The sequence below is a fragment of the Litoribacterium kuwaitense genome (assembly GCF_011058155.1).
GTDB lineage: Bacteria > Bacillota > Bacilli > Bacillales > DSM-28697 > Litoribacterium > Litoribacterium kuwaitense.
Window position 1 is genome coordinate 1 of sequence record NZ_JAALFC010000024.1, and the last position, 55,132, is coordinate 55,132.

The window sequence follows — 55,132 nt, forward strand, 5'->3', positions numbered from 1 at the left end:
AAAAGCTCGTTTCACTGATTGAACAACATGAAGATACGGATACGAGCATTCAAATTATTTTAGAGCCTGATTTAATTCAGCGGAAGACGACAGGGATCTCTGCAGACATAAAAAACTGATCGTGGCAGTCTCTTCTCAGTCATTGGCGGCTCGCTTCAGTCTTTATAAAACGGTGTAGAAAGGAGGGGCGTTTTCATGAGTGACTTTTCGGAATTAAAAGACAAGAAAGTGTTAGTGACTGGCGGAAGTAAAGGGATTGGGAAGGACATCGCGCTCGCTTTTGCAAAACATGGTGCGAGCGTAGTCATATCGGGGCGGAACGAACCTGTACTATCTGAGACCGTTCAACAATTAAAACTACATCACGAAAATTGTTTCTATGTGACAGCTGATATGCAAAAAGTAGCGGACATCTATGCCATGGTCGATCATGCTGCTCACACGATGGGGGGATTAGACATCGTCGTGAACAATGCCGGTGTGAACATTCCGAAGCCGGCGACCGAAGTGACAGAGGACGACTGGGACACCATTCTCGATACGAATTTAAAAGGGAGCTTCTTCTGCTCGCAACGGGCTGGACAATATATGATTCCGCAAAAACAAGGAAAAATCATTAATATTGTTTCACAAATGGCATTTGTCGGCTACGTAAAGCGCGCCGCCTATTGTTCGAGCAAAGGAGGAGCTGTCCAGCTTACGAAGGCGCTAGCGGTAGAATGGGCGCCATATCAGGTTAAAGTGAACGCTGTTGCCCCTACATTTATTGAGACGGAGCTCACGGCAAACATGTTTGCCGATGACGACTTTTACCAAGATGTGTTACATCGAATACCGCTCGGTAAGTTGGCGCAGCCTTCAGATGTTACCGGTGCTGTGATTTTTCTCGCATCTGACATGGCGAATTTTATCACCGGAGAAACGATTAAAGTCGACGGTGGATGGACGGCTATTTAAGAATAGACGCTTGTCATTATTATTGAATGCGGATTCAAGTAATTCAATGGAAGGAGATATACAATGGTTGAAGAGCCTCGAAACGAAGAAAAACAAGAAACAGGTACACTGACGCAGACTGTGAATCAAGACGATAAAGTTTTCTATGGTGATGCAAAACAAGTCAATCGTTTAGGGTACGCGGACTATAACGAGTTTTCCAAAAATACCGCCCGCAAACAGAGCTTGCAAGGCTTTGACGATGACTATTTAGATTTTGTTGATTACATTATTAAAATTACGCATCGGATTTGGGAAGAGAAAGCGATTGGTTTGATTTATCAAACGTATCATAATGACGTCATCATGCATGCTGGTTCAACAAATATTCAAGGTGTGAATGAAGTCGTATCAGGAACGTTGCAAACGCTCCACGCTTTTCCAGATCGAACGTTAATTGCTGAAAATGTCATCTGGTCTGGGAATGATCAAGAAGGATTTCTTTCTTCGCACCGGATTATGTCAAACGCAACAAATTTAGGCGATTCAAGCTTCGGATCGGCGACAGGCAGACGAGCGTCGTTCAGAACCGTTGCCGACTGCTTCGTCCATTCGAATCGCATCGTTGAAGAATGGCTTGTCCGTGACAATTTACACCTCGTTCAGCAGCTCGGCTTTGACCCTGTTGTCATTGCCAAACAGCTTGCCAAGCAAGGGGAGAATAAAGCATCGTTGCAATCCCATTTTGGAGCCAGTCAAACGATGAGAGGACAGTTAGAGCCTGAATTGTACGTATCTCAAGCGACTAGCTTTGACATCGGTGATTTCATCCTGGAGATGTACAACAAAGTGTGGGATTGGCGCTTATTTAATCATGTTAAAGACTTTTACACCGATCACGCGGTCGTTCACTATATTTGTGATAAAGATTTGGTCGGTGCGGAGCAAATTCAAGGGATGCTTATCAGCTTGTTTGCGTCCTTCCCGAGAGCAAAGTTTACAGTTGATCGGGTGACCTGCAACGAAGGTGTCACTCATGATGAATGGGATGTTGCTGTACGCTGGCGCTTGCAAGGGCTCCATGAAGGGATTGGCTATTTTGGTCAGCCGAGCAAACAGCCGGTGGAGATTCTCGGTATTTCTCATTTGAAAGTTCGTGGCGAGCGGATTGTCGAAGAATGGATCACGTTTGATGGACTGGATGTCTTAAGGCAAATCTATCTAGGGATCAGTGAAGGCGAGGACGACGTTACAGAGCAATGCGTGCATGATGACTAGGTTCATGCACGGGCTTACACATTTTTGAATGCGCATTCAAAGATAAGGAGGAACCCTTTTTGAACACACACACGCTACAAAAACAGCCGGTCAAAGATGTTTCATTTCATGATTTTTTGATGCCTGGACATTTTCGTTTTGGTGTTGATGCGTTTTACACCTTGGCTGATGAAGTGCAAAAACTAAAGGTGAAGAAGCTTGTCGTTGTCAGTGATAAGGGGCTCGAGCGCGTCGGCGTCGTTCAACGAGTTCTTGATTTACTGGAACCCCTCGGTATCGAGATGAGCACCTTTACCGACATTTCCGGAGAACCGACGTTTCGTCTGTTGAAAAAAGCTGTGCAGTTTGTGAAGCAGGAAGAAAGTGAGCTTGTGATAGGGATTGGCGGCGGGAGCGCGCTTGATGTTGCGAAGGCGACTGCCGCGCTCGTTGACAAAACAGACGTAGAACCATTCATCAGTGGCGAGCAGACGATTGCGTCGCGAAACGTCCATTGTATCTTACTGCCGACGACTTCCGGTACGGGATCAGAAGTGACGATGAATGCCATTTTCGGAGATGAAGACCAGGCATTAAAGCGAGGCATCGTGAGCCCGAGCTTCCTTCCCGACCTTGCGATCATCGACCCTGCCCTGACGGTATCTTGCCCGCCGCGGGTGACGGCGGCTTCTGGTGTAGACGCTTTTACGCATGCCATCGAATCTTATATTGCTGTGAAAGCGACGCCGCTTACAAAAATCTATGCCGAACAAGCGATGAAGCTCTTTGCGGCAAATATTACGAAAGCCGTCCATCACGGGAAAAATGTAAATGCGAGAGTCGGGATGAGCTGGGTCAGTGCGTTGGCGGGCGTCTCGCTAGCAAATGCCGGTGTCGGCGCGGTTCATGCCCTTGCTTATCCACTTGGTGGTCAATATCACATTGAACATGGTGTCGCTAACGCATTGCTTATGCCATATGTGTTTGAAGTGACTGGCACAACGTGTACCCAAGAGATGGTCGATGTGGCAGGCTATGTGTCTCTTGGCAACTATACGGAGCGACCTCATGAGGCGCTTCATGCGGTTGTTGGCTATTTGTATGACTTACTGATAACACTCGACCTGCCGACATCACTCCAGGAGCTAGGGATTCAAAATGCAGATTTACCGGCTTTAGCGCAGCAAGCTGCAACGGTCGAACGTCTCTTAGCGAATACCCCTTATCGCTTGACAGAAGAAAAGATACTCCACATCTATGAAAAAGCTTATCAAGGAAAACTGCAAAGAGGGTGAGTGTAATGTTAAAAAAACTCGAAGAAAAGAAGCTGTACATTGGCGGAAGTTGGCAGGAAGCGAGCGATTACTACGAATTAAAATCACCGTATAACGGTGACGCTCTTGCTCGCGTGCCGCTCGCAAACGAAAGCGAAGTCGAAGCGGCGCTGGCTCGCGCTGAGGAAGGTGCGCAAACGATTCGCGATATGACGGCACTGGAACGATCCGTCATTTTAGAAAAGGTCGCACACTTATTTGAAGAAAGAGCGGAGGAAGCAGCCCTCATCTTAGCTAAAGAGTGCGCAAAACCGTTAAAGGCAGCGCGCGGTGAAATCGTCCGGACGATCGAAACATACAAGTTCGCGGCTGAAGAGGCGAAGCGCATCCACGGGGAGACGATACCAATGGATGCGGCGAAAAGTGGGAAAGACCGTTTTGCTTACACGATCCGCGAACCATTAGGCATTATCGCAGCGATCACGCCGTTTAATTTCCCGTTTAACCTTGTGGCCCATAAGCTCGGTCCGGCGATCGCCGCTGGGAATGCCGTTGTCTTAAAGCCAGCAAATCAAACGCCATTAAGTGCCTTATTCACGGCTGAGCTTTTTGAACAAGCCGGACTTCCGGACGGGGTGTTAAATGTTGTCACTGGGAAAGGGAGTGTCATTGGTGACATCTTAGTCAAAGACCCACGCGTGAAAATGGTGACCTTTACAGGCAGCGTCGACGTCGGTGCAGGGATCCGCGAAAAGGCGGGACTCAAAAAGGTCACGTTGGAATTAGGTTCAAACTCTGCGGTTATTATTGACAGTACCGACGATATCGACGCTGTCGTCGCACGTTCTGTCGAAGGTGCCTTTAGCTTCGCCGGCCAAGTGTGTATTTCGGTCCAACGCATCTATGTGCAAGAAGACTTATACGAAACATTTGTAAACAAATTCATCGAAAGGGCGAAAGATCTTGTGATTGGTGATCCGATGGCGGAAGAGACGGATGTGTCGGCATTAATTAACGAACGAGAAGCAGAAAGGGTGGAACAGTGGCTTCGTGAAGCTGTCGAAGCAGGAGCGGCCATCACCTATGGTGGAAAGCGCGAAGGGGGCGTTTTACAGCCGACTGTCATCACCGACGCACCAGCCAATGCGTCGGTCAACTGCCAAGAAGCGTTTGCCCCCATCGTCACAATCACGCCATATACAACGCTCGATAAGGCGATTGCTGCTGTCAACGACTCACAATATGGACTGCAAGCAGGGATTTATACGACATCGATTCACAGCGCGTTTGCTGCTGTCAACCAAATCAACGTAGGCGGGGTCATGGTGAACGATGTTCCGACGTTCCGTGTCGATCAAATGCCGTATGGGGGAGTTAAAAACAGTGGCACAGGCCGGGAAGGGATTAAATATTCTGTGGAGGAAATGACCGAGCTCAAGCTCGTTACATTTAAATTATAAATTTTATAAAAACATCATAAGTAAAGGAGCATGAACATGCAAACTCAACAACCAAAAGTTAAAAAAGTCGTTACAAATGAAGAAATGGAAAATAACTGGATTGTTCGTTTTGACGAACTGAAAGGCAAAGCGATTCCGCTCATGTTTATTGACAGCATTTTACCGGGGCATCAGCGCTTAAACTATGCCCTCATTGGTGATACAGCCAGTGAAAACGATAAATACTCACCGGAAATTACCGAGCCGCACGGCTTTCAGATTGGGATGGTGAAAGCACCCCCAGGAAACGGTCCAGCGTACCATACACACGATTATATCGAAGCGTTTCTCCCACTGACGGGAAAATGGCGCTTTTATTGGGGGAACAGTGCAGACGAAATCGAAGGTGAAACGATCATTGAACAATGGGATATGATTTCTTTACCACCTGGCTTATGGCGAGGCTTTGAAAATGTGAGCGATGAGGATGCGTGGGCGTTTGCTGTCCTTGAGCAGCATGAAGTGTTCGAAGGAAAGGACCCATACTGGGCGCCTGAAGTCATTCGGAAAGCGGCGGAACATGGCTTCCATGCGAATGACACAGGAAAAATGATCAAGCCCGAGAATTTCGAAGAATTAGAAAAGCAAATGGCAGAAAAGCTGCGAGCTGGCGAAAAATAATGGCAAAAGACGCTTTAATCTTACTTCCGGGAACGTTATGTGACGAGCGGCTTTGGGCGCACCAGACCGAATCACTAGCGGATATCGCCAATGTCACCATCGGCGATGTAACGAAAGATGATTCCGTTAAAGAGATGGCACAAACGATTCTAAAGCAGGCACCGGAACACTTTGCACTCGCCGGGCTGTCCCTAGGCGGAATTGTCGCTATGGAAGTCGTTCATCAAGCGCCAGAACGAGTGACGAAGCTCGCGCTGCTCAATGCCAACCCGTATGGACCAAAGCCCGAACAAAAGCAGGCTTGGGATCAATGGTTACGGATGGTGGAAGAAGGGCGATTTAGTGAAATCACTGAAAACCACCTTCTCCCACAATTAATCCACCCTGAGCGCCAAAGCAATCCACAATTGACGTCAACCATTATGGATATGGCTGAACAGATCGGTCCTGAAGCGTATGTCCGACAACTACGTGCTGTTGCCACTCGCACAGATGCACGAGAACGCTTGCGACAAATCAAGTGCCCGACCCTTCTTCTCGTCGGGCGCGATGATCCGGTGTGCCCAGTACAACTTCACGAGGAGATGGCAGAGCTCATACCGCATTCGACCCTTGAAGTAATTGAACATTGCGGTCATTTAAGCACGATGGAATGCCCTGAGGCTGTGACATCAGCGTTGCAAAATTGGTTGCGTTCAGCAAATGAAGCTTAGGAAAGGGCGAGGGTTATGAAGAATGCAGTGAAAGAAAAGCTTGCGACAGGAAAGCAGGTGCTTGGTTGCTTTATCGGCATCTACGCACCAAATATCGTCGAGATCATCGGGTATGCAGGTTACGATTTTATTGTCATCGACGATGAGCACGGCGCGTTCAGCCATTCTGAATTAGAGCAAATGATTCGTGCCGCCGATTCGGTCGGTCTTGTTCCGCTTGTCCGCGTCTCTTACGACCCTTCTAGCATCCAAAAAGCGTTAGATCGCGGCGCAAAAGGGGTACAAGTACCGATGGTCAATACGAAAGCAGATGCGATTCAGGCTGTCCAAAGGGCAAAATTTCCCCCTAAAGGAACGAGAGGAGCAGCCTATTCACATCGAGCAGCGCGATTTGGCAAAGATAGCGGAGCGGCATTTTTAAATGCCTCAGATGATCATATTATGATCATTCCGCACATAGAGACATTGGAAGCGGCTGAAAACTTTGAAAGCATTATGAGTGTGGAAGGGATTGACATGGCGTTTATCGGAACGACGGATTTATCGGTGAATATGGGCTACAAGGAAGCTGGTCCAATGCATCCCGACGTGCAAAAGGTCGTCAGCGACTTATATGCGAAGGCAGCCAAGAAAGATATGCCGATCGGTACCGTGGCCGCTAATGCTGAGGGAGCAAAGCGAGCGTTTGCGCAAGGTGCATCTTACGTCAGTGTTGTCGCTTTGTCTGTCATCCTGCAGTCTTTGGAGGACTTGCGCCATGCTTGCCAATACGAGGAAAAACGGCCGTAAAACGCTACGCTTGATCAACATATGCAGCAGACCGAGAGAAGCACTTTATTTTTCTCGGTCTGTTTTTTTCTTGATTTGAATTGATCACTGTGAGCGTGAGAAATGCTTGCGATACTCGCTCGGAGAACAGCCCACTTTAACCGGTTTCAACCGAGTCGCATTTTCCTTAGTATTTTCATTGATATTAAACGTAGTCTATGCAATGGTAAGAAGGTCTATAAAGATCTAAGAGTCGCTTTACACAAAGCCATCACGTATAATACCTATATAGGTATATATTCGTGCGCAACGAAATTTTGATATCAATGAAGGGAAGGCCTATGAAACAAACACATTTAGATAAATACGCATCATATGTTCATTCACAAGCTGAACAGCAAAAGTTGTATAAGCGTTCGTTAAAAATCGTTTTGTTATCGCAGATTTTAGGTGGTGCTGGGCTTGCAGCGGGAATTGCCGTTGGTGCTCTTCTAGCTAAGGAAATGTTAGGGACAGAAAGCTTTGCTGGCTTACCATCAGCTTTATTCACTCTCGGCTCCGCATTGGCTGCTTTTCTCATTGGGAGATTTTCGCAACGCTTAGGGCGGCGTTACGGCTTGTCCTTTGGTTTTATGACAGGTGGTGTGGGCGCAATTGGTGTCATTATTGCGGCGAATATTGATAACGTTGCTTTGTTATTTATCTCGTTATTTATTTACGGCTCAGGTACGGCAACAAACTTGATCGCTCGCTATGCCGGGACAGATTTAGCCAACGAAAAACAGCGAGCAACCGCCATTAGTATCGCCATGGTCGCTACGACATTCGGTGCCGTGGCCGGGCCAAACCTCGTCACACCAATGGGACACGTCGCTGAGGCCATCGGCTTTCATCCATTGTCCGGACCCTTTATTCTCGCTGCGGTTGCTTACCTGTCGGCAGGGTTAACGATTCTATTGTTGATGAGACCGGACCCGTTATTAGTGGCACAAGCGATCGCTCGTCATCAGGCTAAGCTGGCGAAAGAGTCGACAGCTTCGGAAGTGACAGGTGTGGAGCATCGTATCAATCGCATCGGTGTCTTTGCGGGCGCTTCGTTACTCATTTTATCGCAAGTCGTGATGGTCGCCATTATGACGATGACGCCAGTCCATATGGAAAATCACGGCAGTGGATTAACCGCAATCGGCCTCGTTATCGGGCTTCACGTCGCAGCGATGTACTTACCCTCACTTGGGACGGGCATGCTCGTCGATCGTATTGGTAGAAACGTGATGGGAGTTGCCTCGGCGTTTACCTTAGCGGCCTCGGGGCTTTTAGCCGCATTTGCTCCTGGTGATTCTCTCGTTTGGCTCACGATTGCTTTAATGCTCTTAGGGCTTGGTTGGAATTTCGGCTTAATTAGCGGTACTGCAATTATTATTGACTCGACAAATATTCATACCCGCGCAAAAATGCAAGGCTCCATCGATGTCGGTGTCGCTTTAGGCGGCTCTTTTGGCAGCATTGTATCCGGAATTGTCGTCGCTCAATCAAGCTACGCAATTCTCGGATTTATCGGCACGTACGTTGCGCTTATGCTCATTCCGATCATTTATTGGACGCGGATGAAGGAAAAGCGCCAGCAGAATCGCAGTTTTTCGGCTTAAGGATATCATTTAAAAACGAGACATAGCGTAAATACAGTCAGTGAAAAGGCTGCCATCTCATGCTTAGCATGTCTTGGCAGCCTTGTTTATGCCTTTAGCATTTGTCAAATAGGCATTTGTCCGGTCAGTGCTCCCTTATTTGTCTACCCGCGAACAACATTCAGGTCCTTACTATGCTTAGCAAAAACTGCTGTGTGGAAAGCACTTACGATTTAGAGCTGAAGTGAACATGAAGAGCCTTTGGCAGTCGGAACGTTAAAACCTGTTTATTTATGTTAAATAATATTTATTTGTCGTTTAACGATAAAAATCAATTGAATTACAAGTCGATATCTATTAGAATGCAATTAGTCGTTGAGAGGAGGATCTTCAAAGTTAACGCGATGGAGATGTAACAGAGCCTAGCTGTGAAGCTCCGAATGACTCTGGGCAAATGTTAGATAGAATTTGTGAGGTATTAGATTGTGTACCAAGCGTTTTTTACAATTCTAGAGGTTTGAAAGGAGAGGACGATCATGAAAAGAAAGTATTTGTATGCTTCTATACCAGTTATTATGGGGGCCATTTGTATGGTTAGTTACAACATCATTGGTTCAAGAGTGGAACCAGATGGCACTCTAGTAGAGCCATTTTTTCTCATTCCATTAGGTTATCTTTTTAGCTTTGTTGGAATTGCCACATTAATAATCTTCGCGCTTACCTCTTTTCTTAAAAATGGAAATCACCAATAAAGTTTTGGTCTTAGATTATAAAAACAAAAGTGAGGTATGGGGTGGCTATGGTAAGTGCTATGAATTAAAAATGTATTCTTTCATCGTTCACAGCATCTTGTACATGCACGATGTCCCATTGTGATTCATAGCTGACATTCGCCGCTTCTTGTTTTAATCGGAGGTGGAAAAATGACATACGGCAAAGATTTTATATACTTCGTTTTCCATCAAGCTTTATCATGTCTTTTTCCTGTTGTCATTTTTTTAACGCTTGCAGTTTCCCAAATTGTTAATGTCCCTGGCAACGTTCTCAACGAAATGATGAACGGGAAAGGACATCTAAAATCATCATATTGAAAAATTTTTTAGAGTTGTATGGGGTCGTATATTCGTTCCTGACAGCTCTTTTTTTGGTGGGACGTTTTTTGGCAGAAAGTCTACAGCGGTTTTAAAAAAGTCGATCCGTGTTGAGACTTTTTAAAGGGCATCGCAGTCTAATGGGTGACGTGTACACAGCGAAGGAATCCATGGAGAAAGTAAGTGAAAAGATGAAGAATAAAAAACAAGAAGAGCGGTTCCTCTCTTTAATTCATGAGCATCATCACCGGCTATATCGTATTGCGTTCAGCTATGTGAAAAATAAAGAGGATGCGTTAGATATTATTCAAGAATCTGTCTATAAAGGGTACAAATCCTACCATAAAGTGAAACAGCCCGAATACGAAAAAACGTGGATAACGAAAATCGTAATGAATTCAGCGATTGATTTTATTAAGAAAAATAAAAGGGTTGTACCTTTAGAAGAGACTGTTTTAGAGAATGTCGCCAGTCCGACAAGAGATATTGTAGAAGATAAACTGACGGTTGAGGAGGCGCTTGATCAGCTCAGTGAAAAGCAACGGGCTGTCGTTATTCTACGGTTTTTTGAGGATATGAAGCTGGCTGAAATCGCCGAGGTGCTTGATGCACCTGTCAGCACAATTAAGTCGCTCCTTTATCGAGCTCTTAAGCAAATTGAAGTTGACATGAAGGAGGCTGACACCTATGAATGACAAGAGGTTAATAGAATTGAAAAAACAATATGAGGATATTCACATTCCTTCTGAGCTGGAGGGTGCCATTCAGAAGGGAATAGAGCGAGGGCGAAGCGAAATGAGCAAAGAAAAAAAGTCAATCTCGCCTGTTTGGAAAGCTGTTGTCGGCTTCGTTGCCGCACTCGCCGTTTTGTCGGATCAATTAACGTGTCTCCGGCGCTTGCCAGTCAATTAAAAGGCATTCCAGTCATAGGTCAGCTCGTCGACATCTTGCAGTTTACGGATGGAGAAGCTGAAGGGGGGAGCATTACGGATGGCTCTGATGTGAGCTCTATAAGCCGGCTTGAAGAAAACGGCTTTGAGAAGATCGTCATTGGCTTTACGCAAAACGATGAACTACAAGCCGATGCTGGAGCATTTATGGTCAGCTACGCGGAGAATCCGTATACGATGCAATTTGAGATTGGCGGGGCACGAGGGTTTTCTGCCCAAGAGCAATTTGCTGCAATCAAGGAGAGTCCGTATGTGAAAGATGTTTATCCATTAATGACGCTGGATGATTCACTCATTCGATTTATCATTGAGTTTACTCGTCCAGTCGACTATGAAGTCATGGAAATGAAAGACCCTGCTAGCATCGTTCTTTATGTCAAGGAAGGTGAGCAGGCGGTGGAAACAACGACATATTCGTTGCGGACACAGTCTTATCCCTATGGAGAAGCAATAGGCCATCTTGAAGAAAGACTTATGGATGCTGATCCGTCGAGAATGCTAAAGGATGCTGAAGGAATGTATTTTATCGAAGTACAGCAGTTTGATACGGAAGAAGAAGCCGTGCAGAAACGAAATGAGCTGGCAGTGCAGATGGATGATGTCACATTATTCGTTGAGGAGCGGCGTGGGGTAGAAGCGCCCGTAAACGATCCAGCCCAGACTGAAAAAACGAATGAGGGAGACGCTGGACAGTCAGAAGCTGAATTAGAGGCACCGGCATTTTTCCAGTCTCCATTGAAGAAAACGGCGAGACGTATGATGGCAATATCGAGCTCTTAGAAGATCGATTAAACATTTACGGTGAGGATACAAGTGCTGAACCGAAGCATACATTCTATTATGAAGAAGTGACATTGACACAGCTAAAAGGCGAAGCTTCTTTCTTGTTGGACATTGAAACAGAAGGTGAGACGCTAACTGCCTCCGGTGTATTTGCCGATTTTTTCGCTGAGCTAGAAACATATACGGAAGTGAAAAAATAAGCTTTATTTTAGCCGAAATAGACTGCACTGATCAACATTACGATCGTTGATCAGTGCAGTTTTTAATTCATTCAAATGTTTCACGTGAAACGCGGCGTTATTTCGCGGACAGCTCATCTTCGGTGACCCATTTATGGTTGGTGACTTCTTCTCCACTCGTTGTTGATGTGTAGTCGACCATGTACACGGTCGTTTGTTGGGCTGAATCGATGGTGGCTGTTGCACCTTCCATGCCTTCCATGTGTTTTGCGGTCAGTGTAACTTCATCACCAGCTTCATAAGGCTCATCTTGAGCGTTTTTGATTTCTTCGTGAATGACCCATTTATGATTTTTGACAGGTTCTCCGCCATCTGTCGGTGTATAGGTGACTGTATAGACCGTCGTATTAAATGCGCCAGAAATGGTCGCTTCGGCTCCGTTCATACCTTCCATATGGCTAGCTTCAATGACAGCCTGGCTTCCTACAGGAAAAGTCGGGCTGTCTGCTTCCTGGAGGTCATCTGGAACGTCTCCTGAGCTGGAATGATTCATACTAGAATGATCAGTATCTTCAGCGGAGTCACCTGTTGTCGTACCTTCATTTGTTCCTTGGTCAGACTGTACTTCTTCTTCATTCGTCGTAGCCTCTTCATTCGTTTCCGGAGCGGGCTCATCTGTTGAGCCGTTAGCACATCCAGCCAAACCGAACACTGTCACCAATCCTAACGCTAATAGTTGTTTTTTCATGAATGAGACACCTCTTTGTTTTGTTTGTATCGGTCTTTTTATACCCTGATACGGTATGTGGTTAAACGTATTGTTTCTGATTTTAGGTCATGCGTTTTTAGCGTAGTTTGAACATTTTCTATTATTTTTTATACAGATACGGTTCCTTTCTTTAGAACACTACAGAATGTTTACGAGAAAAAATGAACAGACTATCGCTAACTGTAGAGAAGGAGGAAGTGTGGTGGTCGAACATCTTGAAATTATGTTGCGTTCCATTGCGTCTTTTGCTTTTCTTCTAATGGGTGCACGCATTTTAGGAAAGCAAACCGTTTCACAAATGTCGATCTTTGATTTTATTGCCACCATCTCGATGGGCTCTATTGCGGCCAATTTAGCATTTAATACAGATACTGAAGTGCATCATATGATGATTGCTTTAGGGGTCTTTATTGCTGTGACATTCTTATCCGCGTTTATCTCTTTAAAAAGTCGCAGAGGGAGAAAGCTATTTGCTGGTGACCCAACGGTCGTGATTGAAAACGGAAAGATTTTAGAAAAAAACATGCGCAAAATGCGCTATACATTAGACTACTTAAATCAACAGTTGCGGGAAAAAGATGTCTTTGCAATCGAGGAAGTGCTCTTTGCACTTGTTGAAACGAATGGCACATTAACCGTGTTAAAAAAGCCGCATTTCCGAACTGTGACAAGGCAGGACTTAAATGTGCCCGTGAATCGTGAACAACGATTGCCAATAGAGCTCATCATGGATGGAGATGTCATTGAGAAAAATTTAACAGAAAATCATCTATCACAAACATGGCTGCAGGAGGAATTGAAAAAACGACAGCTCAAAAGGTCGGAGGTCGCCTATGCCGTACTGGCGGCGAATGGGCTTGTCTATGTAGATACATATAAGGATCATATCAAATCGCCAGTGGATGAAGAATAAAATAGAGCAGCTTACTGAGCTGCCCTTGCTTTTAGAAGCGCAGCAAGCTTCGTTCAACGGCGGCAAGATGAGTCACGCACTTGCGTAAACACGGTTCTCACATCTAAAGGAAGGTCCATGGATAGAAATCGTTCATACATCGCAAAGTTGTCGAGTTCTCCTTGAACACCGGCGGGATAGGCAGCTTTAAGGGTTTCGGGCGTGGTCACAAGGGACTGTGACGTATCCTCAGGAATGGGCGCCTCATATCGTTCAAATAGAGGCAGAAGTGCATTGATATGCCTTAATTCGGCTTCTTTTATCTTTGTAAATGTGCGAACGGGACTAAAGGTGCTGATCATACGGTCATAGCGTGCGTGCTAAATATTCGTCTTGAAGCGCATAGGTGAGCATTTGCGGTAACGCTAGCGTCGTTGCGTTTAATGCGCGAATCGCGCCGTAATCTGATGCTTGCTGGCGTATGTTTGGTGCGTTCTTTTTTAAAAAAGAAACCATACGGCGTGATTTTGTTCATCTTGAGCAGCACGGCGGGAACGTTCTTTCGTAAAATGATCCTGTGCCTGATCGGCGATATCTAAATAAAAATCTACTGTTTCTTGCTCATCCGTAAAAGCAAATTCAATGCCCTTCCCGATAGTTGTTTGGGCATTCTTCGATGATTATATACGTCGGTTGCGTTCCAGAGAGGAAAGTGTAAATTCTCGTAAATTCCTCTAAATGGCGCTTTTCATCGTTGCATATTTCTCTTATTCTTTTCTTTTCCTTCTGTGTGGGTGCCATTTTTACAAGTTTTTCATAACAAGCAATGGCACTGTACTCACCATTGATCGCTTTCTGAATGTCTTTAAGCAGTTGCGCGTTGGCGTTATTGCGAAAATCTTCAGCCGGATAAGATGTGTAAGGATAAGCATACGGATAGGTATACAAGATTGTCCTCCTTTTTTTGTATCATCACCGTATTGTATGTAGAGGGCGTGGGTAGGCGTGCATGTTTTGGAAGAAGGTTGGGATCGGGGGAGAATTATCGACGTGTGAAGAATGAAGAACTTGTCTTAAAAGCGCTCGGAAAGACTAAAGAGTGCGTTGACAGATATTTAAGGCACCCATAAGACAGAGGTGCCTCGAAACGTATCATTTGTATCCTTGAATGATTAAGCTTTCTAAGGAGGAAATGCGCTCACAGCCGTCCTTCGTAATGACGACTTGCTCTTCTAGTTTGACCCCTTCTTTTCCGCTCATTTCACCGATATAGCTTTCCACACAGATGATCATGTTTTCTTCAAAATAACCGTAGTTTTGTTGTTGAAAACTGGTCTCCAAACATTCGTGATAAAGTTCTATAAGCTGGGATTTGCTTTCTCTCATTTTGGGAAGAGGCTATTTACGATGCAAGACCTCAAGAGCGGGATTTACGTTTTATGAGCCAACCCACTGTTTCCAAATCCAATTCTGGCCATTCTAGTTTGTTAAGCTCCTGGCGTTTGACCCACCGAACTTCCTTATGCTCGTAAGCTTGTGGCTGGCCTGAGACGAGTCGGCAAGCAAATGTATGTAATGTAATTCGCGATGCTTCTTTTTCGATCGTGGACATTGCAATTTTTTCTCCTACAGCAATATAGCACCCTAACTCCTCTTGAATCTCACGGGTGAGAGCCGTTTCAAACGTTTCCCCAGCCTCCACCTTGCCACCAGGAAATTCCCAGAGAAGAGGCATGCTCATTTTTTCAGAACGCTGAGCGCACAATACTGCGTCATCTTCTTCTCGTACAATAACAGCACCAACGACATGCATTTCTTTCATGAAAAATCTCCTTACGTAACGATTTATTCTATCCAACGTGAATATTTTATTTTGCGACAATTTCATGGTATACTTCAAAGTAGAAGAACATATAATAAAAAGCCACGAGTGCGACCAACACCCGCGGCTAAGCAATATCGGTTCCAAAAATGGATTGGCCTGGGAATCGTCGTAATCCGCCAGAGCGCTCACTCTTAGGGCGGATTACTTATTTCTTGTAGAGATCAAGAAAACAAGCGTTCCGAATGCCAACATTAAAGTCAAAGCTTCATATGTCGTTATCGGCAGCACCCCCTTTCTAAAAAAGGAGTGCCAATCCACCCGTGAGTTCCGAATATTGCTTCTACTTAGGATAACATGTTCAAGAACGCAGATGGACTACGATTTAAGAAAGATAAGAGTTGTATCAAAGAAATAAGGGCTGTTGAGGAAAAACTCCTCAGCGCTCTTTTTTGTTTTTCGGGAAAAATAGGCTTAGAAAGCGGATAAGTGAAAGCATAAAAAAGCAAGGGAACCCTTGCCCTTGCACGTAGACCCTTGTTACTTCCCCCTGCTTAACATCGATTCAATAAAGCCATTTAAATGCATTCGTTCTTCTTCGGTTAATTGCTTTAGGCTCTCCAAGAGACGCAAAATGTCTGGCGGAAGCGTTGTTTTTTCCCCGAAAAATTCACTGAGAGATACGTCGAGGGCGTCGCAGATTAATCGTAATTTGTCCAAGGATGGCATCGTTCGGCCTCGCTCAATATCGCTTAAATAGGGTTGAGATACAAATGCTTTTTTGCCTAATTCATTTAATGTTAAACCTTTAGCTAAGCGAAGATTCTTCAATTTTTCACCAATATTCATCTGCATCACCTTCCTTTATTATAAAGCTGTTGCAATCCAATAAGGTCGGTTATTCAGCGTTCTTTATATCGTAAATAACTATTTTATCTATTTACAAATTCGTTATTGGTGATAGAATAGTCATAGTTTTTTAAAAGTGTCTTTTATAAAGGTGGTGAAAGTGTTTAATAATACTATTTTATTTGAAAGCGGTTTCGTAAAGCTAGTTTAAGTTGCATGTTTTAGGGATAGCTTCAAAAGAATTCGAAACAGGTTTTAAATGTTATAGGATTGTGAGCATCCCAACGTTTGCTTTAGAAAGTAAACTACAGAGATTGTAAGTAAACATTCAGCTTTAGGGGGGATAACAGTGATAAGAAAGAAAGGGATTGTCGGATTTTTAATGGTTCTCATGGTATTTTCTGCGACAGCCTGTGGTAGTGGACAGACAGATCGCTCGACAGGAGAAAACGCGACAGAGAAGGTTGAGCTACTGTATATGACACATATACCTGAAAATGAAACGCAGGAAGACATTATTGCAAACGAAGTCATTGGGGCTTTTGAAGAAGCGAACCCGAATATTTCAGTGAAGTGGGTTCACAATGAAGACCCAGTGTCCCTCATCAGACAGCAAATGGTTGCCGGAGCAGGTCCGGATGTTGTTTTGGTCGATGGACCGACGCAAGTCATGCAATTTGCAAAATCAGATTATTTACTGCCTTTAGATGATTTCGCTGCGACGTATGGTTGGGAGGATCGCTATTTCGATTGGGCGTACAATACTGGATTTGTTGATGGAAAGCTCTATGGGCTGCCAGGACAATATGAATCCATGGTCGTTTGGTACAACAAAGATATCTTTGCAGAAAAAGGTTGGGAAGAACCGCAAAATTTTGCCGAGTTTATGAATTTAAATCTAGAGATTCAAAACGAAGGACTCATCCCTTTTGCCTTTGGAACGACCGATTTCAGACCAGCCAACGAATGGTGGCTCTCTTTGGTGTATAACTCGTATTTAGGAGCAGAGGAAATGAAAAAGGTACTAAAAAACGACGTGCCCTGGACGAGTGATTTGGTCAGAGAGGCAACGACGCTATGGAAAGACATTTGGCAAGAGGGCTACATTAATGAAAAGAAATCACACGCCATTTCTGGAGACGATGCATGGTCGTTATTTAGAAGCGAGCAAGCTGTTATGAAGATGGACGGCACTTGGGCAACCGCGACGCTGACAACAGAGCCTACGGATTTTGAAACAGACTTCTTCGTCATGCCAAGTTGGAGAGAAGGTGTCGAACCAACATTGCCGATGGCGCTGGGAGAATCCGCAGGGATCAATGCTTCTACTGAACATCCTGAAGAAGCGGCGTTACTGCTTGATTGGTTATTTAGTGATGAGGTTGGTTCGATCATGTTTAATCAAGGCTATTTCTATCCAAACCAAGGGATTGAGCCTCCAGAGGACGTGCAACCCCTCGTAGCCGATGTTTATAAGGGATTAAATCGATCGATTGAAGCAGGCAATACGGGTTTTGCCTCTTGGACTTATTGGGGTCCGAATGTCCAATATTATCTATGGGACAACATTGATCAAGTTTTCCTCGACCAAATGTCTGTTGAAGACTATTTAGCTGAGGCGCAAAAAAATGCTGAGAAAGATGAAGAAGAAGGTCTGCTGTTTAATTTTGAAAATTGAAAATAAATGAAAGGATTTTTAGAAAGGAGGATACAGATATGGCGACGATCGCCTATCAGAAAGCAATGAAAGAAAAGCAAAAGTGGAGCAGACAACTTTTACCGTGGCTCCTTTTATCACCAACGATCGTATTAATGACGCTTGTCGTCGCTGGACCGATTGTCGGTACCATTTGGCTTTCTTTTACCGATTGGAACGGTATTGCGGATCCGAATTTTATCGGGTTTGAAAATTTCTTGCAATTGGTGCAAGATCAGCATTTTTATGCAGCATTGGTCAATAACGTCAAATGGATGATTTTCTTTTTAACCGTTCCAGTGATTGTAGCGTTAGCCGTTGCTTTGCTCATTAGCAAAGTGCAGGCTGGTAAAACATTTTATCGCATGATGATCTTTATTCCGTATATCGTCGCAACAGTCGTTACGGCAAAGATATGGCTGCTGATGTACAACCCTTATGTAGGTCTAAATACGATATTGGAAGAATGGGGTTTAAATTTTTTAGCCTTATCGTGGCTTGGAGATGAAAGAGTTGCTCTGATCGCTGTTGCGCTTGCAGATGGCTGGCATTTTTATGGGTTCCTTGTAGTGTTACTGATGATTGCTCTGCAGCAATTGGATAAAAGCCTCGAAGAAGCGGCGCGCGTGGAAGGAGCAAACAAATTGCAAATATTTTTTCATGTCACTTTGCCGCAATTACGCCCTACGCTCGTCATGATTTATATGCTTCTGATTATTTGGTCATTTGCGGCCTTTGATTATGTGTACGTCATGACGCAAGGGGGACCAGGAAACGCGTCGGAATTACTGGCGACGTATATGTACGATCTAGCCATGTACGGTCAAGAACCAGGCTATGCGAGTACAGTAGCGTTAACGATGGGATTGTTCAGCATTGTTGTCATTACAGGTTTTGGAATTTTGAAGAAAAAGGGCTGGGATGTTTAATGAAAAAATACTTGGATTGGCGTCATATCCCTTTACTATTCATCGTTATGCTAACTGCTGGACCGCTTATTTTATTGTTTAGTAATGCTGTGAAGCCAAGGGACGAATTTCACGCAAACCCATTAGGATTACCGACGAGGATGGAGCTTGCCAATCTGATCGAAGCTTGGCAAACAGGCGGGTATGGACAAGCCTTTTTAAACAGTATGATTGTTGGCTTTTCGTGCATCATCATTATCACGATCAGTGCAGGTTTCGCAGCCTATGCCTTATCAAAAATAGCGTTTAAAGGATCAGAGCTAATCATGGGTTTTTTACTCTTCACCCTCTCCATTCCGATGGGTCTGTTCCTTGTCCCGCTGTTCTTTATATGGAAGCAATTGAATTTAATGGACAGCTTACTAGGGATTATTTTAATATACTCTGCGATCTTTTTACCATTAACATCTTTTTGCTCCGATCTTTTTTTGTCTCGATCCCAAACGAACTTTTGGATAGTGCGAAAATTGACGGCTGCAATGAATTACAAGTGATGACTCGTATCATACTCCCGTTGGCAAGCCCAGCTTTTTTGACGGTCATTTTATTAGTAGGTTTATGGACGTGGAACGAATTCTTTTTTGCAAATGCTTTCTTACAGTCAGAAGACATTAAGACGGTGGCGACACGGTACTTGGCCTTTACGGGGCGTTTTAGTTCTGACTGGACCATGCTGTCGGCTGCAGGAGTCATTACCATTCTGCCAATTACAATCATCTTTTTAATTCTGCAAAGACAATTTATTGAGGGGATCGCTGAAGGCAGTGTGAAAGGTTAATGTATAGGAGGAGATTATCGTGGCAAAAGAAAAGCTTAAAAGTGATCAAGCCATGCACTATATCCAGGATGATTATGTAGAGCGGGTTTATGCAGGATGGCTTGGGAAAGTGATCGGTGTCCGTCACGGGGCTAATATTGAACAATGGAGTTATGAGCGCATCGAGAAAGCATTTGGAGAAATCACTGGATATATACACAATTTTCCAAATTTTGCAGCGGATGATGATACAAACGGTCCAATTTTCTTTTTAAGATCGTTAGAGGATTACACGTATACAAGAGACATTACGGCTGAACAGATGGGACACTCGTGGTTAAATTACGCACCCGATGGTCACGGTTTTTATTGGTGGGGAGGATACGGTAAATCGACAGAGCATACAGCCTATCTGAATATGAAGCATGGCATGAGTGCACCGCGCTCGGGTTCGATCGAACAGAATGGCAGCGCAGTGGCGGAGCAGATCGGCGGGCAAATCTTTATTGATGTATGGGGCATGATTGCACCGAATCACCCACAGTTGGCCGCAGAATATGCTGAGAAGATCGCGAGTGTTTCACACGATGGGAACGGTAAATACGGTGGGATGTTTATTGCCGCATGCATCGCGGACGCTTTTCAGCAAACCGATGTTGAACAGCTGATCGAAACAGGGTTACGTGTCATTCCCGAAGACTGTGAATATGCTGAGGTCACAAGGGATATCATTCGTTTTTATCATCAACACCCGTCGGATTGGAGAAAGTGTTTTCAATATGTGTATGACAATTACGGTTACGATAAATATCCGGGGAATTGTCATATCATTCCGAATGCTGCGGTGATGATCTTGTCTTTATTATATGGTGAGGGGGATTTTTCCAAGACAATTAACATTTGTAATATGTGTGGTTGGGATACAGATTGTAATGTAGGGAACGTCGGAAGTATTTTAGGTGTCATGAATGGTCTTGAAGGCATCGATTCGTCATGGCGAGAGCCGATCAATGATTTTCTATGCTGCTCAAGCGTCATAGGGTCATTAAATATACTAGACATCCCATGGTGTGCATCGTATACAGCGCAATTTGGCTATAAAATTGCTGGAATCAAGCCACCTAAGGCATGGGCTGATATTCTTGAGCGGAAGAACAGGCATTTCCATTTTGAATACCCTGGCTCGACGCACGCATTTAGAACAGATCATGACGCTGATCACGATGTGACAGGGTTTGTTACAAATACAGATGAAGCTGCTTTTACCGGACATCGATCTTTAAAAGTCGTGTTTGATTATTGTAATGGTGGTTATGGATATCGGGCGTTCGTAAAAACGTATTATACCCCTGAAGATTTTGACGATAGCCGGTATGATCCTAGCTTCTCTCCAACACTCTATCCTGGTCAGTCGCTATCCGGTCAAGTATTGATTCCAAAAGGGGGTGTTCAAGATGTCAAAGCGAGGCTTTACGTGAAAGGTCGCAATACACAACTTCGCTATCACGGTGAAGAAGTGACTCTCGTGCCAGGGCAGTGGCAGCAACTGCACTTTACAATCCCAGCGCTGAAAGGAGTATGTATTGAGGAGGCGGGTGTTGAATTTATTCCAGTACAAGAAGAAAGAAGGACAGGCGGGCTCCCTTCTTTGATCGGATTTATCGATGATTTTGCCTTCACCGGTCTGCCTGATTATGAAGTTGACTTTGCGGAAGAACAGATCGAAAAGTGGAACGAGCTTCATACGGAAGTCAGCCAATTCACGTATTTGAGAGGGATTTGGACTTTGGAAAACGGTGAGCTCAGTGGTAGCTACGCAGGCGAACCGGCGGAAGCGTACACCGGAGATGTGCATTGGAAGAACTATGAATTTGCAGCAGAAGTCATTCCGCAGGTAGGCGATTATCACCAGATAAACTTTAGAGTACAGGGTGGAGTTCGGTCCTACGCTGTCGGGTTTGCCAAGAATCATAAATTGACCCTTTATAAAAACGATGTAGGGTATCAAGTGCTCGCCAATGAAGATTATGAATGGCAGGTTGGCAAAAAGTATCTCCTCAAAGTAAGAGCGATCGATCAGGAATTTACGGTTTATGTAAACGATGAACGCATCTTGCAATTTACAGACAACGATTCTCCGTATCTAACGGGTCAAATAGGATTTTCAAACTTTCATGGAAGCCATACCCATTATCGACGTTTTTGGGTCAAGGGGGTATAAACGACATGTAGGGCCTGTCTAATTCATGGATAAAAGCGACCCTGAGAATGTTTTCAATATAACATTCTTAGGGTTTCTTCTCTTTATATTCACAGTGACGACAAAGTTTTTTGGGCAAACGTTACTCTAGCTCGCGGTTTCGCTCTCATATGTTGACATCCATATCCAGCAACGCCCCTTGCTTCACATACTTAATCAATTTTGTACATTCTTCCTTCACACGTTTTCTGCCGATCTCTGTATGGAACCACCCATCCGGTCGCGTCATTTTGTCATTGACAGGACATAGTGTATATTCTATCCAGTGAGGCATGTATGTTTTTAAGGTTAGATGCAGCCTGCGCATATGATAAAACGTCGTGACGACTAAAATCCTCTCAATATGGTGTAAGGAGAACGCTCGGTCTAAGACGAGGAGAGAGGCGAGGACGTTTTCTTTTGTATGTAATGAGAGATCCTCGGTCAAAATAGCCGTTTCTGGCACACCGAGCCCCATCGCTTCTTTTTTCAATGTGATCGCTTCAGGTCGTTCGTTTCCATCCCATACGACACCACCAGAAAAGAGCATTTTTCGAGCCCTTCCTTCTTCATACAGCTGCACGGCTTTTGGTAAACGGTACAGTACCGCTTTACTACTTCCGGCGACAAAGATGCATTCCCCACTTTTACCATTATCTTTAATGTCTTTAAAAAGTAAGTTAGTCATTTGTTGATCTGAGAGTTTTTCCGCTTCTAATTGAGAGATATACATAGGGTCACCTCAGGTGGTTGAAATGATTGGAGTCTAATGAGCTACATCAACAATTCCATAAGATTTCTATAAGAGCAAGTAGAAGTCCTCCTCTGCGCGAAGTCACTTATCAGATTTACGTAGCTATTTTACAGAAACTTTTTAAGGGGTTCATTTGATCCATAGACGTATGGGTCTGGAAGCGATGTAACATTTCTTCCAAAAACCGATATTAAGAAAAAAGCAAAAATTGGGGGACATCTTGATGAATAGGCAGTCGATGACGCGTTATTTTCGTAGCAGTGTAGCTGCTGAAGAAAAAATAACCTTTGAGAACAACCCGTTTGAAAAAATCACGTATGAGTCTCTTGATCTTGGTCACCTGGACGAGACGTATTATGAATCAACAATAGGTGGCAAGAAAAATCAAGACGTAGTTGATGTTATTTTAATTGCTAAGACATTTAAGACCGATTTTTCTGCACAACAAAAAGTATTCACAAACCTTGATGATATGACAGGTCTCTTTTATATTCCCGCCCGGCTCAAGAAAGATGGGAAATTGTATGCGCCTGAGGAAAAGTATCCATGGATCCCGCGCGAATTTTTAACCCCCTTTATTGATGACGAACTGGCAGTTGGCACAGTCAAAGACTACGATGAATTTTTGAGCGTTCATTTTCAAGATTTAAAAAAGGATTATTCATGGAAGAGGTATTTGACATTTGCTAAGCGTTTGTATGAAAGCGTTACGAAGGAACCTTTTTCCTCTAATAAAATAAAAAATGCAGCGCTTGAACCACATGTCTATTTAGTCGAAGACACAACGGTCCGAGCGAGTCATCACATTTTACAATTGTATGATCATCTGTTGCGAGAACAGCTGCCAGACCTTCCGCTGTATGATCGCTTCATGGAGCCAAACTTTACGGCATTGAAAGAAAAGATACCTCATGACCGTTTGGCGATGGAAAGGCATACTGCCCAAATGGGCGGCGATTATCCTCTGTCACCGTCCCAGCGAGAGTGCACAGAACATTTTACGATGATGGGCGAAGGCGACATTCTCGCGATCAACGGGCCTCCGGGTACAGGGAAAACAACATTATTGCAATCGCTTGTGGCGACGACGTACGTAGATCACGCACTGGCAGAGCAAGATCCACCCCTTATTGTTGCTTCTTCAACAAATAATCAAGCTGTGACAAACATTAACGATTCCTTTGGAAAAATAAAAAAACGGTGGTCGGACCGCTGTTTGGAGGAACGATGGGTCACAGGCGTCGATCGATTTGCAGTCTATTTTCCTTCAAGCACTCGTATCAAAGATGCAAAGAACAAAGGCCTTTTGTATACAAACACTCGAAAAGAACATTTTTATCGAGACTTAATGAACGAAAGCAACAGGAATGCTTCCAAAGAGAAAATGTTAAAGATGTGTAGCGCGTTTTTCTCTAAAGATGTTCATAGCGTGGAAAGTGCAAAAAACCTTTTACACCAAGAATTAACTTTGCTTCAACAAGGGCAAAAGACGTTACTACAAGCCTTTGAACAACTAGAAGAATTAAACAGCGATCGTTTGCCTGTAAATGACTTATTAGAGAGTTTGGCTGCAAAAAAGATTGAGACCGAAACGCACTGGAAGGAAGTGGGGGAAAGGTATAACGCATGGAAAAGGCATTTTTCCGAGATGCCATTTTATTTGAAATGGTTCTCCTTTTTGCCGTCGGTCAAACAAAAAATCATGCAGCGCAATGAAGCTTTTATGCAACCGAATGAAGCTCAGGCTTCTATGAGTAATGATGCGATTTTAATGATGTATAGCAATCAATTAAAAAAGCTCAGGGAAGACATTCAAGCGCTTGACCTGCACATGGATCTAGTTAGCCAGCACGTGTCTGCTTGTAAAGATGTATTCAATACAATGAGCGCTTATCACGATTTACCTCTTGACACGCTACCGTTTACTCATTTGGAAGAAGTCAATACCTTTTTAGATACGACATTTCGCTATGCGTCGTTTTGGATGGCAGTCCACTATTACGAATGTCGTTGGTTGTTATCAAAGCCCATACATAAAAATCAGATCTCGACGAATTATCCAGACGTCATGCAAGCCTTTTATAAACATCTTAGTCTGGTCACACCGTGCTTCGTCATGACCTTTTTTCAGCTCCCCTCATTATGCAAGGTTTATGAAGATGGACGCAATAAATATTTGTTCAATCATATTGACCTAATGATTGTGGATGAGGCGGGGCAGGTGACACCAGAAGTGGCTGCCTGTTCATTTTCTCTTGCGAAAAAAGCCGTCGTCGTTGGCGATGTTCATCAAATTGAACCTGTTTGGAAGACGAGTCAAGCGTTGGATAAATCTCTCGCGATGGGAGCGCATGGAGTAGCGACAAATGAAGAGGTACAATCGCTGTTTCAACGACTGCAAGATGTGGGATTGAATACATCTGAGTCTAGCGTGATGAAAATTGCTTGTAAAAGTACAGCATACGAGAAATTTGGCGATCGCGGTTTATTTCTTAGTGAACATCGAAGGTGCTATGACGAAATCATTGCGTATTGTAACGCGCTTGTATACGAAGGGAGATTAGAGCCGAAGCGAGGATTGGGTGTTAAAGATCAAGGGTATTTGCTCGATCTTCCGCATTTAGGACATATTCAAGTACATTCGACCAAATCTGAAAAACGTGCAGGCAGTCGATATAATACCGCAGAAGCGACATTTATCGGGTGTTGGGTGCAAGAGAAGTATGACCAGCTTTTAGCGGCTTATCCCGGTGAAGCGCCGGAAAATGTGCTCGGCATTATTACACCCTTTAAGCAACAAAAAGCGGAATTAATGAGACATCTTCCAAGCCGAATTACGCAACACATTAAAATTGGTACAGTACATACTTTTCAAGGGGGAGAGTGTAGAGTCATTTTAATGTCGACTGTTTATGGGTCGCAAGATGGGTGTTTCTTTATAGATGCAAAACCAAGTCTATTAAATGTTGCGATATCGCGGGCGAAAGATAGTTTCCTTATATTTGGTGACTTAGGATGTTTATCTGAGAGCGAAAACCAACCGAGCGGATTATTGCGTCAGATGGTATCACCAACGTAACAGTCATTGCTAAAGTGTCAAAATTGAGGCAAAGTAACACGATCGCTGCAGTACAGAGCAATACAAGCATTAGTGCACATAGAGGAATGTCTTACCCTAAAAGTCCAAAGGCCACATTTAATGCGCACGATATCAAAGCCCTTTGAATCATAGTAACAAATAGGTTCAAGGGCTTTTTGAAGGGAAAAATGACATATGGTCGGATTCATTATTCTCAAAAAATATAAAAAATCTGTTGAAAGCGCTTAAATTGTGTGTATAATGTCAATAAAGGTAGTTATCTTTTATTAAACATAACGATGATTAAAGGAGTGGTCATTTGATGAAATGGATCGGTGGACGCTTGGTTGGTGTAATCGTCCTTCTATTGATGTTAGTTGTTACAGGTTGTGCAGGAAATGAGCCGAGTTCCAATGTTGGCAACTCGGATAGTAAAACGGGCGAGGACGTCACCGAAATTAGCTTTATTCATTGGCGTGGAGAAGATGTGGAGGCTTTTGATCAGATCATTGCTGATTTTGAAGAGGCCAATCCTACGATACAGGTTGCGATGAATACGTATCCATCTGATCAATACCAGTCCAACGCTCAGCAGATGTTACGGGCAGGTTCTGCAGGAGATGTTTTTACGGTTTTTCCAGGGTCGCAATTTGAAGTCATGAAGCAGGCGGATCTAATGACGGATTTAAGTGGCGATCCTTTCATTGAAAATTTCGAATCTTCCCCGATTAAGGTAGGTCAAGTTGAGGGAAAACAATTTGCCTTACCATATCAAATGGTATTTAATATGCCGGTATATAATACAACTCTTTTTAAAGATTTGAATTTAGAAGTGCCGAAAAATTGGGACGAATTTTTAGAAATGGCTAAGGTGCTTGATGAAAATGGAATTACGCCTATTGCATTACCAGCTGGAGACATCGGTGTCAATCAATTCATGAACAGCATGGTGATGAACAATGCAGAGGACGGTATTTTTGAGAAGCTCGAAGCGGGAGAAGCATCGCTGACGGAAGATTGGTGGGTCAAAACGTTGTCTCAGTTTAAAGAACTGAATGATCTCGGTTATTTCCAAGACAATCCATTAGGTACGCAACAAGATGCGGCAATGGCTCTCGTCGCACAAGGTGAAGCCGCTATGTTGGCGACAGGATCTTATCATATGGCTGCACTCAAAGAGCTAAATGCGGATCTTCAACTTGACTTGTTGGCACCAATAACCGTTTCAGAAGCAGACAAGATGTACGATGGCATCCATACTGCCACTTTTATGCTGGCGGTCAATAGTCAGTCGGAGAAGAAAGAAGAAGCTAAAACGTTTATTGATTATTTAAGCCAGCCTGAGGTTGCTTCATTCTACGCAAACGAGACTGGTCAACACCTTACCGTAAAAGATGTAACGTATGAGGATGAATCATTGAATAACACATCGTATTGGCTTTCGGAAAAAACAACACGATTCCAGCCTCGTTATACAATTACAAACGCCCAGGTCGAAAAAGCTGTTCTCTCATCTATTGAAAGCGTTCTCGGGGGGGCAAATCCTGAAGATGCGGCTGCTGAAGCGCAAAACATTGTGGAAGAGAACCTTTAATCGATGATCTGAAGGTTGGCTTTGAATAAGGGGGTTTAATGTGAAAGTATCTAAGTCTATTTATTTATTCTTTCTTCCGGGCGCCGTGTTATATGCTGTATTTTTCTTATATCCGGCGCTCAGTGCCTTTTATTATTCGATCACCGATTGGGATGGTATTTCGGCTGATTACTCTTTTGTCGGTTTTGATAATTATGCACGCGCCTTTACTGGGGACAGCATATTTATTAAATCAGTTGGGAATAATTTGAAATTTTTGCTGTTTGTCGTCGTATTTCAAACGCTGGTCGCATTGGTTTTTGCCATGATGCTACGGAAAAACTCAAAAATCAACGTATTTTGGCGCTCAGTTTTTTTCTTTCCAACCATTTTGTCATCTGTTTCTGTGGCGTTTATCTGGTCATTTATTTATGATCCTAACCTTGGCCTGTTAAACGCTTTATTAAAAGCAGTTGGGTTGGGGCAATTTTCTCAAGGGTGGTTAGGAGATGAATCGGCAGCAATATTTGCACTCGCATTTACGCAAGTGTGGTTTCATGCTGGGCAAATGCTGATTATCTTTGTTGCTGGTTTGCATGCCATCCCAAATGATCTATACGAGGTAGCCAACATTGAAGGTGCAACGAAGTGGCAAACATTTCGGAAAGTGACTTGGCCATTACTTGCGCCTTCCGCCACGATCGTCGTTGCTTATACTACGATTCAATCATTTAAAGCTTTTGATCTTGTGTTTGCTATGACACGGGGTGGGCCTAATTATTCGACCGAAATTATAGCAACATATATTTATGAAGTGGGCTTTCGGAGCTATTCATTTGGCTACGCTTCATCCATTTCAGTCATTTTTATGGGTATCGTTGCTCTGATTACATTTTTACAATTTAAGGCGCTTCGCTCTGGAAGAGTCAATTATTAGAAGCACGATAACCTGAAAGAGGTGCTTGATTTGACAAGAAAGATAGCGATTTTGATTTACGGTTTACTTATTTTTATCCCTTTATGCATGGTCATTTTAACGTCGATGAAAACACTATCGCAGACGTTTGAAAATCCATTGGCGATTCCTGAAAGTGGGTTGCGTTTTTCAAATTACATCGATATTTTTCGCGAGCATACAATGGTCGGCTATTTTTCTAACAGTGTGATCGTCACATTTACTTCGGTTTTATTTACGCTCTTGTTCGCTTCGATGATTGCATTTGGCATTAGTCGTTTGAAAGGATGGCTTGGCTCAGTTATATTTGCGGTTTTCTCATTAGGAATGATTGTCCCGGCACAAGTCATTATGGTACCACTGTACTCACTAGTGCTCCAACTCAATCTAACGGACAGTTTGTTTGGATTGATTATCGTCAATGTGTCTGTAACCATTCCGATTGCTGTTTTTATTTTGACTGGTTTTATGAAGACCTTGCCAAAGGAGTTGTTTGAAGCAGCGACGATTGACGGGGCGGGAAATTGGTCTGTATTTACACGTATTGTTCTCCCAATGTCGCTCCCTTCGCTGTCAGCGACGTCCATCTTTTTGTTTGTTATTAATTGGAATGACTTACTCTATCCGTTGTTGTTTGTCACAAATAACGCATACAAAACGTTGCCATTGGCCTTGTTGGACTTTCAAGGGCAGTATTCGACGAATTATCCATTATTGTTCACTGGCGTAATGATTTCGTCGCTGCCGATGGTGCTTATATATATTTTCTTACAGAGATATTTTGTGGCTGGCATGATGGCTGGCGCGGTAAAAGGTTAGATAGGAGAGGAGGAATTGTACATGCTTCGTGTACTTCAAGACATGAATGATACGCCCATTCATGCGGTAACTTCAGAAGAATTCGCGCCATTTGGTGAAGTGCTGTCTGACTTTCCTGTACAGATGTGCAGAGATTGGCTGTCTTCTTTAAAAATTCCTGATCAAGGAAATCTGTATGTTGCCTCTGTGGAGGAATGGGAAGAGGGGCTGGGGAAAACGATGCTCGAAGATCAGTATTTCGGAGGGATGCCCATTCAGATCGGTTATTGCAATGGGAGAAATGAGACGGTTAATGGATTGGAGTATCATCAAGGGGATGAACTGATGTTTGTGGAAAGAGACTGTGTTTTGTATGTGATGGACCGCAGAGCATGGGACCCAGAGCAATCCATTCAAGCTGACCAGCTGTCGTTTTTCTACCTTCCTGCGGATACTGCAGTTCGTTTATACAGTACAACAATGCATTTGTCGCCGTGTACCGTGCTGTCCTCAGGATATAAAACATTAATTGTTTTACTTGCTGGTACAAATACACCACTCTCTCAAAGCCACAGATACAGTGATCCGTTTCTATTTCAAAAAAACAAATGGCTTGTTGCTCATGAAGATCACGACGTGTGGATTAACGCAGGTGTTCCTGTGGGCATCAGAGGACCAAAACTTCGTATATCTTATCCAAAAGAAGGAGGAGAATGACTTATGCAAGGTTGTATTTTGTATGTGCCGATTGCTAGAAAAACATTCGATATGGAGGCAGCAGAAGCACAATATGAGGCGTCGCTAACATGGTTAAATTCACTTGATACACCAGTGATCGCTCCTGGGCAAATAATGACTTCACCTGAGGACTTAACCACCTTTTTAGAAGAGGTCAATCCTTCTACCATTCATACAGTGATTTACCAGAGCATTACGTTTGCCGATGGCGAGTTTGTCGTTAAGCTGCTTGAAGCGGTTGATGCACCATTTATTGTCTGGTCTGTGAGAGAACCGAGTGTGGGTGGGCGGCTCCGTCTGAATTCACTCACGGGGGGAAATAGTACATGCCATGTTCTTCATGATCAGAAACGGCCGTTTTCGTTTTTACTAGGTAACCCGGATGAAGAACGCCTTCGTGCTGAAGTAGAGCGGTTGCTTCGTGTGAATGCGATGAAGTACACCCTCCAGCATAGTACGATTGGCATCGTTGGGGATCATCCGCCAGGTTTTTTCTTTTCTCAGGCAAAGGAAGCTCATTTACAAGAAGCATTTGGTATGCGCTTAAAAACGTTTGATATTGATGAAGCTTTTGAAAAATGTGTTCACTTGCCGGAGGAAGAGTGGCGGCCAGCTGTAAAACAGGCAGAACAAAGCGTCATTGGACTGAATCCAAACGATCATGCGGTCAAGCGTTTTGCCCAGTTTTATACTTATATGAACAAAGAAGTGCATCGGCATCAGGTTGCTGCTTTAGCAATGCGTTGCTGGCCTGATTTCTTTGAGCAACTGCAAGCGGCACCGTGTTCCACATTATCACACTTTACAGAACAAGGCGTTGTCGCTTCTTGTGAAGCAGATATTCATGGTTCATTATCCATGTTTATTTTACGCGAGATGTCCGGTGGCCAAGCACCATATCTCGGAGATCTTGTCCACGTGGTCCCTGAACGGAATGCAGCGGTCTTTTGGCACTGTGGTGCAGGCGCCTATTCTTTAGCAACCCCTGAAACGGGAGCAACGGTAGGGGTTCATCCTAATCGAAAGTTAGGGTTTGCGCTCGATTTTTCATTAAAACCAGGCGCAGTGACAGTCTTTCGCGTCAGCTACACGCAAGAGGGATATCGTTTACTCATAATGAAAGGCGAGGCATTGCCGAATGGAGCAACCTTTCAAGGGACGTCGGTTGAGGTGGCATTTTCTAAGGATATTGAAGAGCTCGTGACGTGTTTGTTGACGGAAGGTTATGAGCCGCATTATGCAATGGTTTATGGAGACGTTACAGGCGAGTTGTTACAGCTGGGAAAAGAACTTGGTATTCCAACAACAATTTATGAGTAATGCAGTGGGAGAGGTTGGGACATGAAAAGAATAGCCGTCTTGCAGGCAGGAGGGCCAACACCGGTGCTTAATGCATCATTGGCGAGTTTTGTAGAAAAAGCTCGGTCATCCGGCCATCTTTTGTTTATTCAAGGGGGCTATCAAGGCCTCGCGGATGGACATTTTATTGAAGCGAGCGATACATTTTTAGCTTGGATATGTAACAATGCACACGTGCCAGGGGCGTGTTTAGGGGCTGGCCGTTTTCAACTTAAAGAAAAAACGTTCAATCTGTGTATTCAACAACTACAACAACATCGAATTGACACACTTGTGGGCATTGGTGGAAATGGGACAATGGCAGCGCTGCACAAGCTCAGTGAGCATGCTCGCCAAATGGAGATGGATCTGCAAATTGTTGGTATCCCAAAGACTGTAGACAATGATATTTCGTGCACAGATCATGCGCCTGGCTTCGGAAGTGCTGCAAGGTATGTCGCTACTTCTACACGTGATATGAGTCGGGATTTGTTGGCCATGAAAGGTTTCGAGAAGGTTCGGGTTCTTGAGACGATGGGTCGACATACAGGCTGGCTAGCTGCGGCCTCCGGATTACTAAGAGAATATGATGAAGAAGGGCCCCATTTTATTGGCATTCCTGAGGAGGTGATTGACCCTGAGCATTTAACGGAAACAGTCGGCGATGCGTTAGCGAAATTTGGCAGCGCGTTGATTGTTGTAAGTGAAGGTGTGTTATGGGAGAGAGAACGTCCTGTGGCTAGGGCCCAGGTGAATGGGCGACATATTCTTGGTGGGGTGTCTCAACAAATTGCCCACTATCTTGAAAAACAGCTCGGTGTGGACGGGATTCGATCAGAATTATTTGGCATGAATCAACGAAGCTTTTCTATGGCGGTGTCTGACATTGATCGTGCGGAAGCGAGAGCTGTAGGGGAAACTGCAGCACGTCTAATGAATGATGGGGAAACCGATTTTATGGTATCTATTCGTCGTCAAGACTCTTATACTTATAGTACAACAATGGAAGCGGTCCCCATTCAGGAGGTTTTTGTGCAGGGTGAACAAACGATGCCGAAGCAATGGATTCACCACCCAGAAAATTATCATCATTGGTTGCGTCCTCTAGTGGGGGAGGGCATGCCTTCATACCCTCGGCCGCTGTAAAAGGAGAGAGGCTAGCTTGACAAAAAAACTTACAGCGAATGGTGAAGCGCTATATTTGCAAATTCAACGCATTTTAATTCAACGGATTCAAGATAAGGTATGGTTGCCCAATACACTGATTCCGACCGAACAAGAATTGATGGATGAATTTGAGGTCAGTCGAACGACGATTCGACAAGCCATTGCAATGCTTGTGCAACTCGGCCTACTAGAGAAAAAACAAGGTCGTGGGACGGTCGTCAAACCCCAAAAACTTGTCGGAAATCTAGGTCAGCTGAAAGGTTTTGCGGAAGAGGTGCTCGAGAAAGGAAAGACGCCAAGGTCTCGTGTGATACGGGCCGAATTTAAAGACTTGTTGTACCCAGAAAAAGATATCCTCTCTGTTGCTGAAGACAAAGAAGTTTTTCTAATTGAACGTATTCGTTTTGCCGATGAGACACCCATTGCTTTTGAGCGAACATGTTGGCCTCAAGAAATCGGGAACGTCTTAGCGTCGTATGATTTAAATGAAGCGCAATATTACCCAATTTTAGAAGAGAATGGGTATTACTTAAAAAGCGCACATGAAAAAATCTCTGCCATAAACGCCACAGTGGTAGAAGCAGATTACCTGGGAATTCGGCCAGGAGAAGCTTTGCTAGAAATGACTCGCTTAAGCTATGGATTAGATGGTCATCCTATGGAATACACGCGAACGAAGTATCGAAGCGACCAATATCATTATGATATCGAACTAGAAAGGTGATGATGCCCTTGTCATGGATGGATGGAAAAACCATGTTGGCACACGCGTACGAACATCAATATGGCATTGGTGCCTTTAGTGCTCAAAATGCAGAGATGATTAAAGGCATTATTGAGGCGGCAGAGGAGGAGCAATCTCCGGTGATGATTCAGATTGGTCAAAAAGCGATCAATCATTTAGGGTTGTTACCGCTCAAAGAAATGGTGGCCCAGCTCGCTCGGGATGCCACTATTCCAATAGCGGTTCATTTAGATCATAGCCGGAGTTATCAACAAGCGATGCAAGCAATTCAAGCCAATTTTCAATCTGTAATGTTTGATGGATCGGCACTACCATTCAATGAAAATGCTTATTGGACACGTCAAGTGGTGATGGCTGGACACGCCCTTGGGATTGGTGTTGAAGGGGAAATTGGAAAAATCGGTGGGACAGAGGATGATATTAGCATCAGCGATAGTGAAGCAACGATTACAAAAACTGAGGAAGCTATGAAATTTGTTGAGGAAACAAATGTAGATTATCTAGCAGTGTCTATAGGAACAGCTCATGGCCTTTATACCGCAGAACCGCACATTCGTATGACAAGGCTGAAAGAAATCGTAGCAGCAGTCAATCGACCTATCGTACTGCACGGCGGTTCAGGTGTACCGGATGTACAAGTGCAGGAAGCCATTAAGAATGGTGTTGCTAAGATTAATGTGGATACTGAACTTCGTAAAGCTTTCTCATCAGGGATGCAACATGCGTGGCACGATCAAGCGGACAATTATGTCGTTGCAGATGTTTTGCAGCAAGGAATAGACGAAATGAAGAAAGTCGTCAAACAAAAGATTCGCGTGTTTGGCAGCCAAAAACAGATAAGTACGTAATAAAAGATCGTAACGTTATGATGATAAGGATGTGATGAATTTGCGGAAATATGGACTACTGATTAATGGACAGGAAATTGTAAAAACATACTTTTTGCCTGTACAGCAAAAATATACTGGCAACTTATTGGCTGAAGTGTCTGTCGCAGAGAAAGATGATGTGGATCGAGCAGTTGACGCGAGTATGGAAGGTCAAAACCTTGTCTTGCCCCCATATCAACGCTATCAAATCCTACATTCAGCTGCTTCTTTGCTTCGGGAACGTAAGGAAGATTTAGCGCATCTTATGACCGACGAGGTAGGAAAGCCTATTATAGAAGCAAGGACAGAAGTTGAGAGGGCAGCCATGACGTTGGAGATATCGGCTGAAGAGGCGAAGCGTATTCAAGGGCAGGGGATTCCTGTGGAAGCATCACCTGGGGCTGAAGAGCGACGCGCTTTTACGATCAAAGTGCCAGTTGGTGTTGTTGCGGCGATTACACCATTTAATGTGCCGCTAAATTTGGCTTGTCATAAAATTGGGCCTGCGCTGGCGGCTGGAAATAGTGTGATTGTAAAGCCGGCGGAAAAAACGCCGCTGTCTACCATTTATTTAGCGAATCTGTTGCTTGAAGCAGGTCTTCCTCATCAAAGGTTGCATGTTCTTACTGGGCATGGGCCGGACATTGGTCGTTGGTTGACTGACAATCCGAATGTTCACATGTTTACGTTTACCGGTAGTCCACGTGTTGGAGAACAGCTTCGTAAACAGGCAGGGTTACGCAAAGTTGCCCTAGAGCTCGGAAATAATTCAGCGACGATCGTTCATAAAGATGCAGATATACGAGAGGCCGCAAAGCTTGTGTCCATGAGAAGTTTTAACTCTGCGGGGCAAGTATGTATCTCTGTTCAAAGGGTCTTTGTCCATGCAGACGTGTATAACGAGTTTTTAGAACAGGTCGTGGATCATACAAAACAATTGCATGTTGGCGATCCGCACCTTGAAGACACCCAGGTTGGGCCCATGATTTCTGAAAGTGAAGCTCAGCGTGTAGAGGCATGGGTGAATGAGGCGGTAGCTGACGGGGCAAAGTTAGAAACAGGTGGGCTTCGTGAGGGTGCAATATATCACCCAACGATACTGACAAACGTCACCGAGACAATGAAAGTATGTAAAGATGAAGTGTTTGGGCCAGTAGTGACAATGGATACGTATGAGGACGCAGATGATGTCTTTGAGCGTGTCAATCGTTCACAGTATGGCTTGCAGGCAGGTGTTTTTTCTATGAATATGCGCTTTTGCTTGGGTGCGGCTGAAAAGTTAAATGTCGGTGGTGTGATCATAAACGACACTTCAGCTTTTAGAGTGGACGCTATGCCTTACGGTGGTGTGAAAAAGAGTGGTACGGGCAAAGAAGGTCCCCGTTATGCGATGGAAGATATGATGACGGAAAGATTAGTCGTGCTGCGTTAAATGAACACATATTTAAGGCACGGTCAAAGGAGGAATGGATTGTGATCGCTCCGGTCGTGCCTATCTTTTTCATCTTTTTCATCGGTTTTTTAGTGCAAAGAAAATGCTCTTGGGATATCACCCCTTTTTCACGCCTTGCCCTAACTGTATTTCTGCCTTTCCTAGTGTTTCGTAGCTTTTATACGTATGGATTGCCACTTTCATCATTTTATTATGCAATTTATCTTATCGGCGTTATCGGAGCTTGTCTGTTGCTCGTTGTTTTTGTTTCCTGGCTACAAAGATTATCGAAAGAGCAAACGTGTGGCATGATGCTGTCGTCGGCATTCAGCAATAATGGAAACTACGGTATTCCGCTCGTTTTGTTTGCTTTTGGCGGTGAGGCTGAAGTCGTTGCTGTGCTGCTTATGGTCATGCAACAGGTCCTTATGCACACAGTAGGATTTTACATCGCTGCAGTGGGAGGGCAAGCATCTAAACAGATAAATGGTTGGCATCTTCTCAAAATGCCGATATTACACGGTGCTTTAGCGGGTTTAGTGCTCCATTGGTTTACGATCAAAATCCCTCAACCAATAGAGCAGGCGATCCAATCATTAGCTGATGCAGCTGTGCCATTAATGATGATGATTTTAGGTATGCAACTTGGATCAATGATAATGCGAAAGTTGGAATGGCCGCGCCTCGGACTAACGGTTACGATTAAACTGGTCATTGCTCCGCTTGTAGCAACCTTTCTTGTATACTGGATGCCAGTAACCCTTTTGGAAAAGCAAGTCATGATCATCTTAGCGGCAACCCCGGCAGCTGCGAATACAACGTTGTATGCTTTGCAGTATCATACGGATCCTGGTCACGTGTCGGCAGCAACATTTTTTTCAACGCTGTTAAGTTTGTTTACAATTCCTTTAGTGCTGTCCATTCTGCTCTAAGTTTGCATGAATCAAATGTGAAAAAAGCAAGCTCACGCCTACCTAGCAAAGGTGAATTTGAGGGTATCCGATGTACCTTTCTCTATTTTTACATCATAAAAGCCGGTGACATTTTACTGTTTGAAAAAGTCACCGGCTTTTTCTCGTTTGTTTTAGCCTAGCCTCTATCTCTCATTACTTGTCCGAGACGGAAACACAATGGTCAGCTAAAAATGCTTCGATGGAAATGGCCTGGTTGGTTCGAATCGATTCTTCGGCTGCCAAGCCAACGACAATCGACCAGAAGCCTTCATCCACCGTGGCGGTCGTAGTCTTGCGCCCTTCAATGTTGTCGATAAAGTATTTATGTTCGTAATACGTTCCTCCATGGTGACCGCTGCTTTGAATGACTTTTGGATAGCATGGTGTGGAAATGCGGCTCGCTTGGTGCTCTCCACTAAGAACTTCAAGGTAGGTCTCAGGTCTTTCAGCGGGCAGAAAATCGCTGTTTTCATATGCTTTTAAACGTCCTTGATTTCCGCACAAGGTTATTTCTTCATAAAACATTGGGGCAAACATACAGAGGTTAAAGGATGTATGGATATCATTTTCATATACAACAGTCACCTGTGCATGATCGAGCACATCGGAAGCTTGTTGATCGTACGAATATTCCTTAAAATTAACCGCTTGACCGCCTGTTGCGTACACCGTTTTAGGACGCGCTTGGGCGAATAAGTTAAGCAGATCAAAGTAGTGACATGCTTTTTCGACGAGAGTGCCTCCTGAGTATTTTGAAAACTTATTCCATTGGCGGACCTTGTCTAGGAACGGGAGGCGGTGCTCGACAATTGAAATCGTCTTAACGTCACCAATGGCTCGGCGTTCAAGAGCTTCATGAATCGCTTCGCTGTAAATCGCTTTGTGACGGTACTGCAGGCCAATTTGAAACACGCCGGAATAAGAAGCAGCTAGTTCGCGGATTTCAATGGCATCAGCGAGTGTTGTTGCCATAGGCTTTTCCAGCATGATGTGCTTTCCTGATTGCACCGCTTCCCTCACAATATCAATATGTGTATAGTTTGGCGTGCAAATAATGAGCGCATCAACATGAGGGTCATGGCAGGCTTCTTGAAGAGAAGAATAGCAATGTAACGTGTGCCCTTCATACGTGTCCTCAAACTGTTTTTTTGTGTGAGCCATGCTGCGCTTGTCCACGTCATAGATGCCGTGAATGGTTGCACGCCCTTCCAGCATTGTGACTTCAATGTGTTCCATGCCAATCATACCTGCACCAATAATAACAAATTTGTATTGAGGTGCAAGATCTTTAAAAATATGCCGATCTTCTTGTGGAAGGTATGCTGATTTAAAGTTGCTTCTAAAGAAGTTGCTATTCATTTCTAACATGAGGATCCCCCTTGATCAAAGATAGTTATGAATTAATATAGATAACTATCTTTCATTATAATAAAACGCTTACAAATGAGCAATAGAACAGAGACTTTTTTCGAGATGATGATGCGCTTCACCTGTCTCTTAACGCTACGTGACGCCTAAAGAATCAATCTAAACAGGAAATTGAACAAACGAAGCGAATTGTTGCAATACAAACATGTGAACCAAATAGGCATTCATAAGGTATATAAAAGGTGCTTTAGCGAACAAAAAATTAGGCATTTCTAATGGGAGGGTAACCAAGCAATGAAAACCATCTACGGGGACATCACATCAATACGTGAGCTTAAGCGCGAAGACGAGCAGGATGTGCATCGATATGCTTCTTTAGAAGAGACGTGCCGCTTCCAGATTTGGGGACCAAATACGAGAGAGGAGACGAAGGCGTATATCGACCAAGTGTTGGCGGATGCAGCAAGCCTCGAACGGAGTCGGTATGTGTTTTCAATTATTGATCGTTCGACGGGTTTAATGGTCGGTGCTGGAGAAGTGATTGTTAAGGATAGGTGGAATCAGGCGGGAGAGGTTGGGGATGTCGTCCATCCGGATTTTTGGGGAAAGGGGATCGCGACAGACGCTGCGACGTTGCTTATCGGTTTTGGGTTTCAGGAGCTCAGGCTGCATCGGATTGCGGCGACGTGTCATCCGGAAAATCGAGGGTCCTCGCGTGTACTTGAGAAGGTGGGAATGACGTTTGAAGGGTGTATTCGCGACCACTTGAAGCTGAAAAACGGTTGGCGTGACTCCTTATTATATAGCGTGCTTGAGGATGACTGGCGTAAGGGCGGTTGATCGTGTCCTACATAAGCTTTGTTCGTTTTTGTCAAAACTGAGTGAAGAAGAAGGGTTTGTGACGGATAAGGGCGAATGAGTAAGGGTGAGTCAATTGAAGTTAGTGATTATGATAGCGTTAACAATATATGAAAGGGGTCAGTCAAATGGCGGAAAAGGTAAAATGGGGCATTATGGGACCTGGTGGCATTTCTCGAAAGTTTGCTTCTGATCTTGTTAAATCAGAGAATGCGGAGCTTGTCGCTATAGGTTCACGGTCGCAGGAGCGGTCTGAGGCGTTTGCTAATGAATTTGGAGCATCCCGCGCATATAGCAGCTACGAAGCGTTTGTGCAGGATGAGAATGTAGAGATTGTGTATGTTGGTACGCTTCATCCAATGCATAAGGAGTGCGTACGTCTTTGCTTAGAGGCAGGGAAGGCGGTTTTATGTGAGAAGCCGTTTGCGATGGATGCAGCCGAAGCGGAAGAAATGATTCAATTGGCGAAAAAACATAACACGTTCCTCATGGAAGCGATGTGGACGCGTTATTTACCGCCAATCGTGCAAGTCAGACAGTGGCTTGAGGAAGGTCGGATCGGCGAGATTCGTACGATGACGGCCAACTTCGGTTTCAATGCCGGATGGAATCCGAACAGCCGTCTCCTTGATAAAAAGCTCGGTGGAGGGGCACTCCTCGATGCTGGAATTTATCCAATTTCATTTGCATCAATGGTATTTGGACAGCAGCCGGAGCGTATTCTGAGCAGCGCTCACATTGGTCAGACTGGCGTAGACGAGCACTTCTCAGCGATTTTTGAATACGACGGAGGGCGTAATGCAACATTAACGTCTGCGGTGCAACTAAATCTTTCTAATGATGCATTTATTTATGGGACAAAAGGTCATATTCATATGCCGGACTTTTTATTTGGAAGGTCGGCACATCTGTATGCCCAAGGCGGCGTTCAAGTGGATTTTGTCGACAATCGTTCTTTAAATGGTTATATTTTTGAAGCCGAAGAAGCGATGAGTGCTTACGCGAAGGGCGTAAAGAAAGTGCGATCATGCCGTTGAGTGAAACGAAAGCGATCATGGAAACGATGGATGCTTTACGAAAGCAATGGGGACTGGAGTATACTGAAACGGTTAACGTGTAATTGTATCATGCTGTTTCATGGAATCATAAATATGTGACAAGCCGATGAGAATCGTATACGCGAGACGAACTCATCGGCTTTTTAGGTAGCCAAAGAAGTGAGAGCAACGATACAAAAACAATCTTAAAGGGGGAGCTTAACAAGTGGCAGCCATCCAGGTCTTGTTGGTTTTCTTTCTGCTTGCGGTTATTCTATTTCTTTCTGGCTCGTGGAAAACATCTGAATATGACCGTACTCTTCGGGCTTTGAAGGTGACAAGAATCATTGCCATTGGTTCATGTGTCATTGCGATTGTAGAGCGTTAGGGCTTGCTTCTGATTTTGCTGCCCTTATTTGTATTTCTGTCTACCTTTGTTGGGCAGGAGCGCCTAAAGCGTAAAAAAATGTCCTAACACGTAGTATTGCTATTGGTTTTGCACAATGAAGCAACTTTATGAATGCTGATTTGTGTCAGTGCATACGGCAAATGTTTCACATGAAACATTTGCTCTAAGTGACATTTGTTGTTAACCTGTGCTAGCTGTTGAACAAAGGCAAGCACAGGTTTTTGTGTAACGAGTTATATTTTTATCGTCGTTCAAGCTTGTTTTTCTCCTAAACGTCCGACTTTTGCTAACCACCGTTGTCGTTTTTCAGACGATGACCCTTTCATTGGGGAGATTTCGGTGACACCGACAGGCTTCATTCCGCAAAAATTTAAAATATTTCGCTTCATTAGCTGTAGTCCGGCGCGTTTGTAAACGAAGCGTTCGTACCAGAGTGGGGTATCCATCGTAACAATGATGTGGGCAGTTTTCCCAGTGAGTAGCTTGTCCCATAAGGGGGACTTTTGTCGATATTGGTAAGCGAAACCTGGTAAAAAAGTGCGGTCGAAAAACCCCTTAAGAATGGCTGGCATTGTACCCCACCACGTGGGGTAAACAAAAACCAAATGTGTGGCCCACTTGATCAGTCTTTGCGCTTCTAAGAGATCGTTTTCGAGCTCTGTTCGCTTGCGGTATCCGTATGATAAATTCGGGTTGAAATCTAATTGGCTAAGTTCTAGCAATTGGACAGTTGCACCGCCGGCTTCTGCACCTTTGAAATATGACCGCGCCAAAGCGCTGCAAAAGCTTTCAGTGTCTGGATGCCCATTAATAATAAGTATTTGCTGTGAAGTCATCGTCGGTTCTCCTTTTTTATTTTTTGTAAAGTATTGCGCCGATTGTGATACGATAAAAAGAACATAAATGAAGCTTAATGAATTTCAATGAGCATGAGAATGATCGAAGGCGCAGAAGTGCTGTTGATTTGCGCAGTAATACAAGGGGGAAGAACATGTCTAATTGTGGGGCTTCCATTTCAATGCTATATCCACTGGTGAAAAGCTTGAAGCAAGGTGGCTATGACCTGAAGCTTTTTTGGTCTGAAGCGGTATTTGATGACCGGCTGCTACAAGATGCTGAGGCGCGAATACCAGAAGAAGAGCTTGAGCGGCTCATGCAGTTAGCAGCGGATTATACAGAGGATGATTTCTTTGGACTTCGTCAAGGGTGTTTGTTAGACGTCGCTGACATGGGTGCTGTTGGTTATATGATGATGCATTCAGGAACAGTTCTTGATGCTTTAAAGACGTATCAGCGCTACAATCGAATATTGTGCAGTGGATTTCAGCTAGATTGGGTTGTGATGGGGGAAGATGTTAAGCTGCGCATGTTTTTTCAAGATGAGAGTAAGCACATGTCGCGACACTGTGCAGAAGATATGGCGAGTGCACTGTATCAGTTACTTCTTAAAATGACAAATCAAGTCATTCATTTACGTGGCGTTTCTTTTATGCATGCATCTCCTCACGAAGTGAAGCCTTATCAAGACATTTTTGGACAGGTGCCACGTTTTCAAGCTTCTGAAAATGCATTAATGTTTTCTAAAAAGATCCTTAATGAACCAATTCTCTATGCGAATGCTAAGCTTAAAGCGACATTTGAACAGATCGCAGCCGACGTTTTAAAAAGATTGCTTCAAGGGCAAACCTTTGCTGATCAGGTGACACAATGGATCGCAGCGCGTATGCCGAAACACCTTCCTACATTGCAGGAGACAGGAGCCGCCTTTCAGCTCAGCACCCGATCATTACAGGTCAAGCTGCAAGCAGAAGGAACGACCTATAATGCGTTGACGGCGGCACTGCGTAAAGAATCGGCAGTCGAATATTTAAGACGCTCTGAGTACACTGTTGGAGAAATTGCTTATTTACTTCATTATTCTGAGCCAAGCGCCTTCCAGACTGCTTTTCGTAAATGGATGGGGATAAGCCCTGGGCAGTACCGCGACTTACAGAGAGATCAGAAGTAAAAAGGGATGACGGTTTCATATGAAACATTGGCTAGGTCTAAGCCAGAGGGCAACCTGTGCGAGCTGTTAAATAACGGCAAGCACAGGATTTTTGTGTGGCGAATCGCATTGTAAATATGTTTCAAGCTTTTGGGTCAACAACGTTGAACAAAAAGCGATTTGGAGTGGTATCTAAGTGAGTTAGGTGATTCTTAAGGGCTGCTTGATTGCCAGATAGATCGTATTTTAATATAATTCAGCCGCATTTTTGAACACAATGTTTCGTGATAAGATCACATTTTTACGTGAATGTTTTTTAACAATGACTTTCATTTGTTCCGAATAACCGATACAATCTAGAACTATGGTATTGATATCATAGTTTCTGAGTTCATTTGCAGCCGTAATAAGCGATTGTTCATCGAATGCGTATGGAGAGCTTGCTGCAGGTATCGCTTTAAAACCTGCACTTTTCCATTTCTGTTCAATAGATTTAAATTGTTCTGGTAGAGGTACGATGATACCGATTTGTCCTTTGTTTCTAAAAATTCCTTGAGCCACATGGTTTAATAAATAATCTGGATAAATGATTGGAACATCTGAGTGGAAAGGTTTAAATTCGCCTGTACACGCCAAGACAATCAAATTTACTTGATCTTGATTAAATTCACTAATGATTTGTTGAATGATGGGAAGGATTTTTTCTTTAGCCATGGTAGCATCAGTACCATCTTTTAGTCTTGAAACAAGCGTCGTTTGACCAGGTTCAGGCTTTATTTGATCCAGTTTTTCATGAGTAAAATGGTCAAGTACACCACGTTGGATAAATTCAACATTGTGTGGAAAGAATTTTTCCACTTCAGGTATTAGATCTGTTCTTGGTGCTTGCCCAATTGTAACGACACCAATTTTTATGCTCATGGATAGAACTCCTTTTAAATAAAGAGAAGCAGAATAGGTTTCTGCTTCTCTTGGCTGAATTATTTTCAATTGAAATATTGGCACCATTTGGACTGACAACGTAAATAGATTCGTCAGGGGATAGGTTGAACCCTTTGACTTTGGTAGTGACACCTGTTGCAATATCGAGGTTATCGAATGCGATTGTTGCATAATCTTCTAAAATTTCTGTGACAGCTTCTTGATATAACGCAGCGCGTTCTTCTTGGTCAACTGTTTCTGTTACTGCGCGGTCTAGGAGTTCATCTACTGTACTGTTTTCGTATGCTTTACCATTACCATTAGACCCGTGTTGACTAGAGTGAAAACGTGGGTTCAGGAAAAAATATGGGTCTGGATACCAGGACCAACCGCCAATGCTCAGTGGCGCGTTATTGTTAGAGATCGTTTCTGTTAATGTGCCCCATTCAGAGACTTGGATGTTCACATCAACATTTAAATTTTCTTTCATTTGGTTTTGGAAAATTGTCGCATAGTTTGTACGTGATTCGAGTACATAAAGATCAATTTCAAAGCCACCTGCATATTCCGTCTGATCTAGAATTTCTTTTGCTTCTTCCGGGTTATATTCCGCTTTTACTGACTCAAAAGATTCATCATAGCCCCAGGAGCCCTTTGGTAGTGGTCCATGCGCAACAGTACCCCCACCCCATTGGTGTACACCTTGGACGATTTCTTCAATATTTGTCGCTTTGGAAATCGCTTCTCTGACTTTAGGGTTGGCAGTAGGACCTTGTTGGTAATTCATATCGAGATAAGTGATGGATAGACCAGGAGTGGATAATAACTCCAGATTTTCATCCTTTTTAATAACCTCTCTATTCTGCCCTTTGATATGTGTAGCGATGTCAATGTCACCGGAACGTAAAGCATTTGTCCTCATCGACGGGTCAGTAATGAATTTGTAAGTGACTCCATCAAGGTGAGGTTCTTCACCCCAATAGTTGTCATGCTTTACTAAGTCCACTTGCTGGTCAGTTTGCCAATTTTCCAGCATAAATGGGCCTGTACCAACTAAATGAGCACCAAATTGATCTCCCCAACCTTCCACTTCTTCTTTTGGAATAATGATATTACCTTGGTCGGTCAACATAGCTAGTAAGGCGGAATTTGGTTCCTCTAGGTGGATTTTGACTTCAAATTCAGACGTCACTTCCACACTTTCAACACCAGCTAATCGGTTTTGTGCTGAATTATTAACTGAACGCTCTAAGCTGAATTTCACGTCTTCAGCAGTCATTTGTCTTCCGTCTTGATATTCTCCTGGTTGGAAGTAAACATCATCTCTCAACTTGAATGTGTAGGACATCATATCATCGGCAGCTTCCCACTCAGTGGCTAATGAAGGTATGAAGCTTTGTAAATCTTGATCATAGACAATTAAAGTGTCTGCAATCGAGCGCATGATTTGTCCTTCATAAACCCCTGTATACAGAGAGGGATCTAACGTTGCTGCATTGGATGATAACCCAATATTCAATATGCCACCGCTCTCAGTATTTTCGCCTTCGGCAGCTTCTTTGCGATCTGTTTGGTTGGCTGTTTGAGAATCATCTCCTGAAGAGCACGCTGCTAGTACCATTGAAACTACACCGAAAATTGCAACGAATAAAGCCAACTTACGATAACGCTTTAGCATGAAAATTCCCCCCTTTTAATTGATTCATATACTGAAACGAAGATTCAAATAATGAATTATAAATCAATTTACACAAAAACGCCTTGATTGTAAATAGTATTAAAAAAAAAACAAAAACTTTGCGATTTTTAAAATAAGCCATTTACACGAGAGTGGAAGGGTGGTAATGTTCAATTAATTCAAATACTAAAACGGTAGTTCAAATACTGAATCAAGGAGGGGTTTTTTGAGGGGCTTTTTATTTAAGAGAATATTACAGTTAATCCCAACATTATTAATTGTTGCGGCGATTGTATTTCTCATCACTCGCATTTTACCGGGAAATCCAGCTGCTGTAATGCTGGGCCCTCAAGCTAGTGCGCAAGATATAGCTGAATTTTCTGAAAAGTTAGGATTGAATGATCCGCTTTATCAGCAATTTTTTGAATATGTCATCCGTTTAATTACATTAGACTTCGGAAATTCGCTTTCTTATAATCAACCGGTTGTCAATTTGATTCTAGAACGTTTCCCAAATACGATCATCTTGGCAATCAGTGCGATATTAATCGCTGTGACCATCGGAGTGCCCGCAGGGATTATTGCTGCGAGAAACCAGAATAATATTATTGATTATTCCGTTACAACCTTATCTTTAATCGGTGTTTCAATGCCAATTTTTTGGTTAGGTATCATGTTAGTCCTCTATTTCAGCGTTAACTTGGGATGGCTTCCTGCCACAGGGATGGGGTCACTAGAAGAAGGTTTTGGAGATTTCCTCAGCCATCTGGTATTACCTAGTCTTGCCTTAGCCACAATCCCTACAGCACAATTTTCAAGGGTCATTCGTTCCAGTATGTTGGAAACCATTTCCCAGGACTATATTAAAACCGCTCGTTCAAAAGGCTTAAAAGAATCTATCGTCATCTATAAGCACGCTTTTAAAAATGCTTTGACTCCTTTATTGACGGTCATGGGGTTGCAATTTTCTATGTTATTAGGCGGAGCAGTATTGACAGAGACGATTTTTAGCTGGCCTGGAATGGGATTGTTAATTATTGATGCCATTGAAAAACGGGATTTTGTCGTTGTACAGAGCACAGTCATTTTTATTGCGTTTATTTACGTAGTGATTAACTTGATTGTTGATGTACTTTACAAAGTCGTTAATCCCAAAGTCAATCTTGGCAGCGATGGCGGGGGTGAAAACTAGGAATGAGTACAATGGAAGAGATGGAACAAGCGAAAGAGCTTCAATATCAAAAAGCTAAAAAAGAGCAATCTTTTATCCGGAAATTATTGCGTAATAGATTTGCTGCACTAGGTTTATTTGTCATCTTGCTTTTATTGATCGTAGCGTCATTCGCACCGTTTATTGCCACGCATCCTCCAAATCAAATGGAAGTAGGGAATACTTTGTTGGGTCCTGGTGAAGCGGGACATCTTCTAGGGACGGACAGCTATGGACGTGATATCTTTAGTCGTATTGTTTACGGAGCGCGTATATCCTTAATCGTTGGGATTTCTGCAGTATTGTTCGGCGCTATTTTCGGCTCCCTTCTAGGGTTGATTTCCGGGTATTTTGGAGGCAAAACGGATACGGTCATCATGAGATTCATTGACGGTATGATGGCATTTCCTTTCATATTGCTTGCCATTGTTTTAATGACTGTATTAGGTCAAGGCCTAGTCAACGTCATTATCGCTATTGGAATTTCTAACATTCCCGGATTTGCTAGGGTTTTTAGAGGGCAGGTATTAAGCGTAAAAGAATCAGAATATATAGAAGTCACCCGGTCATTAGGTGCTAAACATGGAAGGATTTTGTTTAGGCATATTGTTCCTAATAGCGTAGCTCCATTGATCGTTTATGCAACGATGGGCGTTGCCGGAGCGATTATATCTGAAGCGTCCTTGAGCTTTTTAGGATTAGGTGTTCAGCCTCCTACAGCTTCCTGGGGGAGCATGTTGCAAGAAGGTAAAAATTATCTTGTTTTAAGCCCGGAACTCGCAACTTTCTCAGGATTGGCAATATTGATTACAGTGCTTGGTATCAACTTATTCGGTGACGGGTTAAGAGATGCTCTAGACCCTAAGATGAAGTTATAGCGGGGGTGATGAACGTATGACAGAAACGCTTTTAAGTGTAAAAGATTTAAAAGTCGAATTTAAGTCAGGGTCGATTATTACAAAAGCTGTAAATGGTGTGAGTTTTGACCTGGCTGAGAATGAAAATATCGGAATTGTAGGGGAATCGGGTTCTGGAAAGAGTGTTACAGCTACTTCTCTTCTTCGTCTAATTCCTGATCCACCTGGAAAAATCACAGGTGGTGAGGTCAATTTTAAAGATAAGGACTTATTAAAGCTTAAAAAAAATGAAATGAGGAAAATTCGGGGGAAGGAAATTTCAATGATTTTCCAAGATCCTTCGACAAGTTTAAACCCTGTGTTTACCGTTGGGGACCAGCTCATAGAATCGATTCGGACACATAATAAATTATCAAAAAAAGAAGCAAAGAAGAAGGCTGTGGAGATGCTGGATTTAGTAGGAATTCCAGCTCCTGAAAAAAGGATCGATATGTATCCCCATGAATTTTCGGGAGGAATGCGCCAAAGGGTAATGATCGCGATTGCATTATCTTGTGATCCTAAATTACTGATCGCGGATGAACCGACAACTGCATTAGATGTAACTGTCCAAGCACAAATATTAAATTTGATGAAAAAATTACAAGAAGAACGCAATATGTCTATCATCATGATCACCCATGATCTAGGCGTTGTATGGGAAACATGCGACAAAATTCTCGTCATGTATGCTGGTAGAGTTGTAGAGTCCGGAACAGTAGAAGAGATTTATAAAGTTCCGCTTCACCCTTATACATGGGGTTTATTAGATTCCCAAATTACAGAATCTCAGGATAATTTTTCTCCACTATCCACTATTCCAGGGAGCCCGCCTGATTTAAGTTTTGAAATTACAGGGTGTCCATTTGCCGATCGGTGTCCCTACGCACAAGACATCTGTTATGAGAAAACTCCAGCGTTGACTGAACCTGCTGCAGGACATGCGGTTGCCTGTCATTTTCAAACGATCGATCAGACATTGGAGCGAAGGGAGGAAGCATACGTTGCAGGAGGCACTGTTAGAAGTTAAAGATTTAAAGAAGCATTTTCCAGTGAAAAATGACATTCCCTTTAAAAAGTCGACCCAAAGTGTGAAGGCAGTAGACGGGGTGAATTTTAACGTATTCCCTGGTGAAACTTTAGGTGTTGTAGGGGAATCAGGTTGTGGTAAATCCACGATGGCACGGCTTGTTAATCAGTTGATCAAACCATCTGGCGGAACCGTCAATTTTAAAAATGAAAACCTAATTGGAATGAATGCAAAGACACTACGCAAAACTCGAAAGAAAATTCAAATGATCTTCCAAGATCCATATGCTTCTCTTGATCCACGTATAAAAATAGGGGAATTAATAGCTGAGCCCTTGGTGATTCATAAGGTAGGTAATGAAAAAAGCAGGAGAAAACGGGTGGAGGAATTACTGGAAATTGTCGGGCTCAATAAGAGATTTGCAGATCGATTCCCTCACGAGTTTTCAGGAGGACAAAGGCAGCGTATCAATATTGCCAGAGCTTTGACTTTGAACCCTGAACTTGTCATATGTGATGAACCTGTATCGGCTTTAGATGTTTCTGTCCAAGCGCAAGTCATCAACCTTTTAAAAAAATTACAAACAGAATTTAATTTAACGTACATCTTTATCTCGCACGATTTGAATGTTGTCCGTTACATGTGTGATCGCATTGCAGTGATGTATTTAGGAAAAATTGTTGAAGTCGGTTCCTTTGAAGAAATCTATTCCAATCCTCAGCATCCATACACAAAGGCGTTATTTTCAGCCATTCCTAAAGAGAGTCCTTTTGAAGAGAAAGAACGGATCATTTTAGAAGGTACAGTGCCTAGCCCATTAGATCCACCGTCTGGCTGCAGGTTTCATGAACGGTGCCCGGTGGCGATCGAAATTTGTAAAACAAAAGAACCCAAAGTTATAACATCAAATCTTGAACACCAGGCATCTTGCCATTTGGTTGACTAATATTGGAGGTATGACAATGTCAATGAAACACGTTATGGACATATATGAATTGATGGATGACATCGCAGTCACAGGAGAAACCATTAAACAATACTTATCACGTATCAGTGAAAATGGACAAATTGAAGTTCATACAATTGAAGGTGAAAAAGGGAAGACTGACTTTATTAAAGTGACGATTCCAGGTAAAAACGGTAAATCCCAAGGAGGGAATGCTCCTACGCTAGGAATTATCGGGCGATTAGGTGGTATTGGAGCACGACCGGAAATGACCGGATTCGTTTCAGACGGTGATGGCGCATTATCCAGTATGGCAGCAGCAGCAAAATTACTAGATATGACAAATAAGGGAGATCAGTTAAGCGGAGATGTTATCTTAACGACACATATATGTCCGAACGCTCCAACTCAAGAACATGAACCCGTGCCATTTATGGATTCCCCGGTTGATATTTTGACTATGAATAAATACGAAGTGGCTAAAGAGATGGACGCCATTCTCTCTATTGACACGACAAAAGGTAATAACATTATCAACCACCGCGGTTTTGCGATTACCCCGACTGTAAAAGAAGGTTATATTTTAAAAGTCAGTGACGACTTACTTTATGTATACACACAATCAGTCGGAAAACTACCAGTCACCATGCCGATTACAACTCAAGATATTACACCTTATGGGAATGATGTTTACCATATAAATAGTATTCTTCAGCCTTCGGTAGCCACCGATAAGCCAGTCGTCGGCGTGGCGGTTACAACAGAGACAGCAGTTGCAGGATGTGGAACTGGGGCGAGTCGTGTCACAGATATTGAAGAAGTGGTTCGTTACTGTATTGAAGTGGCCAAGGTTTATGGACAATCAAAATGTCACTTCTACAACGAAGAAGAATTCAACCACTTGGAAAATCTATATGGGAAGATGACACACTTGCAATCATTAGGGAAACAAGGAGAATTGGTATGACGAATAAGCAGGAACTTAAAGATCGTTTGATCAATGAAGTTGAAAATCATAAAGACGAACTGATCGAATTATGCAGCCGATTGATTCAAATTCCTAGTGAAAACCCACCTGGGGACTCGACAGAAATCACTGAATTTATTGATCAATACTTGAAAAACGCCGGTGCTGAAACGCATTGGTATGAATCTGCTGACAAAATGTACAATTTAGTATCAACGATTGGTGAAGATCGAGGAGGAAAACATTTAATTTACTGTGGTCATTCAGATGTAGTCCCAACGGGCGATCACTCGAAATGGGATTTCAATCCTACTTCCGGTGAAATTCAAAATGGCTGGTTGCTTGGAAGAGGAGCCAGTGATATGAAAGCAGGGTTAGGTGGGATTATCTATACTTTTGCTCTCTTGAAAAATTTGGACATAGATCTGCCAGGTCAATTAACGCTAGCAGTAGTGCCAGATGAAGAAACAGGGGGGGAATTTGGAGTTCCCTGGCTGTTGGAAAATCAACTGATTCATGGCGATGGCTGTTTAATTTCAGAACCATCCTCTCCCTTTAACCCTACGATTGGTCAAAAAGGATCTTATTGGTTTAAACTGAAAGTGTTTGGAGAGCCAGGTCACGGAAGTCTATCTCCGTTAGCAGGAAACAATGCTATTATTAATATGTTAGATGCTATTCATGAAATACGTAAATTGTGGGAGTTAGAGATTGAGATTCCTGATGAAGTCAAGCCATTAATCGAAAAATCAAAGCGTTATATGCGTGAAGTTGAAACAGATCGTGAAGCTTTCCAACCGGTGATGGATCATATCACTGTAAATATCGGTAGAATCCAGGGTGGTACCAAGTCGAATATGATTCCTGAAAGCTGTGAAGTGGAAGTCGATTGCAGATTACCCTTTGGCATTACACAGGATGATGTAAGTGAAATTTTGCATAAAAAACTCGATGCTTTAGGAATTGAATATGAAATAAGCCGCTTTGGATTCCGCAGCAATGCAAACTATACTGAGGCAGAAGATCCAGTGTGTGAAGCGATCGTTAATAATATCACGTATGTTACAGGGCACGAAGCATATGGAGTCATGCAGTGGGCTAGTAGCGATGCACGACATTTCAGAGAGCATCACATTCCCGTACTTCAATATGGGCCAGCTTATTTACCAAGCATTCACGGCTATAATGAAAAAGTTAAGGTAGAAGATATTGTGAGATGCTGCAAAGTTTATATTGCAGCAGTGATTGATTACCTTTATGAAGGATAATTTATAAGTTATGATGATTATGGTGCATATATTAGCGTATTTCTAATGTGTGCACCATTATTTCGTTTAGGAGGAAATGTTGCGGATGCTAAAAACATTAAGCCTTGCTTTAGAGGTATTAAAGATGTTTACGAAAGATAAACCAACATGGGGTGGGAGAGAATTAGCAGCTACATTAAATCAAAATCATACAAAAATTTATCGTATCTTAGAAACACTAGAACGACACAAATTCTTAAATAAAAATAAGGAAACAAAGAAATATTCACTTGGTTTCAAAGTATGGGAGCTTGGGAATACGGTGTCTGAAAATTTTCGTATAAATGAACTCATACATCCAATTTTAGAAAAAGTGAGCGAAAAGACAAATGAATCCGTTTTCTTAACGATCTTGGATGGTGAAGAAGGATTGACCTTCGATGCTGTGGAAGCGATGACCACGGTGCGATTTTCAGTTTCAATTGGCAGTCGTACACCGCTATTCACTGGCGCTTCATACCGAGCCATTTTAGCTTATATGTCCGAAGATTTCATAGACCATTATTTAGAAGGGAATTTTACAAAATACACAGAAAAAACGAAGGTAGATCCTGAGATCATTCGAGAAGATTTAAGGTTGATCAGAAAAAATGGTTATGCAATGAGCGAAGGTGAATATACCGAAGATGTCGTTGCAGTTGCGATTCCAATTTTCCAAAATGATCAGATTGTCGCCTCGCTAACAGTTTCGGGACCTAAGTATCGTATTGAAGATGAACATATTGAATTATTTATAAAGGAGTTATCACAAGCTGAAATAGAACTGAATAAAGTCTTGGAAAAATACGGTTCTCATTATTTTGGTTTATGAGTTTAAAAAGTAGGAGAGGAAGAGTGCGATGAGGTTAATAGATACGGCTAAATCGGTTCTATTAAAGAACTTAACGTTAAAAAAAGGTGAAAATGTACTGATTATCACAGATGACGAAAAACAAGATATTGCAGATTTATTTTACCAAGCTGGTCAGGAGCTTTTGCATGAAACGACAATTGTTAAAATGCAAACTCGGAAAAAATCCGGTGAAGAACCACCTCAACTCATTCGTTCAATCATGAAATTGTCAGATGTCATCTTATGTGTAACGGAGCATTCTTTGACACATACACAGGCTAGAAAAGAAGCTTCTGAAGCCGGTGCTAGAGTAGCTACGATGCCAGGCGTTTCATTAGATATGCTAGAAAATGGTGCGATTTCAGCTGATTATGATGAAGTCCAAGATCTAACTGAGAAGTATTGCCAACATTTAGATCGTGGAGAAGAGGTTAAACTTGTAAAAGGTGAGCATGAATTAACGTTTTCTATAAAAAACAGAAAAAGTATTAGGAGCACAGGTGTGTTCAAGCAAAAAGGCGCGTCTGGTAATGTACCGTCTGGAGAAAGTTACATAGCTCCCATCGAAGATTCTGCAAATGGAACAGTGTTGATCGATGGTGCGATCAGTAACATAGGTGTACTTGATGAACCGATCATTTTAAAGATCGATTCTGGAAGGTTAGTTGATGCTACAGGAAAAGATGGTCAAAAGTTATTAGATCTCCTAGGTGAGGGTGATGGGCGAACCATTGCTGAGTTCGGTATAGGCACAAATAAGAGAGCTCGTTTAATCGGTAATATCTTGGAAGATGAGAAAGTTTTTGGAACAGTACATATTGCATTTGGTAGCAATAAATCTTTTGGAGGAACGACGGATGCAGGTGTACATATTGATTGCATTATAAAAAAGCCGAGTGTGTTGATCGATTCGCAGGAAGTTTTGAACTTTAACTAATATGTAATTATATGTAAAATAGGAATACTTTAGTGAACGATTCCCCACTTAGCTGCGCTGAAGTGGAAGCTTCTTAGTTCCAACGCTCAAGTCAGAGGATCCTTGCATGACAAAAGCAATCTTTCAACTTCCTAAGCTCGTATGGGACAATGTTCGAGAAAAGGAAGCTAAACAGCAAAAGCTTTCAATGAGACGCCCGAGTTTGTTATTCACCAGTTTCTAGATGTACATCTTGGCAACAGCATTATGAACGATTTTTTACCGGAAAAGTAATCATATTACGAAAAAATCAGTATGTCTTTTGTGTTGCGAGAGAAAATGAAAGTAGTGCATACGTGTGAAAGGTTGTACAATAGAACAGTGAATAGACCGTAGTTGAACGGACTTGATAGAAACGAGGATCAGCAATATGACATCATTTAACGATTTTTCGTTGCACCCGCATTTGCTTAATGCTTTAGAAGAAAAGCGGATTCAGCAACCAACCGATATTCAAAGACAAACCATTCCAATGATTTTGCGTCGCAAAGATGTGATCGCCCAGGCACAAACCGGCACAGGAAAAACACTCGCTTATTTGCTGCCCATTCTTCATCAACTTGATGCCTCCAACCATGGGGTTCAGGCATTAATTGTCGCACCGACACGTGAATTGGCATTACAAATTACGGCAGAAGCGTCAGATTTGCTGGCTCACGATGATATGGATGTGCTGGCGCTCTACGGTGGTCAACAGGTTGAACAACAGCTGAAACGACTCGAAGGAAAAACACCCATTGTTGTTGCTACACCAGGACGCTTACTCGACCATTTAAATCGCGGAACGTTGCGCTTAGGCAGCCTTCGTTTTCTCGTACTCGATGAAGCGGATCAGATGCTTGATATTGGCTTTCTGGCGGACATGGAGGAAATCATTACTCGTTCGCCTGGCAACCGGCACATGGTGCTATGCTCGGCAACGATGCCGCAGCCGATCCAAAAGCTTGCTCGTCGGTATATGAAAGCGCCGGTGACGTTGAAAAGTGAATCCGACACCGTCACTGTCAAGGAAATTAAGCAATGGGCTGTTGAGACGACAGCTCGGGCGAAAAAAGATAATTTAGTAACGTTGATTCACCAGCTTCAGCCATTTCTCGCCATTGTCTTTTGTCGGACAAAACGTCGTGCGAGTGAGCTCAATGGTGATTTATTAGAAGCAGGCTTGCTGTCGGATGAACTGCACGGTGATCTTTCGCAAGCCAAACGAGAGCGCATTATGAAGCAATTCCGCGATGCGAAGCTCCAAGTGCTTGTTGCTACAGATGTTGCCGCGCGCGGGTTAGATGTTGAAGGAATTACCCACGTGTTTAATTATGACGTGCCGCCTGATGCGGAGCAGTATGTGCATCGAATTGGGCGAACGGGGCGAGCGGGTGCATCGGGCTTGGCGGTAACACTTGTAACACCCGGGGATGTGAACGAGCTGAGGCGGATAGAACGAGGCATTCAGATGACGTTGAAGCGTCAAGTTGTGGAGGAAGGTCGTCTCGTTTCAAAAGGAGAAGCGTCAAAGCGGCGAGCAGGCCGGAAAGAAACTACTAGGAAGCCGAACAGCCGTCAAGCACAGGCAGACTCTACCGCGCCGTCCCGCGGTAAGCAAAAAGGCCGCAAGTCATTTGGCAAAAGTAGTGGACCGGCAGGAGGAAATAAAGTGAAAAGTACACGTCAAGCAGGTGGAAGAGGCCGGACAAAATCACAAGGCAGACGTGGTGGACGATCAAGATAAACAGCAGGTGAACTCCATAAAATGTATGCAGGATGACACTCCCAGTCTTCAAACAGGCTGGGGGCATTTTAGCTAGAATCATCCTGTGTTCCACGTGAAACAGAGCAGTTGTTTTGACTACGGATCGTGTTTGCGGGAGGGTTATATGAATATCGATAGCTTGACCATGTTTTGCCGTGTTGTTGAGAAGGGGAGTATTAGTGAAGCTGCACGTATCGGGTACGTGTCTCAGCCGGCGGTGACGAAGCAAATTCGCCAGCTTGAAAAGCGCTACAATGCATTATTATTTATGCGAACATCGAATCGGCTGATCCCAACAGACGCGGGAGCCATTTTGTATGAATATGCGAAGGAAATCGTTGAATACGATAAACGATCGATGGAGGCTGTGGGTGCCGTCCATGAGAAATTGCAAACATCTCTTCATATTGGTGCTAGTCCAACGATTGGCGAATATACAATACCGGAGCTGTTAGGGGCATTTACTCATGAGCATGATGATATCCATTTCCAATTGACGATCGGAAGCACAGAGACCATTTTAGGCAATTTACAAGATAATCGAATTGATGTAGCAGTCGTAGAAGGTTATACAGATGGTGAAAGTGTAAAGAACCAGCGTCTATTAGCTGAGAAATTTACTACTGATGAGCTTATTTTGATTACATCAAAAGACCATCGTTGGCAAGATCGGGAAAGTATTCAAGTGCATGAATTGGCTGAAGAAAAAATGATAACAAGGGAGTCCGTCTCGGGAACAAACCGGATGATCGAGTTCGCTTTGAAAGACCATGGGTATATGAGAATATTCAGTGGTACATGGCCCTCGGCAGTGTTCAAGCGATTAAAAGTGCGGTTGAAGCAGGGTTGGGCGTTAGTATTATTTCAAGAC

At 43.3% G+C, this 55,132-nt stretch carries 55 protein-coding genes and 3 pseudogenes; 45 read left to right on the plus strand and 13 right to left on the minus strand.

The genetic code is table 11. The features are described from left to right. Window positions 1-195: 195 nt before the first annotated feature. The 14 genes and pseudogenes from G4V62_RS12210 (at window position 196) to G4V62_RS20340 (ending at window position 11,720) form a co-directional block, all read left to right on the plus strand. Window positions 196-957, plus strand: a complete 762-nt coding sequence (locus tag G4V62_RS12210) for an SDR family NAD(P)-dependent oxidoreductase (protein WP_165202613.1) — start codon at window positions 196-198, stop codon at window positions 955-957. A gap of 63 nt (window positions 958-1,020) precedes the next feature. Next, on the plus strand, window positions 1,021-2,214 hold the full coding sequence (locus G4V62_RS12215; RefSeq protein WP_212508768.1) for an ester cyclase: 1,194 nt from the start codon (window positions 1,021-1,023) through the stop codon (window positions 2,212-2,214). Window positions 2,215-2,273: 59 nt separating this feature from the next. After that, window positions 2,274-3,488, plus strand: coding sequence for an iron-containing alcohol dehydrogenase (locus G4V62_RS12220; RefSeq protein WP_246218421.1), 1,215 nt, complete (start codon window positions 2,274-2,276; stop codon window positions 3,486-3,488). A 5-nt stretch (window positions 3,489-3,493) separates the two neighbouring features. Then, window positions 3,494-4,927 carry an aldehyde dehydrogenase family protein gene (locus G4V62_RS12225; RefSeq protein WP_165202615.1) on the plus strand — a complete coding sequence of 478 codons (1,434 nt, stop codon included), beginning with the start codon at window positions 3,494-3,496 and terminating at the stop codon, window positions 4,925-4,927. A gap of 36 nt (window positions 4,928-4,963) precedes the next feature. Next, window positions 4,964-5,587, plus strand: a complete 624-nt coding sequence (locus tag G4V62_RS12230; RefSeq protein ID WP_165202617.1) for a cupin domain-containing protein — start codon at window positions 4,964-4,966, stop codon at window positions 5,585-5,587. Continuing rightward, a complete protein-coding gene (locus G4V62_RS12235) occupies window positions 5,587-6,300 on the plus strand; it encodes an alpha/beta fold hydrolase (RefSeq protein WP_165202619.1) in 714 nt (237 codons plus the stop codon). Before G4V62_RS12230 ends, G4V62_RS12235 begins: the two co-directional genes overlap by 1 nt. Window positions 6,301-6,315: 15 nt before the next feature. Continuing rightward, window positions 6,316-7,089 (plus strand): HpcH/HpaI aldolase family protein, encoded by a 774-nt coding sequence (locus G4V62_RS12240; protein WP_165202621.1) that lies wholly within the window; start codon window positions 6,316-6,318, stop codon window positions 7,087-7,089. A gap of 320 nt (window positions 7,090-7,409) precedes the next feature. Then, window positions 7,410-8,717 carry an MFS transporter gene (locus G4V62_RS12245; protein ID WP_246218422.1) on the plus strand — a complete coding sequence of 436 codons (1,308 nt, stop codon included), beginning with the start codon at window positions 7,410-7,412 and terminating at the stop codon, window positions 8,715-8,717. 515 nt (window positions 8,718-9,232) lie between these two features. Beyond that, the gene (locus G4V62_RS12250) at window positions 9,233-9,448 is read left to right on the plus strand and encodes a DUF3955 domain-containing protein (protein WP_165202623.1); all 216 of its coding nucleotides are present in this window, start codon (window positions 9,233-9,235) and stop codon (window positions 9,446-9,448) included. 171 nt (window positions 9,449-9,619) lie between these two features. After that, window positions 9,620-9,733, plus strand: a pseudogene (locus G4V62_RS19935) (DUF817 domain-containing protein); the annotation flags it as partial. A 194-nt stretch (window positions 9,734-9,927) separates the two neighbouring features. Continuing rightward, window positions 9,928-10,482 (plus strand): sigma-70 family RNA polymerase sigma factor, encoded by a 555-nt coding sequence (locus tag G4V62_RS12255; protein ID WP_165202625.1) that lies wholly within the window; start codon window positions 9,928-9,930, stop codon window positions 10,480-10,482. Next, the gene (locus G4V62_RS12260) at window positions 10,475-10,699 is read left to right on the plus strand and encodes a hypothetical protein (RefSeq protein WP_165202627.1); all 225 of its coding nucleotides are present in this window, start codon (window positions 10,475-10,477) and stop codon (window positions 10,697-10,699) included. Before G4V62_RS12255 ends, G4V62_RS12260 begins: the two co-directional genes overlap by 8 nt. Then, window positions 10,672-11,517 carry a DUF4179 domain-containing protein gene (locus G4V62_RS12265; protein ID WP_165202629.1) on the plus strand — a complete coding sequence of 282 codons (846 nt, stop codon included), beginning with the start codon at window positions 10,672-10,674 and terminating at the stop codon, window positions 11,515-11,517. Before G4V62_RS12260 ends, G4V62_RS12265 begins: the two co-directional genes overlap by 28 nt. A 74-nt stretch (window positions 11,518-11,591) precedes the next feature. Beyond that, window positions 11,592-11,720: a hypothetical protein gene (locus G4V62_RS20340; protein WP_281359121.1), complete on the plus strand. Its 129-nt coding sequence runs from the start codon at window positions 11,592-11,594 to the stop codon at window positions 11,718-11,720. A gap of 97 nt (window positions 11,721-11,817) precedes the next feature. Here G4V62_RS20340 and G4V62_RS12270 read toward each other — a convergent pair whose 3' ends face one another. Then, window positions 11,818-12,447: a YdhK family protein gene (locus tag G4V62_RS12270; RefSeq protein ID WP_165202631.1), complete on the minus strand. Its 630-nt coding sequence runs from the start codon at window positions 12,445-12,447 to the stop codon at window positions 11,818-11,820. A 244-nt stretch (window positions 12,448-12,691) separates the two neighbouring features. Here G4V62_RS12270 and G4V62_RS12275 point away from each other — a divergent pair, with 244 nt between their 5' ends. After that, window positions 12,692-13,381, plus strand: coding sequence for a DUF421 domain-containing protein (locus G4V62_RS12275; RefSeq protein ID WP_376768312.1), 690 nt, complete (start codon window positions 12,692-12,694; stop codon window positions 13,379-13,381). 53 nt (window positions 13,382-13,434) lie between these two features. Here G4V62_RS12275 and G4V62_RS12280 read toward each other — a convergent pair whose 3' ends face one another. The 7 genes and pseudogenes from G4V62_RS12280 to G4V62_RS12300 form a co-directional block, all read right to left on the minus strand. Beyond that, window positions 13,435-13,722 (minus strand): ferritin family protein, encoded by a 288-nt coding sequence (locus G4V62_RS12280; protein WP_246218423.1) that lies wholly within the window; start codon window positions 13,720-13,722, stop codon window positions 13,435-13,437. Window positions 13,723-13,726: 4 nt separating this feature from the next. Continuing rightward, on the minus strand, window positions 13,727-13,876 hold the full coding sequence (locus G4V62_RS19940; protein WP_246218424.1) for a hypothetical protein: 150 nt from the start codon (window positions 13,874-13,876) through the stop codon (window positions 13,727-13,729). Next, a pseudogene (locus G4V62_RS12285) lies at window positions 13,861-14,233 on the minus strand (ferritin-like domain-containing protein). Before G4V62_RS12285 ends, G4V62_RS19940 begins: the two are co-directional and overlap by 16 nt. A 279-nt stretch (window positions 14,234-14,512) precedes the next feature. Continuing rightward, a complete protein-coding gene (locus G4V62_RS12290; RefSeq protein ID WP_165202611.1) occupies window positions 14,513-14,701 on the minus strand; it encodes a hypothetical protein in 189 nt (62 codons plus the stop codon). A 76-nt stretch (window positions 14,702-14,777) separates the two neighbouring features. Beyond that, on the minus strand, window positions 14,778-15,182 hold the full coding sequence (locus G4V62_RS12295; RefSeq protein ID WP_165202635.1) for a (deoxy)nucleoside triphosphate pyrophosphohydrolase: 405 nt from the start codon (window positions 15,180-15,182) through the stop codon (window positions 14,778-14,780). 204 nt (window positions 15,183-15,386) lie between these two features. After that, window positions 15,387-15,503: a putative holin-like toxin gene (locus tag G4V62_RS20855; protein ID WP_376768311.1), complete on the minus strand. Its 117-nt coding sequence runs from the start codon at window positions 15,501-15,503 to the stop codon at window positions 15,387-15,389. Between the two features lie 219 nt (window positions 15,504-15,722). Beyond that, window positions 15,723-16,031, minus strand: coding sequence for a helix-turn-helix domain-containing protein (locus G4V62_RS12300; protein ID WP_165202637.1), 309 nt, complete (start codon window positions 16,029-16,031; stop codon window positions 15,723-15,725). Between the two features lie 349 nt (window positions 16,032-16,380). Here G4V62_RS12300 and G4V62_RS12305 point away from each other — a divergent pair, with 349 nt between their 5' ends. From G4V62_RS12305 to G4V62_RS12320, 5 genes are read left to right on the plus strand one after another with little or no spacing between them, the layout of a single operon-like run. Further along, complete coding sequence (locus G4V62_RS12305) at window positions 16,381-17,709, plus strand: ABC transporter substrate-binding protein (protein ID WP_165202639.1); 1,329 nt, start codon at window positions 16,381-16,383, stop codon at window positions 17,707-17,709. A 38-nt stretch (window positions 17,710-17,747) separates the two neighbouring features. Further along, a complete protein-coding gene (locus tag G4V62_RS12310) occupies window positions 17,748-18,656 on the plus strand; it encodes a carbohydrate ABC transporter permease (protein WP_165202641.1) in 909 nt (302 codons plus the stop codon). Further along, entirely contained in the window at window positions 18,656-19,189 is a 534-nt protein-coding gene (locus G4V62_RS12315) for an ABC transporter permease family protein (protein ID WP_246218425.1), read from the plus strand. The genes G4V62_RS12310 and G4V62_RS12315 overlap by 1 nt, the downstream gene beginning before the upstream one ends. Further along, window positions 19,147-19,473, plus strand: coding sequence for a carbohydrate ABC transporter permease (locus tag G4V62_RS19945; protein ID WP_246218426.1), 327 nt, complete (start codon window positions 19,147-19,149; stop codon window positions 19,471-19,473). The genes G4V62_RS12315 and G4V62_RS19945 overlap by 43 nt, the downstream gene beginning before the upstream one ends. A 19-nt stretch (window positions 19,474-19,492) precedes the next feature. Further along, window positions 19,493-21,673: an ADP-ribosylglycohydrolase family protein gene (locus tag G4V62_RS12320; RefSeq protein ID WP_312855491.1), complete on the plus strand. Its 2,181-nt coding sequence runs from the start codon at window positions 19,493-19,495 to the stop codon at window positions 21,671-21,673. A gap of 145 nt (window positions 21,674-21,818) precedes the next feature. Here the strand turns inward: G4V62_RS12320 and G4V62_RS12325 are convergent, their stop codons facing one another. Next, window positions 21,819-22,424, minus strand: a complete 606-nt coding sequence (locus G4V62_RS12325; protein WP_165202643.1) for a YdcF family protein — start codon at window positions 22,422-22,424, stop codon at window positions 21,819-21,821. A gap of 244 nt (window positions 22,425-22,668) precedes the next feature. On the opposite strand from G4V62_RS12325, the gene G4V62_RS12330 reads away from it, so the two are divergent. The 11 genes from G4V62_RS12330 (at window position 22,669) to G4V62_RS20630 (ending at window position 36,071) form a co-directional block, all read left to right on the plus strand. Further along, the gene (locus G4V62_RS12330; protein WP_165202645.1) at window positions 22,669-25,524 is read left to right on the plus strand and encodes an AAA domain-containing protein; all 2,856 of its coding nucleotides are present in this window, start codon (window positions 22,669-22,671) and stop codon (window positions 25,522-25,524) included. A gap of 322 nt (window positions 25,525-25,846) precedes the next feature. Continuing rightward, complete coding sequence (locus tag G4V62_RS12335) at window positions 25,847-27,118, plus strand: ABC transporter substrate-binding protein (RefSeq protein ID WP_165202646.1); 1,272 nt, start codon at window positions 25,847-25,849, stop codon at window positions 27,116-27,118. Window positions 27,119-27,158: 40 nt separating this feature from the next. After that, window positions 27,159-28,034 carry a carbohydrate ABC transporter permease gene (locus tag G4V62_RS12340; protein ID WP_165202648.1) on the plus strand — a complete coding sequence of 292 codons (876 nt, stop codon included), beginning with the start codon at window positions 27,159-27,161 and terminating at the stop codon, window positions 28,032-28,034. Between the two features lie 21 nt (window positions 28,035-28,055). Continuing rightward, window positions 28,056-28,871 carry a carbohydrate ABC transporter permease gene (locus G4V62_RS12345; protein WP_312855492.1) on the plus strand — a complete coding sequence of 272 codons (816 nt, stop codon included), beginning with the start codon at window positions 28,056-28,058 and terminating at the stop codon, window positions 28,869-28,871. Window positions 28,872-28,892: 21 nt separating this feature from the next. After that, window positions 28,893-29,567, plus strand: coding sequence for a DUF4867 family protein (locus G4V62_RS12350; protein ID WP_165202650.1), 675 nt, complete (start codon window positions 28,893-28,895; stop codon window positions 29,565-29,567). 3 nt (window positions 29,568-29,570) lie between these two features. Then, the gene (sftI, locus tag G4V62_RS12355; protein ID WP_165202652.1) at window positions 29,571-30,908 is read left to right on the plus strand and encodes a sulfoquinovose isomerase; all 1,338 of its coding nucleotides are present in this window, start codon (window positions 29,571-29,573) and stop codon (window positions 30,906-30,908) included. Window positions 30,909-30,929: 21 nt separating this feature from the next. Beyond that, window positions 30,930-32,072 carry a diphosphate--fructose-6-phosphate 1-phosphotransferase gene (locus tag G4V62_RS12360; RefSeq protein WP_165202654.1) on the plus strand — a complete coding sequence of 381 codons (1,143 nt, stop codon included), beginning with the start codon at window positions 30,930-30,932 and terminating at the stop codon, window positions 32,070-32,072. A 16-nt stretch (window positions 32,073-32,088) separates the two neighbouring features. After that, window positions 32,089-32,817: a GntR family transcriptional regulator gene (locus G4V62_RS12365; RefSeq protein ID WP_165202656.1), complete on the plus strand. Its 729-nt coding sequence runs from the start codon at window positions 32,089-32,091 to the stop codon at window positions 32,815-32,817. A gap of 17 nt (window positions 32,818-32,834) precedes the next feature. Next, complete coding sequence (locus G4V62_RS12370) at window positions 32,835-33,686, plus strand: class II fructose-bisphosphate aldolase (protein ID WP_246218430.1); 852 nt, start codon at window positions 32,835-32,837, stop codon at window positions 33,684-33,686. 34 nt (window positions 33,687-33,720) lie between these two features. Beyond that, window positions 33,721-35,139 (plus strand): aldehyde dehydrogenase family protein, encoded by a 1,419-nt coding sequence (locus G4V62_RS12375; RefSeq protein WP_165202660.1) that lies wholly within the window; start codon window positions 33,721-33,723, stop codon window positions 35,137-35,139. A 41-nt stretch (window positions 35,140-35,180) separates the two neighbouring features. Beyond that, the gene (locus G4V62_RS20630; protein ID WP_165202662.1) at window positions 35,181-36,071 is read left to right on the plus strand and encodes an AEC family transporter; all 891 of its coding nucleotides are present in this window, start codon (window positions 35,181-35,183) and stop codon (window positions 36,069-36,071) included. Between the two features lie 174 nt (window positions 36,072-36,245). Here the strand turns inward: G4V62_RS20630 and G4V62_RS12385 are convergent, their stop codons facing one another. After that, window positions 36,246-37,460, minus strand: coding sequence for a Gfo/Idh/MocA family protein (locus G4V62_RS12385; RefSeq protein ID WP_165202664.1), 1,215 nt, complete (start codon window positions 37,458-37,460; stop codon window positions 36,246-36,248). 294 nt (window positions 37,461-37,754) lie between these two features. Here G4V62_RS12385 and G4V62_RS12390 point away from each other — a divergent pair, with 294 nt between their 5' ends. The 3 genes and pseudogenes from G4V62_RS12390 to G4V62_RS12400 all read left to right on the plus strand — a co-directional run bounded on the left by G4V62_RS12390 (window position 37,755) and on the right by G4V62_RS12400 (window position 39,743). After that, complete coding sequence (locus G4V62_RS12390; RefSeq protein WP_165202666.1) at window positions 37,755-38,300, plus strand: GNAT family N-acetyltransferase; 546 nt, start codon at window positions 37,755-37,757, stop codon at window positions 38,298-38,300. A 146-nt stretch (window positions 38,301-38,446) separates the two neighbouring features. After that, window positions 38,447-39,438, plus strand: a pseudogene (locus G4V62_RS12395) (Gfo/Idh/MocA family protein). A gap of 143 nt (window positions 39,439-39,581) precedes the next feature. Then, window positions 39,582-39,743, plus strand: a complete 162-nt coding sequence (locus G4V62_RS12400) for a hypothetical protein (RefSeq protein WP_165202668.1) — start codon at window positions 39,582-39,584, stop codon at window positions 39,741-39,743. Between the two features lie 272 nt (window positions 39,744-40,015). Here G4V62_RS12400 and G4V62_RS12405 read toward each other — a convergent pair whose 3' ends face one another. After that, window positions 40,016-40,600, minus strand: coding sequence for an NAD(P)H-dependent oxidoreductase (locus G4V62_RS12405; protein ID WP_165202670.1), 585 nt, complete (start codon window positions 40,598-40,600; stop codon window positions 40,016-40,018). Between the two features lie 155 nt (window positions 40,601-40,755). On the opposite strand from G4V62_RS12405, the gene G4V62_RS12410 reads away from it, so the two are divergent. Next, entirely contained in the window at window positions 40,756-41,772 is a 1,017-nt protein-coding gene (locus G4V62_RS12410; protein WP_165202672.1) for an AraC family transcriptional regulator, read from the plus strand. Between the two features lie 225 nt (window positions 41,773-41,997). Here G4V62_RS12410 and G4V62_RS12415 read toward each other — a convergent pair whose 3' ends face one another. Together G4V62_RS12415 and G4V62_RS12420 are read right to left on the minus strand one after the other, a co-directional pair. Beyond that, window positions 41,998-42,672, minus strand: coding sequence for an AroM family protein (locus G4V62_RS12415; protein WP_165202674.1), 675 nt, complete (start codon window positions 42,670-42,672; stop codon window positions 41,998-42,000). Further along, window positions 42,611-44,350: an ABC transporter substrate-binding protein gene (locus G4V62_RS12420; protein ID WP_165202676.1), complete on the minus strand. Its 1,740-nt coding sequence runs from the start codon at window positions 44,348-44,350 to the stop codon at window positions 42,611-42,613. Before G4V62_RS12420 ends, G4V62_RS12415 begins: the two co-directional genes overlap by 62 nt. Window positions 44,351-44,576: 226 nt before the next feature. On the opposite strand from G4V62_RS12420, the gene G4V62_RS12425 reads away from it, so the two are divergent. The 10 genes from G4V62_RS12425 to G4V62_RS12470 all read left to right on the plus strand — a co-directional run. Next, window positions 44,577-45,542, plus strand: a complete 966-nt coding sequence (locus G4V62_RS12425; RefSeq protein WP_165202678.1) for an ABC transporter permease — start codon at window positions 44,577-44,579, stop codon at window positions 45,540-45,542. Between the two features lie 20 nt (window positions 45,543-45,562). Next, a complete protein-coding gene (locus G4V62_RS12430) occupies window positions 45,563-46,438 on the plus strand; it encodes an ABC transporter permease (protein ID WP_376768313.1) in 876 nt (291 codons plus the stop codon). A gap of 16 nt (window positions 46,439-46,454) precedes the next feature. After that, a complete protein-coding gene (locus G4V62_RS12435; protein ID WP_165202682.1) occupies window positions 46,455-47,486 on the plus strand; it encodes an ABC transporter ATP-binding protein in 1,032 nt (343 codons plus the stop codon). Further along, window positions 47,461-48,432, plus strand: a complete 972-nt coding sequence (locus tag G4V62_RS12440) for an ABC transporter ATP-binding protein (protein ID WP_246218428.1) — start codon at window positions 47,461-47,463, stop codon at window positions 48,430-48,432. Before G4V62_RS12435 ends, G4V62_RS12440 begins: the two co-directional genes overlap by 26 nt. Window positions 48,433-48,448: 16 nt before the next feature. After that, window positions 48,449-49,399: a DUF1177 domain-containing protein gene (locus G4V62_RS12445; RefSeq protein WP_165202686.1), complete on the plus strand. Its 951-nt coding sequence runs from the start codon at window positions 48,449-48,451 to the stop codon at window positions 49,397-49,399. After that, entirely contained in the window at window positions 49,396-50,667 is a 1,272-nt protein-coding gene (locus tag G4V62_RS12450) for a M20 family metallopeptidase (RefSeq protein ID WP_165202688.1), read from the plus strand. The genes G4V62_RS12445 and G4V62_RS12450 overlap by 4 nt, the downstream gene beginning before the upstream one ends. Window positions 50,668-50,752: 85 nt before the next feature. Beyond that, window positions 50,753-51,517 (plus strand): IclR family transcriptional regulator, encoded by a 765-nt coding sequence (locus G4V62_RS12455; protein ID WP_165202690.1) that lies wholly within the window; start codon window positions 50,753-50,755, stop codon window positions 51,515-51,517. 28 nt (window positions 51,518-51,545) lie between these two features. Next, the gene (locus G4V62_RS12460; protein ID WP_165202692.1) at window positions 51,546-52,475 is read left to right on the plus strand and encodes an aminopeptidase; all 930 of its coding nucleotides are present in this window, start codon (window positions 51,546-51,548) and stop codon (window positions 52,473-52,475) included. Between the two features lie 409 nt (window positions 52,476-52,884). Then, the gene (locus G4V62_RS12465) at window positions 52,885-54,240 is read left to right on the plus strand and encodes a DEAD/DEAH box helicase (RefSeq protein WP_165202694.1); all 1,356 of its coding nucleotides are present in this window, start codon (window positions 52,885-52,887) and stop codon (window positions 54,238-54,240) included. 145 nt (window positions 54,241-54,385) lie between these two features. Continuing rightward, window positions 54,386-55,132: LysR substrate-binding domain-containing protein (locus G4V62_RS12470; RefSeq protein ID WP_165202696.1), on the plus strand; the 747-nt coding region annotated here is incomplete at its 3' end.

Excerpts from the sequence above, each read along its gene's own strand:
- G4V62_RS12445 (WP_165202686.1), top strand. The coding sequence starts at position 48,449 with ATGTCAATGAAACACGTTATGGACATATATGAATTGATGGATGACATC.
- G4V62_RS12465 (WP_165202694.1), top strand. The coding sequence starts at position 52,885 with ATGACATCATTTAACGATTTTTCGTTGCACCCGCATTTGCTTAATGCT.
- G4V62_RS12210 (WP_165202613.1), top strand. The coding sequence starts at position 196 with ATGAGTGACTTTTCGGAATTAAAAGACAAGAAAGTGTTAGTGACTGGC.
- G4V62_RS12360 (WP_165202654.1), top strand. The coding sequence starts at position 30,930 with ATGAAAAGAATAGCCGTCTTGCAGGCAGGAGGGCCAACACCGGTGCTT.
- G4V62_RS12385 (WP_165202664.1), bottom strand. The coding sequence starts at position 37,460 with ATGTTAGAAATGAATAGCAACTTCTTTAGAAGCAACTTTAAATCAGCA.
- G4V62_RS12270 (WP_165202631.1), bottom strand. The coding sequence starts at position 12,447 with ATGAAAAAACAACTATTAGCGTTAGGATTGGTGACAGTGTTCGGTTTG.
- G4V62_RS12240 (WP_165202621.1), top strand. The coding sequence starts at position 6,316 with ATGAAGAATGCAGTGAAAGAAAAGCTTGCGACAGGAAAGCAGGTGCTT.
- G4V62_RS12300 (WP_165202637.1), bottom strand. The coding sequence starts at position 16,031 with ATGAATATTGGTGAAAAATTGAAGAATCTTCGCTTAGCTAAAGGTTTA.
- G4V62_RS12325 (WP_165202643.1), bottom strand. The coding sequence starts at position 22,424 with ATGTATATCTCTCAATTAGAAGCGGAAAAACTCTCAGATCAACAAATG.
- G4V62_RS12435 (WP_165202682.1), top strand. The coding sequence starts at position 46,455 with ATGACAGAAACGCTTTTAAGTGTAAAAGATTTAAAAGTCGAATTTAAG.
- G4V62_RS12370 (WP_246218430.1), top strand. The coding sequence starts at position 32,835 with ATGGATGGAAAAACCATGTTGGCACACGCGTACGAACATCAATATGGC.
- G4V62_RS12405 (WP_165202670.1), bottom strand. The coding sequence starts at position 40,600 with ATGACTTCACAGCAAATACTTATTATTAATGGGCATCCAGACACTGAA.
- G4V62_RS19940 (WP_246218424.1), bottom strand. The coding sequence starts at position 13,876 with ATGGTTTCTTTTTTAAAAAAGAACGCACCAAACATACGCCAGCAAGCA.
- G4V62_RS12215 (WP_212508768.1), top strand. The coding sequence starts at position 1,021 with ATGGTTGAAGAGCCTCGAAACGAAGAAAAACAAGAAACAGGTACACTG.
- G4V62_RS12230 (WP_165202617.1), top strand. The coding sequence starts at position 4,964 with ATGCAAACTCAACAACCAAAAGTTAAAAAAGTCGTTACAAATGAAGAA.
- G4V62_RS12280 (WP_246218423.1), bottom strand. The coding sequence starts at position 13,722 with ATGATCAGCACCTTTAGTCCCGTTCGCACATTTACAAAGATAAAAGAA.
- sftI (WP_165202652.1), top strand. The coding sequence starts at position 29,571 with ATGCAAGGTTGTATTTTGTATGTGCCGATTGCTAGAAAAACATTCGAT.
- G4V62_RS12225 (WP_165202615.1), top strand. The coding sequence starts at position 3,494 with ATGTTAAAAAAACTCGAAGAAAAGAAGCTGTACATTGGCGGAAGTTGG.
- G4V62_RS12460 (WP_165202692.1), top strand. The coding sequence starts at position 51,546 with ATGAGGTTAATAGATACGGCTAAATCGGTTCTATTAAAGAACTTAACG.
- G4V62_RS12250 (WP_165202623.1), top strand. The coding sequence starts at position 9,233 with ATGAAAAGAAAGTATTTGTATGCTTCTATACCAGTTATTATGGGGGCC.
- G4V62_RS12295 (WP_165202635.1), bottom strand. The coding sequence starts at position 15,182 with ATGAAAGAAATGCATGTCGTTGGTGCTGTTATTGTACGAGAAGAAGAT.
- G4V62_RS12390 (WP_165202666.1), top strand. The coding sequence starts at position 37,755 with ATGAAAACCATCTACGGGGACATCACATCAATACGTGAGCTTAAGCGC.
- G4V62_RS12450 (WP_165202688.1), top strand. The coding sequence starts at position 49,396 with ATGACGAATAAGCAGGAACTTAAAGATCGTTTGATCAATGAAGTTGAA.
- G4V62_RS12315 (WP_246218425.1), top strand. The coding sequence starts at position 18,656 with ATGAAAAAATACTTGGATTGGCGTCATATCCCTTTACTATTCATCGTT.
- G4V62_RS12335 (WP_165202646.1), top strand. The coding sequence starts at position 25,847 with ATGAAATGGATCGGTGGACGCTTGGTTGGTGTAATCGTCCTTCTATTG.
- G4V62_RS12350 (WP_165202650.1), top strand. The coding sequence starts at position 28,893 with ATGCTTCGTGTACTTCAAGACATGAATGATACGCCCATTCATGCGGTA.
- G4V62_RS12245 (WP_246218422.1), top strand. The coding sequence starts at position 7,410 with ATGAAACAAACACATTTAGATAAATACGCATCATATGTTCATTCACAA.
- G4V62_RS12310 (WP_165202641.1), top strand. The coding sequence starts at position 17,748 with ATGGCGACGATCGCCTATCAGAAAGCAATGAAAGAAAAGCAAAAGTGG.
- G4V62_RS12420 (WP_165202676.1), bottom strand. The coding sequence starts at position 44,350 with ATGCTAAAGCGTTATCGTAAGTTGGCTTTATTCGTTGCAATTTTCGGT.
- G4V62_RS12455 (WP_165202690.1), top strand. The coding sequence starts at position 50,753 with ATGCTAAAAACATTAAGCCTTGCTTTAGAGGTATTAAAGATGTTTACG.
- G4V62_RS12415 (WP_165202674.1), bottom strand. The coding sequence starts at position 42,672 with ATGAGCATAAAAATTGGTGTCGTTACAATTGGGCAAGCACCAAGAACA.
- G4V62_RS12375 (WP_165202660.1), top strand. The coding sequence starts at position 33,721 with ATGAATTTGCGGAAATATGGACTACTGATTAATGGACAGGAAATTGTA.
- G4V62_RS12260 (WP_165202627.1), top strand. The coding sequence starts at position 10,475 with ATGAATGACAAGAGGTTAATAGAATTGAAAAAACAATATGAGGATATT.
- G4V62_RS12410 (WP_165202672.1), top strand. The coding sequence starts at position 40,756 with ATGTCTAATTGTGGGGCTTCCATTTCAATGCTATATCCACTGGTGAAA.
- G4V62_RS12430 (WP_376768313.1), top strand. The coding sequence starts at position 45,563 with ATGGAACAAGCGAAAGAGCTTCAATATCAAAAAGCTAAAAAAGAGCAA.
- G4V62_RS12330 (WP_165202645.1), top strand. The coding sequence starts at position 22,669 with ATGAATAGGCAGTCGATGACGCGTTATTTTCGTAGCAGTGTAGCTGCT.
- G4V62_RS12235 (WP_165202619.1), top strand. The coding sequence starts at position 5,587 with ATGGCAAAAGACGCTTTAATCTTACTTCCGGGAACGTTATGTGACGAG.
- G4V62_RS12275 (WP_376768312.1), top strand. The coding sequence starts at position 12,692 with ATGTTGCGTTCCATTGCGTCTTTTGCTTTTCTTCTAATGGGTGCACGC.
- G4V62_RS12255 (WP_165202625.1), top strand. The coding sequence starts at position 9,928 with ATGGGTGACGTGTACACAGCGAAGGAATCCATGGAGAAAGTAAGTGAA.